This is a genomic window from Streptomyces hoynatensis (genome assembly GCF_003626535.1).
GTDB classification, from domain to species: Bacteria; Actinomycetota; Actinomycetes; order Streptomycetales; family Streptomycetaceae; genus Streptomyces; species Streptomyces hoynatensis.
Genome location: NZ_RBAL01000029.1, coordinates 1 through 56372 on the forward strand (window position 1 = coordinate 1; position 56372 = coordinate 56372).

At 76.0% G+C, this 56372-nt stretch carries 49 protein-coding genes, 1 pseudogene and 1 riboswitch (1 of these 51 running past the window's edge); of the genes and pseudogenes, 24 read left to right on the plus strand and 26 right to left on the minus strand.

What is annotated here, in order from left to right; all coding sequences use genetic code 11:
* Nucleotides 1-112: 112 nt before the first annotated feature.
* From D7294_RS29090 to D7294_RS29115, 5 genes are all read right to left on the minus strand, one after another.
* Entirely contained in the window at nt 113-1129 is a 1017-nt protein-coding gene (locus tag D7294_RS29090) for an ABC transporter permease (protein WP_241562703.1), read from the minus strand.
* Nucleotides 1126-1881, minus strand: a complete 756-nt coding sequence (locus tag D7294_RS29100) for an ABC transporter ATP-binding protein (protein ID WP_120684800.1) — start codon at nt 1879-1881, stop codon at nt 1126-1128. Before D7294_RS29100 ends, D7294_RS29090 begins: the two co-directional genes overlap by 4 nt.
* Nucleotides 1882-2213: 332 nt before the next feature.
* Nucleotides 2214-3410 carry an amidohydrolase family protein gene (locus D7294_RS29105; protein WP_206619583.1) on the minus strand — a complete coding sequence of 399 codons (1197 nt, stop codon included), beginning with the start codon at nt 3408-3410 and terminating at the stop codon, nt 2214-2216.
* Complete coding sequence (locus tag D7294_RS29110; protein WP_158674712.1) at nt 3407-4312, minus strand: MBL fold metallo-hydrolase; 906 nt, start codon at nt 4310-4312, stop codon at nt 3407-3409. Before D7294_RS29110 ends, D7294_RS29105 begins: the two co-directional genes overlap by 4 nt.
* Nucleotides 4309-4869: a flavin reductase family protein gene (locus D7294_RS29115; RefSeq protein WP_120684802.1), complete on the minus strand. Its 561-nt coding sequence runs from the start codon at nt 4867-4869 to the stop codon at nt 4309-4311. The genes D7294_RS29110 and D7294_RS29115 overlap by 4 nt, the downstream gene beginning before the upstream one ends.
* Before the next feature lie 102 nt (nt 4870-4971).
* On the opposite strand from D7294_RS29115, the gene D7294_RS29120 reads away from it, so the two are divergent.
* The 3 genes from D7294_RS29120 (at nt 4972) to D7294_RS29130 (ending at nt 7556) form a co-directional block, all read left to right on the plus strand.
* A complete protein-coding gene (locus D7294_RS29120) occupies nt 4972-5907 on the plus strand; it encodes a helix-turn-helix domain-containing protein (RefSeq protein WP_120684803.1) in 936 nt (311 codons plus the stop codon).
* A 139-nt stretch (nt 5908-6046) separates the two neighbouring features.
* Nucleotides 6047-6778, plus strand: a complete 732-nt coding sequence (locus D7294_RS29125; RefSeq protein WP_120684804.1) for a class I SAM-dependent methyltransferase — start codon at nt 6047-6049, stop codon at nt 6776-6778.
* Between the two features lie 205 nt (nt 6779-6983).
* On the plus strand, nt 6984-7556 hold the full coding sequence (locus D7294_RS29130; RefSeq protein WP_120684805.1) for a GNAT family N-acetyltransferase: 573 nt from the start codon (nt 6984-6986) through the stop codon (nt 7554-7556).
* 122 nt (nt 7557-7678) lie between these two features.
* Here D7294_RS29130 and D7294_RS29135 read toward each other — a convergent pair whose 3' ends face one another.
* Nucleotides 7679-8749, minus strand: coding sequence for a lactonase family protein (locus D7294_RS29135; RefSeq protein WP_206619584.1), 1071 nt, complete (start codon nt 8747-8749; stop codon nt 7679-7681).
* 412 nt (nt 8750-9161) lie between these two features.
* Here D7294_RS29135 and D7294_RS29140 point away from each other — a divergent pair, with 412 nt between their 5' ends.
* Nucleotides 9162-10082: a S1 family peptidase gene (locus tag D7294_RS29140; protein ID WP_120684807.1), complete on the plus strand. Its 921-nt coding sequence runs from the start codon at nt 9162-9164 to the stop codon at nt 10080-10082.
* A gap of 123 nt (nt 10083-10205) precedes the next feature.
* On the opposite strand, the gene metE is transcribed toward D7294_RS29140, so the two are convergent.
* Nucleotides 10206-12569, minus strand: a complete 2364-nt coding sequence (gene metE / locus D7294_RS29145) for a 5-methyltetrahydropteroyltriglutamate--homocysteine S-methyltransferase (RefSeq protein WP_120684808.1) — start codon at nt 12567-12569, stop codon at nt 10206-10208.
* A gap of 195 nt (nt 12570-12764) precedes the next feature.
* A riboswitch (cobalamin riboswitch) is annotated at nt 12765-12906 on the minus strand.
* A gap of 283 nt (nt 12907-13189) precedes the next feature.
* Between metE and D7294_RS29150 the strand changes: the two genes are divergently transcribed.
* Nucleotides 13190-14980, plus strand: coding sequence for a thiamine pyrophosphate-requiring protein (locus tag D7294_RS29150; RefSeq protein ID WP_120684809.1), 1791 nt, complete (start codon nt 13190-13192; stop codon nt 14978-14980).
* A 105-nt stretch (nt 14981-15085) separates the two neighbouring features.
* Nucleotides 15086-16210: an enolase C-terminal domain-like protein gene (locus D7294_RS29155; protein ID WP_120684810.1), complete on the plus strand. Its 1125-nt coding sequence runs from the start codon at nt 15086-15088 to the stop codon at nt 16208-16210.
* Between the two features lie 73 nt (nt 16211-16283).
* Here the strand turns inward: D7294_RS29155 and D7294_RS29160 are convergent, their stop codons facing one another.
* Nucleotides 16284-17753 carry an MFS transporter gene (locus D7294_RS29160; protein WP_241562704.1) on the minus strand — a complete coding sequence of 490 codons (1470 nt, stop codon included), beginning with the start codon at nt 17751-17753 and terminating at the stop codon, nt 16284-16286.
* Nucleotides 17754-17847: 94 nt separating this feature from the next.
* On the opposite strand from D7294_RS29160, the gene sigJ reads away from it, so the two are divergent.
* The gene (gene sigJ / locus D7294_RS29165; RefSeq protein WP_120684811.1) at nt 17848-18720 is read left to right on the plus strand and encodes an RNA polymerase sigma factor SigJ; all 873 of its coding nucleotides are present in this window, start codon (nt 17848-17850) and stop codon (nt 18718-18720) included.
* A gap of 227 nt (nt 18721-18947) precedes the next feature.
* Nucleotides 18948-19466 (plus strand): hypothetical protein, encoded by a 519-nt coding sequence (locus tag D7294_RS31690; protein ID WP_147450932.1) that lies wholly within the window; start codon nt 18948-18950, stop codon nt 19464-19466.
* 253 nt (nt 19467-19719) lie between these two features.
* On the opposite strand, the gene D7294_RS29175 is transcribed toward D7294_RS31690, so the two are convergent.
* A complete protein-coding gene (locus D7294_RS29175) occupies nt 19720-21198 on the minus strand; it encodes an MFS transporter (RefSeq protein ID WP_158674713.1) in 1479 nt (492 codons plus the stop codon).
* Between the two features lie 203 nt (nt 21199-21401).
* On the opposite strand from D7294_RS29175, the gene D7294_RS29180 reads away from it, so the two are divergent.
* A complete protein-coding gene (locus D7294_RS29180; RefSeq protein ID WP_158674714.1) occupies nt 21402-22268 on the plus strand; it encodes a helix-turn-helix domain-containing protein in 867 nt (288 codons plus the stop codon).
* 195 nt (nt 22269-22463) lie between these two features.
* Nucleotides 22464-23366, plus strand: coding sequence for an ICP22 family protein (locus D7294_RS29185; protein WP_241562705.1), 903 nt, complete (start codon nt 22464-22466; stop codon nt 23364-23366).
* Between the two features lie 208 nt (nt 23367-23574).
* Here D7294_RS29185 and D7294_RS29190 read toward each other — a convergent pair whose 3' ends face one another.
* The 4 genes and pseudogenes from D7294_RS29190 to D7294_RS29205 form a co-directional block, all read right to left on the minus strand.
* Nucleotides 23575-24474: a hypothetical protein gene (locus D7294_RS29190; protein ID WP_147450933.1), complete on the minus strand. Its 900-nt coding sequence runs from the start codon at nt 24472-24474 to the stop codon at nt 23575-23577.
* Nucleotides 24475-24680: 206 nt separating this feature from the next.
* Nucleotides 24681-25397 (minus strand): annotated as a pseudogene (locus D7294_RS29195) (lytic polysaccharide monooxygenase auxiliary activity family 9 protein); the annotation flags it as partial.
* Nucleotides 25398-25840: 443 nt separating this feature from the next.
* Complete coding sequence (locus tag D7294_RS29200; protein ID WP_120684817.1) at nt 25841-26419, minus strand: dienelactone hydrolase family protein; 579 nt, start codon at nt 26417-26419, stop codon at nt 25841-25843.
* 123 nt (nt 26420-26542) lie between these two features.
* Entirely contained in the window at nt 26543-27181 is a 639-nt protein-coding gene (locus D7294_RS29205; RefSeq protein ID WP_174248468.1) for an acyl-CoA-like ligand-binding transcription factor, read from the minus strand.
* Between the two features lie 98 nt (nt 27182-27279).
* Here D7294_RS29205 and D7294_RS29210 point away from each other — a divergent pair, with 98 nt between their 5' ends.
* On the plus strand, nt 27280-28218 hold the full coding sequence (locus tag D7294_RS29210) for an oxidoreductase (RefSeq protein ID WP_120684819.1): 939 nt from the start codon (nt 27280-27282) through the stop codon (nt 28216-28218).
* Between the two features lie 25 nt (nt 28219-28243).
* Here the strand turns inward: D7294_RS29210 and D7294_RS29215 are convergent, their stop codons facing one another.
* Nucleotides 28244-28585, minus strand: a complete 342-nt coding sequence (locus D7294_RS29215) for an ArsR/SmtB family transcription factor (protein WP_120684820.1) — start codon at nt 28583-28585, stop codon at nt 28244-28246.
* A gap of 98 nt (nt 28586-28683) precedes the next feature.
* Between D7294_RS29215 and D7294_RS29220 the strand changes: the two genes are divergently transcribed.
* From D7294_RS29220 to D7294_RS29230, 3 genes are all read left to right on the plus strand, one after another.
* Entirely contained in the window at nt 28684-29691 is a 1008-nt protein-coding gene (locus D7294_RS29220) for a zinc-dependent alcohol dehydrogenase family protein (protein ID WP_120684821.1), read from the plus strand.
* A gap of 147 nt (nt 29692-29838) precedes the next feature.
* Complete coding sequence (locus D7294_RS29225) at nt 29839-30159, plus strand: hypothetical protein (RefSeq protein ID WP_120684822.1); 321 nt, start codon at nt 29839-29841, stop codon at nt 30157-30159.
* A 109-nt stretch (nt 30160-30268) separates the two neighbouring features.
* Nucleotides 30269-32053, plus strand: coding sequence for a hypothetical protein (locus tag D7294_RS29230; RefSeq protein ID WP_241562706.1), 1785 nt, complete (start codon nt 30269-30271; stop codon nt 32051-32053).
* Nucleotides 32054-32139: 86 nt separating this feature from the next.
* Here the strand turns inward: D7294_RS29230 and D7294_RS29235 are convergent, their stop codons facing one another.
* Nucleotides 32140-32952, minus strand: coding sequence for a helix-turn-helix transcriptional regulator (locus D7294_RS29235; protein ID WP_241562707.1), 813 nt, complete (start codon nt 32950-32952; stop codon nt 32140-32142).
* A gap of 50 nt (nt 32953-33002) precedes the next feature.
* Between D7294_RS29235 and D7294_RS29240 the strand changes: the two genes are divergently transcribed.
* Nucleotides 33003-33473 carry a DUF2000 domain-containing protein gene (locus tag D7294_RS29240; RefSeq protein WP_120684823.1) on the plus strand — a complete coding sequence of 157 codons (471 nt, stop codon included), beginning with the start codon at nt 33003-33005 and terminating at the stop codon, nt 33471-33473.
* Nucleotides 33474-33605: 132 nt separating this feature from the next.
* Here D7294_RS29240 and D7294_RS29245 read toward each other — a convergent pair whose 3' ends face one another.
* The 5 genes from D7294_RS29245 to D7294_RS29265 form a co-directional block, all read right to left on the minus strand.
* Nucleotides 33606-33953, minus strand: coding sequence for a DoxX family protein (locus tag D7294_RS29245; protein WP_120684824.1), 348 nt, complete (start codon nt 33951-33953; stop codon nt 33606-33608).
* Nucleotides 33954-34140: 187 nt separating this feature from the next.
* Nucleotides 34141-35043: a threonine ammonia-lyase gene (locus D7294_RS29250; RefSeq protein WP_158674715.1), complete on the minus strand. Its 903-nt coding sequence runs from the start codon at nt 35041-35043 to the stop codon at nt 34141-34143.
* An 89-nt stretch (nt 35044-35132) separates the two neighbouring features.
* Nucleotides 35133-36185, minus strand: a complete 1053-nt coding sequence (locus tag D7294_RS29255; RefSeq protein ID WP_120684826.1) for a D-alanine--D-alanine ligase family protein — start codon at nt 36183-36185, stop codon at nt 35133-35135.
* A 354-nt stretch (nt 36186-36539) separates the two neighbouring features.
* Nucleotides 36540-38912 (minus strand): ATP-binding protein, encoded by a 2373-nt coding sequence (locus D7294_RS29260; protein ID WP_120684827.1) that lies wholly within the window; start codon nt 38910-38912, stop codon nt 36540-36542.
* Between the two features lie 65 nt (nt 38913-38977).
* Nucleotides 38978-39421, minus strand: coding sequence for a hypothetical protein (locus tag D7294_RS29265; protein WP_120684828.1), 444 nt, complete (start codon nt 39419-39421; stop codon nt 38978-38980).
* An 89-nt stretch (nt 39422-39510) separates the two neighbouring features.
* Between D7294_RS29265 and D7294_RS29270 the strand changes: the two genes are divergently transcribed.
* Both D7294_RS29270 and D7294_RS29275 read left to right on the plus strand, forming a co-directional pair.
* Nucleotides 39511-40263, plus strand: coding sequence for a helix-turn-helix transcriptional regulator (locus tag D7294_RS29270; protein WP_241562708.1), 753 nt, complete (start codon nt 39511-39513; stop codon nt 40261-40263).
* Nucleotides 40260-40694, plus strand: a complete 435-nt coding sequence (locus D7294_RS29275) for a hypothetical protein (protein WP_120684830.1) — start codon at nt 40260-40262, stop codon at nt 40692-40694. Before D7294_RS29270 ends, D7294_RS29275 begins: the two co-directional genes overlap by 4 nt.
* A gap of 63 nt (nt 40695-40757) precedes the next feature.
* Here D7294_RS29275 and D7294_RS29280 read toward each other — a convergent pair whose 3' ends face one another.
* On the minus strand, nt 40758-41324 hold the full coding sequence (locus D7294_RS29280; protein ID WP_241562709.1) for a DUF488 domain-containing protein: 567 nt from the start codon (nt 41322-41324) through the stop codon (nt 40758-40760).
* Nucleotides 41325-41536: 212 nt separating this feature from the next.
* On the opposite strand from D7294_RS29280, the gene D7294_RS29285 reads away from it, so the two are divergent.
* From D7294_RS29285 to nrfD, 5 genes are all read left to right on the plus strand, one after another.
* A complete protein-coding gene (locus tag D7294_RS29285; RefSeq protein WP_120684832.1) occupies nt 41537-42973 on the plus strand; it encodes a DUF2252 domain-containing protein in 1437 nt (478 codons plus the stop codon).
* Between the two features lie 195 nt (nt 42974-43168).
* The gene (locus D7294_RS29290; protein WP_120684833.1) at nt 43169-43996 is read left to right on the plus strand and encodes an alpha/beta fold hydrolase; all 828 of its coding nucleotides are present in this window, start codon (nt 43169-43171) and stop codon (nt 43994-43996) included.
* A 139-nt stretch (nt 43997-44135) separates the two neighbouring features.
* Nucleotides 44136-47399 (plus strand): formate dehydrogenase, encoded by a 3264-nt coding sequence (fdh, locus tag D7294_RS29295; protein WP_120684834.1) that lies wholly within the window; start codon nt 44136-44138, stop codon nt 47397-47399.
* Nucleotides 47400-47403: 4 nt separating this feature from the next.
* Nucleotides 47404-48408 (plus strand): 4Fe-4S dicluster domain-containing protein, encoded by a 1005-nt coding sequence (locus D7294_RS29300; RefSeq protein ID WP_120684835.1) that lies wholly within the window; start codon nt 47404-47406, stop codon nt 48406-48408.
* Nucleotides 48409-48538: 130 nt separating this feature from the next.
* Nucleotides 48539-49588, plus strand: coding sequence for an NrfD/PsrC family molybdoenzyme membrane anchor subunit (gene nrfD / locus D7294_RS29305; RefSeq protein ID WP_120684836.1), 1050 nt, complete (start codon nt 48539-48541; stop codon nt 49586-49588).
* Nucleotides 49589-49731: 143 nt separating this feature from the next.
* Here the strand turns inward: nrfD and D7294_RS29310 are convergent, their stop codons facing one another.
* On the minus strand, nt 49732-50700 hold the full coding sequence (locus D7294_RS29310) for an LLM class F420-dependent oxidoreductase (RefSeq protein WP_338325702.1): 969 nt from the start codon (nt 50698-50700) through the stop codon (nt 49732-49734).
* Between the two features lie 270 nt (nt 50701-50970).
* Here D7294_RS29310 and D7294_RS29315 point away from each other — a divergent pair, with 270 nt between their 5' ends.
* Nucleotides 50971-52572: an alkaline phosphatase D family protein gene (locus D7294_RS29315; RefSeq protein WP_120684837.1), complete on the plus strand. Its 1602-nt coding sequence runs from the start codon at nt 50971-50973 to the stop codon at nt 52570-52572.
* 76 nt (nt 52573-52648) lie between these two features.
* Here the strand turns inward: D7294_RS29315 and D7294_RS29320 are convergent, their stop codons facing one another.
* The 4 genes from D7294_RS29320 to D7294_RS29335 are packed head-to-tail and all read right to left on the minus strand — an operon-like array spanning nt 52649 to nt 55309.
* Nucleotides 52649-52996 carry a cupin domain-containing protein gene (locus D7294_RS29320; protein WP_120684838.1) on the minus strand — a complete coding sequence of 116 codons (348 nt, stop codon included), beginning with the start codon at nt 52994-52996 and terminating at the stop codon, nt 52649-52651.
* Entirely contained in the window at nt 52993-53778 is a 786-nt protein-coding gene (locus tag D7294_RS29325) for a DUF2848 family protein (RefSeq protein WP_120684839.1), read from the minus strand. Before D7294_RS29325 ends, D7294_RS29320 begins: the two co-directional genes overlap by 4 nt.
* Nucleotides 53775-54599, minus strand: coding sequence for a nitrilase-related carbon-nitrogen hydrolase (locus D7294_RS29330; protein WP_120684840.1), 825 nt, complete (start codon nt 54597-54599; stop codon nt 53775-53777). The genes D7294_RS29325 and D7294_RS29330 overlap by 4 nt, the downstream gene beginning before the upstream one ends.
* On the minus strand, nt 54596-55309 hold the full coding sequence (locus tag D7294_RS29335) for a GntR family transcriptional regulator (protein ID WP_120684841.1): 714 nt from the start codon (nt 55307-55309) through the stop codon (nt 54596-54598). Before D7294_RS29335 ends, D7294_RS29330 begins: the two co-directional genes overlap by 4 nt.
* Before the next feature lie 315 nt (nt 55310-55624).
* Here D7294_RS29335 and D7294_RS29340 point away from each other — a divergent pair, with 315 nt between their 5' ends.
* Nucleotides 55625-56372, plus strand: partial view of a UbiD family decarboxylase gene (locus D7294_RS29340; protein WP_120684842.1) — the 5' portion only. It continues 635 nt past the right edge of the window; only the first 748 of its 1383 coding nucleotides appear in the window; its start codon is at nt 55625-55627; its stop codon lies off the right edge, out of view.

The window sequence follows — 56372 nt, forward strand, 5'->3', positions numbered from 1 at the left end:
GGGGAGAAGGTATAAGGGCTGTGTGGCGGGGAGTGGGTGTGAGACGTGGGCGGTCAGGAGCAGTTAGCGGGAGAAGGGACTTAGTGGGCGGGAGGGTGAGGGGGGGGCGGGGTCAGCGGCGGCCTGAGGAGCCGTGCCAGGAGCCGACCGCGAGCCGGTTGAGGAGGGTGAAGAGCGCGAAGACGGCGACGCCGAAGAGGGAGGCGAGGATGATCGCGGCGAACAGGTCCTCGGACTGGAGCCTGGCCCGGTAGACGTCCAGGAGGGTGCCGATGCCGGGGCTGCCCTGCTTGAAGAACATGTCGCCGACGATGGCGCCGATCACGGAGAGGCCGGCGGAGGTGCGCAGCCCGGTGAAGACGGCCGGGAGCGCGGCGGGCAGCTCCAGCTTGCGCAGCCGGGCGAGGCGGCCGGCCTTCTGGAGGGTGAACAGGTCGTGGTGGGCGCGGTCGACGGACTGCAGCCCGAAGAGGGTGTTGGCGATCATCGGGAAGAGGGCGATGATCACGCAGACGACGGTGCGGCTGCTGTAGCCGAAGCCGAACCACAGGCCGATGAGCGGCACCAGCGCCAGGATCGGCACGGTCTGCAGGATGACGGCGTACGGGTACAGCGAGCGTTCCAGCCAGCGGGCCCGGCTCATCAGCACGGCGACGGTGATGCCGAGCGCGGCGGCGAGCACCAGGCCGACCAGGGCGACCCTGGCGGTGAGGGCAAGGGCCTCCAGCATGGGATGCAGGTGCGACCAGTCGAGGAACGCCACGCTCAGCACCCGGTGCGGCGGGGGCACCAGGAAGCGGCGCTCGGGCGAGAGCATCAGGTAGCTGACGGCGTACCACACGGCGAGCGCCGCGGCCAGGGAGCCGAGCGGCGGCAGCAGCCCGCGCAGGCGGCGGGCCCAGGCGCCCGGCTCCCCCGGGACCCCGGCCGCGCCGGGGGCGGTCTCGGCAGGGGCGGGTTCGGCGGGGACGGTCTGGGCGGTGGCCGGTTCGGCCGGGGCGGGTTCGGCGGGGACGGTCTGGGCGGTGGCCGGTTCGGCCGGGGCGGGTTCGGCCGCGGGGGTGGCGGCGGTGGCGGGGGGCGAGGCGGCGGGCCCGGCATCGGCGGGGCCCGCGGTGGGCACGGTCACTTGGCACCTCCTCGCAGCGCGGCGGACACCTCGCCGGCGATCCTCGCGAAGGCCGGTTCGTACCGCAGCTCTGCCGGACGGGGATGGTCGAAGGGCACGTCGAAGGCGGCGGTGACCCGGCCGGGCCGGGCGGACATCACCACGACCCGGTGGGAGAGGAACACCGCCTCGGTGACGGAGTGGGTGATGAACAGGGCGGTGAACCCCCGTTCCGCCAGGACCCGTTGCAGTTCCTCCTGCATCCGCAGCCTGGTGATCTCGTCGAGCGCCCCGAAGGGCTCGTCGAAGAGGAAGAGCGAGGGCCTGCCCATCAGGGCCCTGGCGAGGGAGACCCGCATCCGCATGCCGCCGGAGAGCTGCCCGGGCAGCTGCTTCGCGAAGCCGTCGAGGCCGACGAGGGCCAGGACCTCGCGGGCCCGCTCGCGGCGCTCGGCCCGGCCCACCCCGGCGAGTTCCGCGGGCAGTTCCACGTTGGCCTGAACGCTGCGCCAGGGCAGCAGGGTCGGGTCCTGGAAGACGAAGCCGACGGACTCGCCGCTCGCCGCCAGCCCGGTGACCCGCCCGCCGGTGGGGGCGTCCAGCCCGGCGGCCAGGCGCAGCAGGGTGGACTTGCCGCAGCCCGAGGGGCCGACGACGGAGACGAACTCGCCCGCCGCGACGGACAGGTGCACTCCCTCGAGGGCCGACGTGCCGTTGGGGAACCGCTTGCCGACGCCTTCGAAGTGCAGCGCCGCCTCGGTGGCCACGGACATCTCGCCACCTCTCCTTCTCTGGTGCTCTCGTCTCGGGTGGTTCTCGTCTGGGGCGTTCTCGTCTCGGGTGTTCTCGTCTCGGGCCGGTGCGCGGGGCCTGTTCCCGGGTGCGCCTCCGGTGCCGCCCGGGCCCGCGGCGCCGCCGGCCGGACCGGCCCGAGGGGCGGTCCCCGCCCCGGCCGGCGGGGCGCGGCGCGGAATGTTGATAGGATGAACATCGATTGTTTCCCGCCAGTTTCGCTCCGGTGTCCGTTCGCGGCTTTCGCGAACTTCACGCGCCTTTTCGCCGGTTGACGCGGCGGGGCCGGGGACTTCGGGGCAGGGCGCGGTCCCTACAGCAGCTCACGGCGGACGGTGGTGCGGGCGACCGGCCGGCCGGCCCGCAGCACGAGGCGTTCGGCGCAGGCCGCGCCGAGGGCCTCCACGAGCGAGCCCGCGCGCACCGCCAGCAGGTCGGCCACCGCCCCGGGAAACGGCCCCGCGGGCGGCAGGCCGAGCACCTCGCGGGCCGCGTCGGTCACCGCGCGCAGGGCCTCACGCGGCGAGAGGTGGCCGGCGGACACCAGCAGGGAGGCGGTTTCCAGCGGGTCGAAGCCGCCCACCGCGTTGAACGGGTCGCGCACGTTGTCCCCGCCGGCCGCCAGGGTCACCCCCGCGTCCAGCAGCGCCCCCAGCGCGGGCAGCCCGCGCGGGACCGGCCCGGGATGCGCCCTGCCCTGGAGGTAGAGGTTGGTCTGCGGCAGGGTCACCACGCCGATGCCGGCCCCGGCCACCTCCTTCGCCAGCCGCGCCGCCTCCTCCGCGGGCAGGGCCCCCAGGCTGACGCAGTGGCTCGCGGTCACCCGGCCGGGGAACGGGCGCCGCCCGAGGGCGGCGGCCAGCAGCCTGAGGTCCGCCGAGGCGGGGTCGAGGTTCTCGTCCGCGTGCAGGTCGAGCCCCACGCCGAACTCTTCCGCGAGCCGCAGCCCCCGCGCGACGGCGGCGGCCGGGTCGGGCGCCAGGTGCGGGCAGCCGCCGAGCAGGTCGGCGCCCAGCTCGAACGCCCCGCGCAGCACGCTCTCCGGCGCCTCCGGGTGCAGCACGGCCAGTTGGAGATCCATCCGGCCGCGCACGGCCTCCCGCACCCGGAGCAGCGCCCGGATGCCGCGCAGCGGGTCCGCGCCCGGCAGCAGGTCGGCGTGGGTGCGCACCGCGGTGACGCCGTTGAGCAGCAGCTCGTCCACGGCGCGGCGGGCGCGCGCCTCGACGTCGGCCTCGGTGATGCGGGCCGCGTGGACCCGCCAGGCGCCGACGGCGGCGGGCAGGCCGCCGCCGGGCGCCCCGGCCGCGTCGAAGGTCATGGCCTTGTCGAGGTGGGCGTGCGGCTCGGCGGGCGCCGGCAGCAGCAGGTGTCCGGTGAGGTCGAGTTCCGGCGGCCCCGGCGGGAGCCGCCAGGGCGGCGCGACCCGGCGCACCAGCCCGCCCTCGATCAGCAGGTCGCGTTCCCCGCCCTCGGGCAGCCGGGCGGCACGCAGCAGCAGGGCGCTCACGGTCCCTCACCGCCCGCCTCCCGCGCGGCGGCCGGCGCGGCGGTCAGCACGGCGAATCCGTCGAAGTCGTGGCGCAGGACCGGGACGCCGAACATGTCCACGGACCGCACCGGCCGGGTCCTGCCGTCGCGGACCGCGGCGAACGCCTCGGCGACGTCGGCGACGAAGCCCCGGGACTCCCGGTGGCGCAGGTTGTGGCCGAGCAGCGCGGTGCCGAGGGGGAGTTCGGCCAGCCGCGCCGTGGAGCGGGCGAAGGCGGCGACGTCCGCCCCGGGCACGTGCGCGAAGAACGAGCCGCTGATCAGGGTGTCCCCGGCGAGCAGCAGCCCGGTGGCGGGCTCCCACAGGCACAGGCCGTCGGGCGAGTGCCCCGGCGTGTGCAGCACCGTCAGGCGCCGGCCGCCGAGGTCGAGGACGTCGCCCTCCCGCAGCAGCCGGGTGGGGCGCACCGCCTCGATGCGCCAGTGGGCGAGCTCGGGAACCGGCCGCACCTCGACGCGGCTGTCGGTGAGGAAGAAGCCCTGGGCGTCGATCGCGCGCAGCGCCTCGTAGCGCTCCCGCAGGCCCTGCGCCAGGTGGGCGTAGGCGGCGAGCCACTCGCCCGGCGCGGGCGCCAGGTGCAGCTCTGCGCCCGCGGCGTGGACCGCGAACTCCGCGGCGACTCCCCGCAGGGAGGCGTTGCCGCCGCGATGGTCGTAGTGGTGGTGGGAGTTGACCACGAGCAGCGGGAGGCCGGTGAGGGCGCGGACCTCGCGGCCGATGTCGCCGATGCCCATGCCGCTGTCGTAGAGCAGGGCGAACTCCTCGCCGTGCACGAGATAGCTGTTGACGTGCCCGGGCTCGGCGATGAGGTGGACGCCTGGGCCCGCCTCGCGCACGGAGAACCAGCCCCGCCCCGTCACGCGGCGGCCCCGGCGCCGAGGGGGTGGTAGTGGCGGCCCAGGTGCACCAGGGCGCCGCCGTCCCGGGCGCAGGGCAGGGCGCGGCGCACGGCGCCGATCAGCAACAGGTGGTCACCGGCCGGGAGTTCCTCGGCGAGGTCGCAGGCCAGGATGTGGGTGCTGTGGGCGGTCAGCAGCGGCAGCCCTTCCTCGTCCGGCGTCCACGCGAGCCCGGCGAAGCGGTCCGCGGCCGGGTCGGCGAAACGCCGGGAGATCTCCTCGCCCGTGGCGTGCAGGACGTTGAGGGCGAACTTCCGCCCGGCGAGGAGGGCGCGCAGCGTGCGGCTGCCGCGGTCGACGGCGATGGCGAGCAGCCGCGGGGTGCGGCTCAGGCTCATCACGGCGGTGCTGGTGAAGCCGGCGGGCGTGCCGTCGGGCGCCAGGGTCGTCACGACGCAGACCCCGGAGGCGAGCGCGGACATGGCGTCGAGGAAGGCGCGGTCGTGGGCGGTCCCGGAGGCGGCGCCCGGCGGGGCGGCGGCCGGGTTTCCGGTGCGGTGGGTGGCGGTCGGCGGCATGGGGCCCCCTGGGCTAGAATGTTCATCCCATCAACATCGAGCATAGGGACCGGGTGTTTCACCGGGGTAAATCCTCCCGGCGCCCGCCCCGAGGATTCCGCCATGCCGGTCGAAGGCACCGAAACCAGCAGCGAGAACGGCGCGAAGGGCCGCGCCCGGCCGCCCCGTTCCGCGGCCAGGGCCCCGCGCCAGGCCGCCGAGGGCGCGCGGCACAACGCGCACGAGCCCCCGCGCGCCCCCAGGACGAGCGCCGGGGAGAACGCCGGCAAAAACGCCGACAAGAACGCAGGCAAGAACGCCGACAAGAACGCAGGCAAGGGCGCCGGGAAGCGCCCCGCGAGGACCGGCGCGAAGCGGGCCGCGCAGGACACGACGCCCGCCGGCGGCGGGGACCGGGCCGGGACGGACGCCGACCAGCGGGCCGAACTGGGCGCGAGCATCCGCCGGTTGCGCAAGGAGCGCGGGCTGACCCTGGTGCAGCTGGCCCAACGCGCCGAGCTGTCCCACCCGTTCCTGAGCCAGCTGGAGCGCGGCCTCACCCACCCGAGCATGCCCTCGCTGCACCGGATCGCCCGGGCGCTCGGCACCACCCAGCAGGCGCTCCTCGCGAACGCGGTGCGGGGCAGCGCGGACGTCTCCCCGGCGGAGATCCGGGTGGTGCGCAGCGGCGAGGGGCTGCCGGTGACCAACCTCGGGGGGGTGGCGCGCATGCTGGGCACCCCGCGGCACGGCGTCCACCCGGTGGAGTACCGGGGCGCGCAGACGGTCTTCGGCGGCTACTACGACCACCCGGGCGACGAGTTCCTCTACGTCATCGCGGGCGAGGTGGAGGTGGACCTGCACACGGCGCAGGGCCCGGTGCTGCACCGCCTCGGCCCGGGCGACAGCATCAGCTACCTCGGCGGCACCCCGCACCGCTGGCGGGCGGTGGCGGAGGGCGAGTCCGTGCGCCTGCTTGCCGTCCAGAACGCCACCGCCCCCGCGGACCCCGCCGCCCCCTCCCCCGCGGAAGAGGCCCACCGCACCGGCCACGCCTGAGGCCGTCCCCGGCATCCGGCGCGCTGCCGGGACGTGGCGGCGGCGCAACGGCCCGGGCGCGGGGGGCGGGCGTTCCGGGGCGCGGGCCTCCACGGAAAACCCGGGGCCGCGGGCCGCGGCGTTCGGTACCTTCGCCCGCGTGGCTGACGAGATCTTCGGGCATCCGCGGCTCGCCGCGATCTACGACGCCCTCGACCCCGACCGCTCCGACCTGGAGCCCTATCTCGCGCTCGCGGCCGGGCTCGGCGCGCGGCGCGTGCTCGACCTCGGCTGCGGCACGGGGGTCTTCGCGCTGCTCCTGGCGGCGCGCGGCCACCAGGTGGTCGCCGCCGACCCGGCCCGCGCCTCCCTGGACGTCGCCCGCGGCAAGCCGGGCGCCGAGCGGGTGCGCTGGATCTGCGGGGACGCCACCGCCGTGCCCCCGCTGGGCGCCGACCTGGTCACCATGACGGCCAACGTCGCCCAGTCCATCGCCGCGCCCGGCGCCTGGTCGGCGACCCTCGCCGGGGCCCGCGCCGCGCTGCGGCCCGGCGGGCACCTGGTGTTCGAGACGCGTGACCCACGGCGGCGGGCCTGGGAGGAGTGGACCCCGGCGGCCTCCCGCACGGTCACCCGGATCGCGGGAATCGGCGCCGTGGAGAGCCGGGTGGAGGTGACCGAGATGGCGCTGCCGCTGGTGACCATCCGCTGGACCTACGCCTTCGCCGCCGACGGCAGCACCCTGACCTCCGACTCCACGCTCAGGTTCCGGGATCGCGAGGAGGTGGCGGCGGACCTGGCGGCGCACGGGCTCGCCCTCGACGAGGTCCGGGACGCGCCCGACCGCCCCGGCAGGGAACTCGTCTTCCTGGCCCGGCGGCCGGAGCGCTGATCCGGACCCCCGCCCGGCCGGCCGCGAGCCCCGCACCACCGCGCCGGGCCTGGCGTCCGGGCCGGATACGCTGACCGGCAGGGCCCGGCGCCGACGGCAGGGCCCCAAACCGCGGGCCCCGCACCACCGCGGCCCCGCCTCCCTCCACCCCCGCGCCGGCGCTCGGCCGGCGCGCCGACCTCGCGAAAGCCACGAGCAGCCGACCATGCACCACCGCCACGCCACCCCGGCCGACGCCCCGGCCCTGGCCGCCCTCTACGCCGCCCAGCACCGCGACAACCTCAGCGAGGAGGAGCGGCGTGCGCACGGCTTCGTGCAGGGCGATTTCCGCCTCGGCACCCTGCGTGCCCTTGCGGAGCGACGGCAGATCCTGGTCGCCGAGGACGAGGCGGGCGGCATCGCGGGGCTCGTCGGCCTCATGCCTCCGCACGCCCTGCCGGAACCGCCCCCGCCCGTTGCCGAGTTGCTGCGCAGGCAGGACTCCCTGCGGTGGCACGGGCGTCCGCTGAGCCGCCTGCGCTGGGTGCTCTACGGACCCGTGGTGGTCGGCGCCGCCCACCGCCGCAGGGGGGTCGCCCGCGGGCTGTTCACCACGGCCATGCGGGCCGCGGCACCGGACGCCGAACTCGTGGTCGCCTTCATCGAGTCGGGCAACGAGAGCTCGTGGCGAGTGCACGTGGAACGCTTCGGCATGAGCCCGATCGGCCGGTTCGGCCTCGGCGGCCGGACCTACCACGTCGTCGCCGCCCCACCCCCGGCCCGAGACCCCGCCGCGTAACCCCGGCCGGGCACCCGCCCGCCTTCCGCGCCCCGGCGCGCGGGCCGCGCCCGCCCGGCCCCGGGGCGCCCCGCCGCCCGGCCCGCACCTCCCCGCGCCCCGCCCGCCCCCGTCGGGGGCGCCTACCGCTCCGCGGCGGCGCCTGCCGGACGCGGGGCCACGCAGGTGGGGCTGCCGACCGGGTGCCTGGCCAGCTCGGTGAAGGCGGGGGCGGCGGGGTCGAACCGCAGGGTGATCACCGTGTCGGAGTGCTGGGCGGCCACGAGGAGGAGGTCGCCCGCGAGGGCGAAGTGGCGCGGCCAGGCGGCGTCGAGGAGGTGCTCGGCGAGGAGGACCGGGGGCGCCTCGCCGAGGGAGAACAGCGAGAGGCTGTCCGGGCCCCGGTTGGAGACCAGGGCGTAGGCGCCCTCCTCCAGCAGCTCCAGGTGGGCCGCCAGGTTGGGCCTGGCGCCCGCTCCCCCCTCCTCCCCCGCGCGGCCGGAGGCCGGGCGGGCGGCCAGGACGGAGAAGTCGCCCGGCACCTCCTCGGACAGGACGAGCAGTTCGCCGCCGAGCTCGGCCAGCGCGTAGGCGCGCGGGGCGGGGCCGCGCACCAGCTGCCGCGGCCCGCAGCCGGCGGGCAGGCGGCTGGCCGCGACCCGCGTCAGCCTGCCGTCCGGGCCGAGCCGGTAGGACCAGAGGGTGTCGCTGCCCAGGTCGGTCACGGTGGCGAGGCCGCCGGCGGCGTCCAGGGTGACCATGTGCGCGTGGGGGCCCTCCTGCCGCTCCGCCACCGGCCCGCCGCCCTGGTGCGCCACCAGGTCGGTCCGCGCGGCGAGCCGTCCGTCCGCGGCCAGCGAGAAGACCGCGACGCTGCCGCTGCCGTAGTTGGCGGCGAGGGCGAACCGCCCGTCGGCGGTCACCGCGACGTGGCAGGGCTCGGCCCCGCCGGTCGCCAGCGAGCCGAGCGCCCGCGGCTCCGCCGGGCGTTCCAGGGTGACGGCCGTGAGCCCGCCCTCGGCCAGCTCGTTCACCGCGTACACGACCGGCAGCCAGGGGTGCCAGGCCAGGAACGAGGCGGCGGGCAGCGGGAGTTCGGCGACCAGGGCGAGGCCGCCTTCGGCCCCGGGGTCCTCCCGGAAGACGGTCAGCCCGGGGCCGGTCCCCCCGGCCTCGGGCGTATAGGAACCCACGCAGATCACTCGGCCGGACATGTCCCTCCACCCTTCGCAAGCGCTTGCTCAGGCGCATGATCTCAAGCCCCGCCCGCGAAGGGGCGGCCGGGAGCGCACCGGCGCGTCCCCTGGCGCCGCGCGCGCCCCCACCGGCCCTGGCCGCCCCTTACCGGCCAAGATCGCCGGGCGCGCCCGCCCCCGCGCCCGGCGCGAGCGGCGTACGGGGCGCGCCTGCCGGTCCGCGGGTCGCCGCGCGTGACGGCTGGGAGGCGCGATCCGCGCCGGGGGCGCGCGAAGGGGCTGGCCGAAAGGGCGGTCTTGGCACCGGCGGGGGCGGGAGTGGGAGGATCCGTGAAGCGATTGTCAGGGACATGCAATTTCGGTGTCCGCTGACCACGCCTCGCTCTCCACTCGTCCGTTGGACCCACACATCCTTCCCAGGAGGAAGTCAGTGAGAACGAAGCGCACCGAAACCCGGGCCGTCCGGCCACTGCGGCTGCTCGCCGCGGCCGCGGGCCTGTCCGCCATCGCGGCCTTCCTGATGCCCGCGGCGGCCCAGGCCGACTCGGGCACCTACAGCGCCGCCGAGTTGCGCGCGGCGAGCACGGCCGTCCAGGAGGCCGACGTCGCGGGCACGGCCTGGGCGGTCGACCCGGACTCGCACACCGTGACCGTGCTCGCCGACGAGACCGTCTCGCGGGCCGAGATCGCCGAGATCCGCGAGAGCGCCGGCGACCTCGCCGGGGCCCTCGACGTGCAGCGCACCGAGGGCACCTTCCGGAAGTACCTCCAGGGCGGCGACGCGATCTACGCGGACATCGGCTGGCGCTGTTCGCTCGGCTTCAACGTCCGCAGCGGCAGCAGCTACTACTTCCTGACGGCGGGCCACTGCACGGACGACCCCTACGGCCCGACCCCGCCCTACCCGCTGTGGAGCGACGGGGCGAGCCAGATCGGCTACACCGCGGGCTCGTCCTTCCCGTCGAACGACTTCGGCATCGTCGCCTACGACCCGCAGCCGTCCGGCGTCCCGAGCTCGGTGAACCTCTACAGCGGCTCGCAGGCGATCACCTCCTTCGCCAACCCCTCGGTCGGCCAGTCCGCCTGCCGCAGCGGCAGCACCACGGGCGTGCACTGCGGCACGATCACGGGCCTGAACTACACGGTCGACTACGGCAACGGCGAGGTCGTCTACGGCCTGATCATGACCAACATCTGTGCCGAGCCGGGCGACAGCGGCGGCCCGCTGTTCTCCGGCAGCACCGGCCTCGGCCTGACCTCGGGCGGCAGCGGCGACTGCAGCTCCGGCGGCACGACCTTCTTCCAGCCGGTCGTGGAGGCCGCGAACTACTACGGGGTGACGCTCCCCTAGCGGGACGCCGCCCCGGCGAGCGCCCCGCCCCGCCGCCCGCGGCACCCGCCGGCGGCGGGGCGGGGTCCCCCGCGGCCCCGCCCGCGCTCGGCGGGCGGGGCCGCGGGCCGGCCGCGCGGCGGGCTACGGCCGTTCGGCCCCGGCGCCCGCCAGTTCCGCGCGGACCTCGCGGGCCGCGGCGACCAGGTTCTCCAGCGCCGCGCGGGTCTCCTCCCAGCCGCGGGTCTTCAGGCCGCAGTCGGGGTTGACCCACAGCCGGGCGGCGGGCAGGTCCGCAAGCGCCAGCCGCAGCAGGGCCGCCAGCTCCTCGCGGCCCGGCACCCGCGGGGAGTGGATGTCCCACACGCCGGGCCCGGCCTGCCGCGGGTAGCCCGCGGCGGCGAGTTCGCCCGCCACCCGCATGCCGGAGCGGGCCGCCTCCAGGCTGATGACGTCGGCGCCGAGTTCGTCGATGGCCTCCAGCACGTCCCCGAACTCCGCGTAGCACATGTGCGTGTGGACCTGGGTGGCGGCGCGGGCGGCCCCCGTGGTCAGCCGGAAGGCGGCGGTGGCCCAGGACAGGTACCCGGCGCGGTCGGCGGCGCGCAGCGGCAGCAGTTCGCGCAGCGCGGGCTCGTCCACCTGGATCACGGCCGTGCCGGCCGCCTGGAGGTCGGCGACCTCGTCCCGCAGGGCGAGGGCCACCTGCCGCGCCGTGTCGCCCCGCGGCTGGTCGTCGCGGACGAAGGACCAGGCCAGCATGGTCACCGGGCCGGTGAGCACCCCCTTGACCGGCCGGGCCGTGAGGGACTGGGCGAAGGAGGTCCACCGCACGGTCATCGGCGCGGGGCGCGAGACGTCCCCGAGGAGGATCGGCGGGCGGACGCAGCGGGTGCCGTAGGACTGCACCCAGCCGTGCGTGGTGGTGAGGAAGCCGGTCAGCCGCTCGGCGAAGTACCGCACCATGTCGTCGCGTTCCGGCTCCCCGTGCACCAGGACGTCGAGCCCGGCCCGCTCCTGGAAGGCGATGACCTCGCGGATCTCCTCCTCGATGACCGCCTCGTAGGCGGCGTGGTCCAGGGTGCCGGCCCGCAGCGCCGCGCGGGCGGCCCGCAGCCGGCCGGTCTGCGGGAAGGAGCCCACGGTGGTCGTGGGCAGCGGGGGCAGCCCGAGCGCGGCGCCCTGCGCGGCGGCGCGCTCCGCGTAGGGCGCCTCCCGGTCGCCGGCGGCGGGGGTGACGGCGGCGGCCCGGGCGCGCACGGCCGGGTCGCGGGTGAGCGGGGAGGCGGCGCGGGAGGCCAGGTCGGCGCGGTTGGCGGCGAGCGCGGCCGCGATGGCCCCGGTGCCCGCGCTCAGGCCGCGGGCCAGGAGGGCGAGTTCGCCGGCCTTCTGGCGGGCGAACGCGAGCCAGCGCACGAGCTGCCGGTCGATGTCGCGCTCGGCCCTGACGTCCAGGGGCACGTGCAGCAGGGAGCAGGAGGCGGCGACGTCCACCCGTTCGGCCAGGCCGAGGAGGGTGCCCAGGGTGCTCAGCGAGGCGGCCAGGTCGTTGATCCAGACGTTGCGGCCGTCCACGATGCCGGCGACGAGCCGCTTGCCGGGCAGCCCGCCGACGGCGGCCAGGTCGCCGAGGTTGGCGGCGGCGCGACCGGTGAAGTCGAGGGCGAGGCCCTCGACGGGGGACCGCGCCAGCAGCGGCAGCGCCGGGCCGAGCCGGTCGAAGTAGGTGGCGACCAGGAGCCTGGGCCGGTTGCCCGGGCGGCCGAGCTCGGCGTAGGCGTGGCCGGCCGCGGCCAGCTCGGCCGGGGTGCGGTCCTGGACCAGGGCGGGCTCGTCCAGCTGCACCCACTCGGCGCCCGCGGCCCGCAGGTCGGCCAGCAGGCGGGCGTAGACCGGCAGCAGCCGGTCGAGCAGGCCGAGCGGCGCGAAGTCCGCCGGGGCGCCGGGTGCGGGCTTGGCCAGCAGCAGGAAGGTGACCGGGCCGAGCAGCACCGGGCGCGCCGCCACCCCGGCGTCCAGGGCCTCGCGCAGTTCGGCGACCTGCGTGCGCGAGTCGGCGGCGAAGCGGGTTTCCGGCCCCACCTCGGGGACGAGGTAGTGGTAGTTGGTGTCGAACCACTTCGTCATCTCCAGGGGCGGCGCCTGCCGGCTGCCGCGCGCCATGGCGAAGTAGCCGTCCAGCGGGGAGGCGGCCAGGGCCGCGCGGTGGCGCTCGGGGACGGCGCCCACCATGACGGCGGTGTCCAGGACGTGGTCGTAGAGGGAGAAGTCGCCGGTGGGGACCTCGTCGATCCCGGCCTCGGCGAGTTCGCGCAGCCGGGCCGCGCGCAGCCGGGCGGCGGTCGCCTCCAGTTCGCCTGCGGTGACGCGGCCGCGCCAGTAGCCCTCGACGGCGCGCTTCAGCTCACGGTCGTGGCCCTGCCTGGGGTAGCCGTACACGGTGGACCGCGCCGCGGCCCGCTCCGCTCCCGCGGCCCCGGCCGTGGTCCTCGTCTGCGGTGTGGTCAACGCACTCTCCTTCGCGAGCGTGTCTGCGAGGCCGAGCGCGGCGTCCCGCGGGGCGCGAAGGTGGGCACGACCGGCGGGCGGCGGCGCCCGCGCATCCGCGCACCGCTGTCCTTCCGGTCACGCCGGCCCGCCCGCGCGGTCCTGCCTTCTCGGCATCACGGCGTCTCCGCGCGCGCCTCGCGCGCGGGCAGTGGCAGGTCTTCGGACTTGCGGGCGCGCCTGCCTGGCAGACACCTACTGGCCGTCGCTTCCCTGGCCCGTCGGGGCCCAGTGCGTGTGACGGCGGTCGTTCCCACTCACCGCTGCGGGGCAGTCCCGGATTCCCACCGGGTTCCCTCTTGCGACGCGCCTGCCTGGCGGGCAGGGCGAACCGACTGCGGCCCCAGCCTATGCGGGCGCCTCCGGGGCCCGCCCCCGGGGTGGCTTCCGGCCGCGGAGGTCCGCGCCGCGCCCGGGCCCGCGGGAGGCGCGGGGCCGGCGCCCGCACGATCGGATACTCCGATGGGCTGAAAAGAAGACCGCACTGGCGGGCAGGAGGTTTGCCCTCCCTCACTTCCGGTGACTTGGGATGCGCTGTCCATGCCGAATGAGGCCGATGCGAGCCGATGTGAGGAGTGGCGATGGCTCTCGTAGCAGACTTCGTGGTGGAACGGTTGCGTGAATGGGGCATGCAGCGCGTCTTCGGATACCCGGGCGACGGGATCAACGGCCTGCTGGGGGCGTTCGACCGCGCCAAGGGCGAGCCGGAGTTCATCCAGACCCGGCACGAGGAGATGGCGGCCTTCATGGCCTGCGGCCACGCCAAGTTCACCGGCCACCCCGGCTGCTGCGTGGCCACCTCGGGACCGGGCGCGATCCACCTCCTCAACGGCCTGTACGACGCGAAGCTGGACCACCAGCCCGTCGTCGCCGTCATCGGCCAGCAGAAGCGGCTGTGCCTGGGCTCGCACTACCAGCAGGAGATCGCCCTCGACCAGCTGTTCGCGGACGTCTCGGCCTACTGCCAGATGATCGTCGAGCCCGCGCAGACGCGCCACGTCATCGACCGCGCCTTCAAGACCGCCCTCAGCACCCGCTCGGTGGCCACGATCATCATTCCCGAGGACGTCCAGGAGGCCACCGCCCAGCCCTCCCCGCCCAAGACCCACGGCGCCGTCTACTCCAGCGTCGGCTGGAGCAGGCCGCGGGTCCTGCCCGACGAGGAGGAGCTGCACAAGGCGGCCGGCATCCTCAACGAGGGCAAGAAGGTCGCCATGATCGTCGGCCAGGGCGCGGCCGGGGCCGAGGAGGAGATCCTCCGGACCGCCGAGCTGCTCGGCGCCGGCGTCGCCAAGGCGCTGCTCGGCCGGGAGGTCCTGCCCGACGACCTGCCGTTCGTCACCGGGCCGATCGGCCTGCTCGGCACCAAGGCCAGCGACAACATGATCCGCCGCTGCGACACCCTGCTGATGGTCGGCACCAGCTTCCCCTACGCCGAGTGGCTGCCCGAGGAGGGCCAGGCCCGCGGCGTCGAGATCGACATCGACGGCAGCATGATCGGCATCCGCTACCCGATGGACGCCCACCTGGTCGCCGACGCCAAGGAGACCCTCAGGGCCCTCAACCCGCTGCTGAAGCCCAAGAAGGACGGCGGCTGGCGCAAGAAGATCGAGAAGGACGTCACCGAGTGGAACGACCTGCTCGCCCGCCGCGCCGACCAGCACTTCAACGGCCTGGTCAACCCGCAGGCGGTCGCCCAGGAACTCACCCCGAGGCTCCCCGACGGCTGCCTGCTGACCGCGGACTCCGGCTCGGCCACCAACTGGTGGGCGCGCCACCTCAAGCTGCGCGAGGGCATGCACGCCACCCTCTCCGGCACCCTGGCCACCATGGGCCCGGCCGTGCCCTACGCCATCGCCGCGCGCTTCGCCCACCCCGACCGGCCCGTCATCGCCTTCACCGGGGACGGCGCCTTCCAGATGAACGGCATGAACGAGATGATCACCATCAAGCGGTACTGGGACCGCCTCGCGGGCGGGCCGCCGTTCGTCTTCTGCGTCTTCAACAACCAGGATCTCAACCAGGTCACCTGGGAGCAGCGGGCGATGGGCGGCGACCCCAAGTTCCCCGGCTCCCAGGAGATTCCGGACCTGCCCTACGCCGAGTACGCCGAACTCCTCGGCCTGAAGGGCATCGTCTGCGAGACCCAGTCCGCGGTGGGCGAGGCCTGGGACGAGGCGCTGCGCAGCGACCGGCCCGTGGTCCTGGAGTTCAGGACCGACCCCGACATCGCCCCCATCCCGCCGCACATCATGCTCGAACAGGGCAAGAAGGCGGCCAAGGCCACCGTGCGGGACCCCGACCGCGCCGGCATCGTCCACCGCGGCGTCCGGCAGAAGCTGGCCGGGATGGCCCACATCGGCCGCGGCTGAGGCGCGGGGCCCGGCCGGACCGCGCCGCCGCGTTCGAGGCGCGGGCGCGGCGCGGGGCCCACGGCAGGGTCCGTGGCGGGCGGGCGGCAGGGACGGAGGGCCGGGATGACGGAGCCGCAGCCGATCGAGGACCTGCAGGTCCACGCCTTCCGGCTGCCCACCGACGGGCCGGACGGCGCCGAGGAGGACGGGACGCTGCGCTGGGAGGCCACCACGATCGTCCTCGTCCTGGCGCGGGCCGGGGGCGTCACCGGCCTCGGCTACACCTACGGGGACGTGTCGGTGGCCGCCTTCGCGGAGTCCCTGCTGCTGCCGGCGCTGCGCGGCGCCGACGCCCTGGAGCCCGCCGCGGCCTGGCGCACGGCCCGCGGCCTGATCCGCAACGCCGGGCGCCCTGGGGTGGGGGCGATGGCGGTCTCCGCCGTGGACATCGCCCTGTGGGACCTCAAGGCCAGGCTGCTCGGCCTGCCGCTGGCGGCGCTGCTGCCCTCCTTCCACCGCGAGGTGCCCGTCTACGGCAGCGGCGGCTTCACCAACTATCCGCTCGGCAGGCTCGCCGCCCAGCTGGCCGGCTGGGTCGAGCAGGGCATCCCGCGGGTCAAGCTGAAGATCTCCCGGCACCCGGCGCAGGACGCGGCCCGGCTCACCGAGGCCCGCCGCGCCGTCGGCGAGCGGACCGAGCTATACGCGGACGCCAACGGCGCGCTCGGCCGCAAGGAGGCCCTGTACTGGGCGCAGCGGCTGGCCGGGGAGTGGGGCGTGACCTGGTTCGAGGAGCCCGTGAGCTCCGACGACACGGCCGGGCTGCGCCTGGTGCGCGAACGCGGCCCCGGCGGCCTGGACGTGGCGGCGGGCGAATACGGCTTCGTCCCGCGCGACTTCACCGACCTGCTGGACGCGGGCGCCGTCGACTGCCTGCAGGCGGACGTGACCCGCTGCGGGGGCATCACCGGCCTGCTCCAGATCGCCCCGCTGGCCGCCGCGAGGCACCTGGAGCTGTCGGCCCACTGCGCCCCCGCCGTCTCCGCCCACGCCTTCTGCGCGGTGCCCGCGCTGCGCCACCTGGAGTACTTCCACGACCACGTCCGGATCGAAGAGGCCCTGTTCGACGGGGTGTTGCGCCCGGTGGCGGGGGTGCTGCGGCCCAGCGGGGAACGGCCGGGACTCGGCCTTTCGGTCAAGTGGCCCGAGGCCGAGGCGTACCGGGTCCACGGCAGGCCCTTCTCCTGACCCTCTCCCGACCCCGCCGGCCGGGCGGCCCGGGACCCTCGCCCCCGGGGCGCCCGGCCGGCGGGCGGCCCGCTCAGCCGCGCTCCGCCGCCGGTTCGCGCCGCCCGGCCCGCGGCATCAGCGTCGCCGCGATCACCAGGGCCGCGAGGCCGAGGCAGGCGGTGGCCAGGAACGCGTCGTGGTTGGCCGACTCCTGCACGGCCCGCACCAGGTCCGGGTCCCCGCCCGTGCCGGCGAGTTCCGAGGCGAAGCCGCTGTAGGCGATGGTGCCCACCACGGCGAGGCCGAGCGCGCCGCCGGCCTCCTGGCTGGTGTTGATCAGGCCGGCCCCCACCCCCGCGTCCTCCTTGCCGATGCCGGCGAAGGCCGCGATCTGCAGGGTCACGAACACCGCGCCGCAGCCGAGGCCCACCGCGAGGAATCCGGGCAGCAGGTCCGTGGCGTAGTGCCCCCCGGCCGGGGCCCGCCACAGGAGCAGCAGCCCGGCGACGGTGGCCACGAGTCCCGCCAGCAGCACGGTCCTGGCCGCGACCCTGCTGATCAACGCGGAGGCCAGCCCGGCGCCGACCGCGACGCAGACCGCGAGCGGCACGTAGGCGAAGCCGGCCCGCATCGGCGCATAGCCGTACACCTGCTGCATGAAGATGCTGGCGAAGTAGAACATCGCGCCGAGGGTGCCGAAGACCAGCAGGGCGGAGACGTTGGCCACCCGCATCGTGCGCAGCCGGAAGATCCGCGGCGGCATCAGCGGCGAGCGCGCCCGCAACTCCGTCGCCACAAAGGCGGCGAGCAGCACGGCCACGCCGGCCAGGCTGCCGATCGTCCGCAGGGTGTCCCAGCCCACCCGGGTGGCCTCGCCCAGGGTGAAGATCAACAGCAGCAGCCCGGCGGTCAGCGTCACCGCGCCCACGGTGTCGAAGGGGCGGCGGCGCTCCCCGGCCCTGCTCTCCGGCACGATCAGCGGCGCCAGGGCCGCGGCGCCCACGCCGATCGGCAGGTTGATCCAGAAGATCCACTCCCAGCCGGGCCCGTCGGCCAGCACCCCGCCCGCGACGACGCCGACGATGGAGGCGATGCCGGCGAGCGAACCCCACACGCCCAGCGCCCTGTTGCGCTCCGGGCCCTCGGGGAAGGTGCCGGTGAGGATCGACAGGGCGGCCGGGGCGATGAGGGAGGAGCCGAGCCCCTGGAACCCCCGGGAGGCGATCAGCATCGGCCCGTTCTGGGCGAGCCCCGAGGCGAGCGAGGCCAGCGCGAACAGCAGGAAGCCGCACCGCAGCAGCCTGCGCCGCCCGAAGGTGTCGGCGAGCCGCCCGCTCAGCAGCAGGAAGCCGCCGAGCACCGTGGAGTACGCGGTGACGACGTAGCCCAGGCTGACGTCGGACATGCCAAGGCCCTCCTGGATGGAGGGCAGGGCGAGGTTCACGATCGACGCGTCGGTCATCACCATGAACTGGCCCATGCAGACGAAGGCGAGGATCGCCCCCGGGCCGGCGCCCGCCCTGGTCTCCCGCCGCGCGGTCGCCGGATCGGTGACAGTCATGTGCACGCTCCTGTGGTGGCGCCCGCGCGCCTGTCACACGCACGGGCCGGAATCCGTCAACGCGATGACGGACCGAGACGAGAGCATGTGACCGATGACAGAGAACGAATTTCTTGCCGAGCGCTTCGAGGAACACCGCGGGCACCTGCGTGCCGTCGCCTACCGGATGCTGGGCTCCCTGAGCGAGGCGGACGACGCCGTGCAGGAGGCCTGGCTGAAGCTGAGCCGCGCCGACATCAGCGAGGTCGGCAACCTCGGCGGCTGGCTGACCACGGTCGTCGGCCGCGTGTGCCTGGACATGCTGCGCTCGCGCACCTCCCGGCGCGAGGAGCAGCTCGGGGTGCGCCTGCCCGACCCGATCGTCAGCGCGGCGGACGGCGTGGACCCCGAGCAGCAGGCGCTGATCGCCGACTCGGTCGGCCTGGCGCTGCTGGTGGTGCTGGAGACCCTGGCCCCCGCCGAGCGGCTCGCCTTCGTGCTGCACGACCTGTTCGCGGTGCCCTTCGACGAGATCGCGCCCCTGGTGGGCCGCACCCCGGCCGCGGCCCGGCAGCTGGCCAGCCGCGCCCGCCGGCGCGTCAGGGGCGCGGCGCCCGCGCCCGACGCCGATCTGGCCAGGCAGCGGGAGGTGGTGAACGCCTTCCTCACCGCGGCCAGGGGCGGCGACTTCGAGGGCCTCGTCGCGCTCCTCGACCCCGACGTGGTGACCCGCTCCGACGCCGGCCCCCAGCGTGGCCGGCTCGTGCACGGCGCGCGGGAAGTGGCCGGGCGCGCCACCACGTTCGCCAGGCTGGCACAGCGGGCGCGGCCCGCGCTGGTCAACGGCGCCGCCGGGTTCGTCGCCACCTCCGGGGACCGCGTGGTCTCGGTCGCCGCCTTCACCATCAGGGCCGGGAAGATCACCGCCATCGACATCCTCAGCGACCCGGAGCGCCTCGCCCGCCTCGACCTGAGCTCCCTCGGCTGATCCGGGCGCGCCGGCCGCCCCCGCCCGCCCGGCGCGGGCGGGGGGCGTGAGGCCGCCCCGGCGCGATCCGCCCTCGCCCGCCCGTCCACGCCGCCCGGGCCCTTCCTACGGGAAACGGCGCATTCTCCGACCGGCCACTGGGCGGGCGCCCGCCGGAGCCCCATCCTCTTCATGTACATGGAGAACGTGAAGGAAGCATGCCCATCCATCCGAGGAATGGAGATCATGTGACCAGATCCCGGCGGGTCTTCGGCGCGCTGCTGTGCGGCGTCGCGGCCCTGGCCTGCGCCGTACTCGGGGCCCAGCCCGCACAGGCGTGGACGTGGTCCCCGCGCACCACCGTCTACAACGGCGCCACGCTGTGCGTCCAGGGGGAGGCCGGCATCGACCACGTCATCCCCGGCGTCTTCTCCGGCAACCTCGCCTACGCCGACGCCTACGCCCTGGCCGGCGGCTGCGGCTCGGGCCTGACCCTGCCCGACGGCTACGCCGCCGTCCGGCTTGAGGTCCAGAAGTGGGACGGCAGCGGCTGGTTCGTGTGCCGCAGCACCGACTGGACCTACGGGCCCACCGGCGTCAGCGGCGGCGACGTCGGCGGCCCCTACGGGCCCTCGCAGATCCTCGACTACGGCGGCGCGTCCTCCTGCGGCGCGGGCTACTACGGCACGATGGCCTACGCCTACGTCCTGGAGAACGGCTCCTGGCACGGCGGCGGCGTCTGGTCCGGGTACGAACTGGTGCAGTGAGCCGTTCGTTGCGGCCGCCGGCCGGGCCGGCCGGCGGCCGCAACGCCCGGGGCTCCCGCGCCGCCGAGGGGGGCGTTCGCAGCCCCGGCTCGCCGGCCCGGGAGTCTCGCCGGCCGGCGCGCCGAGTCCGATCGCCGGGTGGAACACGGCCGCCGCCGTAGGCAAGGCCCCAGACGATCAGCAGGACGGCGCCGCCGACCGCCGTCCGGCCCGGCAGCGGGAAGAGCGGCATCGCGACCGCCAGGGGCAGGGCTCAGTGGCCCACCGCCCCGGCGCCGGGCGGCCGGGCCGGGGCGGTCCTGGCCCGGCCGCCGCCCTCTCCCCCGCCCACCGCCGCCGGGGCCGCGGCCCGGTCCCGGCCGGCCCGCACCGCGAACAGGCCGAGCAGGGCCACGCCCGCGGCGATCGCGTACGCCAGGCGGTAGCCGGACAGCCCCGGTGCGCCGCCGGAACCGCCGCCCGCGGCCTGCGCCGCCGTGGCCAGGACCGCAGGCCCCACCCCGCTGCCGATCTGCAGCGCGGTCACGGTCACGGCGGAGGCCGCCCCCTGGGCGGGCACCGGAACCCCCCGCAGCCCCATCGCGGTGAGGGCGGTGAAGGCCAGGCCCTGCCCGGCGCCGGTGACCAGGAGTCCCGCGAGCACCGGCCAGACGTAAGGGGATTGCGGGCCCGCCAGGCACCACAGCGCCACCCCGCCCGCGGTGAGCGGCAGGCCGGTGGCGAGCAGCGGGCCAGGTCCGCCGCGCGCCAGCCTGCGCCCGGCGGCCCAGGCCGTCACCGCCACCGCCACGCTCACCGGCAGCACGGCGAACCCCGACGCGGCGGGCGACATGCCGCCGACGCGCTGCAGGTGCAGCGGCAGCAGGAAGAAGGCCCCGGTGACGCAGAAGTAGAAGGCGATCGCGGCCAGGGCGCCGGCCCGCACGCCCCGGATGCGCAGCAGCCCCGGGTCGAGCAGCGGCAGGCGGCCCCGCGCCGCCGAACCGGCCCGGCTCCGCCGCCAGGCGAGGACGGAGCCCGCCGCCGCGAGCCCGAGGGCGACCGCACCCGGCGCCGCCCCGCCCGGCCTGGCCAGCAGGTCCGCGCCGAGCACGAGCAGGACGATGGCCGAGATCAGCGCCGCGGCACCGGCCGGGTCAAGAGGCCGGGAGCGGTCGGCGCGCCCGGCCGGCAGCACGGCGCGGGCGCCGGCGGCGGTCAGCAGGGCGCAGCCGGCCTGCGCGGCGAACACCAGCCGCCAGCCGGCGAGGCTGGTCAGCGTCCCGCCGAGGACCAGGCCCGCCCCGTAAGCGGCCCCCTGGGCGGAGGCGAACACCCCCAGGGCGCGGGAGCGTTCCCGGCCCGGCGGATGGACGTCGGCGATCAGCGCCGTCGCCGCGGGAATGGTGACCGCGGCGCCCGCGCCCTGCGCCACCCGCCCCAGGGCGACCACCCAGAAGGCGGGCGCGGCCAGCGCCAGGAGGGCGCCGCAGGCCAGCGCCGTCAGCCCCGCCGTCAGCACGCGCCGCCGCGGGAAGCGGTCGGCGAGCGCCCCGCCGCCGAGCAGCAGCCCGGCGAAGGCGAGGGCGTATCCGGTCACCGCCCAGGACAGGGTGCCCGGGGAAACGCCGAACTCCGCGCCGAGCGAGGGGAGCGCGCCGTTCAGGACCGCGACGCTCCCGGCGTCGAGTCCGGCCGCCGCGCTCAGCACGACCAGGGGCATGCGCGCCGCGGCGCGCCGACTGGGGGACATGACAGCTCCGTTGCACGGCCCGCGACGCGGGCAAGGGCGAGGGGGGACGGCGGCCGCCCGGGGCGGGAGCCGCCGCGCGGCCAGTCTCCGCATGCCAGGTGCCGGCGACCAGTCACCGCCCGGGGCAGCCCCCGCCGGGGGTGGCCCCGGCAGGGCCACCCAGAGGCGCCCGGCCGCGCGGCCCGGCGCCGATACTGGGAGGCGTGACACCGCCTGCCCGCGACTCGGAGCTCGCCCACTTCCTGCGCGCCCGCCGGGCCAGGCTGACGCCGGAGTGCGTCGGCCTGCCGCGCACCGGAGACAGGCGGCTGCCCGGGCTGCGGCGCGCCGAGGTGGCCGCGCTCGCCGGGATCAGCCCCGAGTACTACACGCGCCTGGAACAGGGGCGGCAGCGGCATCCCTCGCCGCAGGTCCTGGACGCACTCGCCGCCGCGCTGCGGCTGGACGCCGACGGCCGCCGCCACCTGGGCCGCCTCACCGCCCGCACGCCCGGCGGGGTCGCCGCGGGCAGCGAGCCGCCCCGCGTCCCCGAGGCCGTGCGCCGGCTGCTCGACTCGACGCCGCTGTGGCCCGCGTACGTCGTCAGCCCGCTGCGCGACGTCCTGGCCTGGAACGCGGCGGCGGCCTGGCTGATCACCGACTTCGCCGCGCTGCCCGCGCACCGCCGCAACCTCGCCTGGTTCGCCTACCTCGACCCGCGCGCCCGCGCCCGCTACGCCGACTGGGAGACCGTCGCCCGCGGCAACGCCCACCGCCTGCGTGCCGCCCTCGCCGCCGCCCCCGGCCACCCGCGCGGCACCCGGCTCCTCGCCGAACTCTCCGCCGCCAGCGCGGAGTTCAGGGAACACTGGGCGGCCCACGAGGTGGGCGGCCCCGCCCTGGGCCGCAAGACCTTCACGTTCCGCGACCACGGCGCCCTCACCCTGGACTACACCGGCTACGTCGTTCCCGGGCCGGACGCCCTGGAGCTGGTGGTGCTGACCGCCCGCGAGGGCTCCCCCGCGCACGCCGCGCTCCTGCGGGAGGCCGCCGCCCGCGCTCCGGGCGCCGGGGCGGGGGCGGGCGCGTAACGGATTCGCAAGAAACGCGCGGCCATCACGGACATACCCTGCCAGGTGCCGCAGAGCCGATTACCACGATCGGCGTTCGAAGTGGTGGAATCCGGTTCTCAGCCACCGAGGGGCCAGGCCGCGCACCGGCCGTCACGGAGAGCTACGCGGCCTGCGTCCACGGTTTCCGCCACCCATCCCCAGGGAGCAATCAGGGTGCAGCGTTCATTCGGCAGCGCATTCGGCAACAGAGCGATCGGAAGACGAGCCCTCGGCGTCATCGGCGCCGGGGGGCTGGCCGGCATGTCCCTCGTCGGGCTCGGCTCCACCCAGGCGTGGGCCGACGGCCACCAGCAGTGCGGGCAGGTCCGCGTGGAGAACTCGACAGACGGAGGCAACACCTGGACGACTGAAGGACGTTACAACGGCGAGGCGCCCACCGCGATATCGGTGCGCCTGACCGGCGACGTGGCGGAGGGCTGCGCGTACCCCGTCTCGCTCGCCGCCTACAGCGCCGAGGGTCCCACCTGGGAGACCTCGGGGCAGCAGGAGTTCCTCGGCTGGGACACCACCACGCTGACCGCCGACGCCCCCGAGGCCACGCTCGACGTGAGCGACAGCGCCCCGGCCTGCTTCGGGCAGATCGACCTGTACGCGGGCGGCGACAAGTTCGACGGGACCGAGGGCCACGCGCTGCCCCACTACCCCGACAGCGCCACCCCCACCGGCCTGATCGCCGCCTGGAACGGCGGGCAGCCCTGCGAGGAGGAGCCCACCACTCCCCCCGGCGACGAGCCCACCGACGAGCCGGGCGACGAAGCCCCGGGCGACGAGCCGACCGACGAGCCGACCGACGAGGCGCCCACCGAGGAGCCCGCCGAGGACACGCCGTCGCCGAGCGAGAGCGCCGCGGACGGCGTGGCGCCGGACACCGGCGGCCAGGAGCCCGTCGGCCAGCCGATCGCCCTCCCCGAGTCGACGACCCCGAACGGCGACCTGGCCGAGACGGGCGGCGACGGCTCGCAGCTGACCGTGTTCGCCTCGGCCGGCGCCGGCCTGCTCGTGGTCGGCGGCGCCGCGGCCTACTTCGCGCGCCGCCGCAACCGCGCCACCCGCTGACGCGGCCCCGGGCGGGGATCGCGCACGCGTTTCCCGCCCGGGTCACCGGTCCGTGCCCGCCGGCCCCCGAGGCCGCGGCACGGACCGGCCCGGCGCCCGGAACCGGGCGCCTCCGCCCAAAGCCACCCGCGGCCCCCGCCCGGTTTTCCCGGGCGCCGGGCGGGACGTGCCGGGAGGCCCTCGGCGGGATGTCCCGCCGGAGGCCCCCTCAGAGGTCGAGGAGCGGCAGGCCGGAGGAGCCGTCCAGCGGGAACGGGTTGTCCCCGGGGGCGAGTTCGGCGAGCTCCACGGTCTCCCCGGCTGCGGGCGCAGACACCGTCACCGGCCGGTTGAACCCCGACCAGCTCTGGGTGAGGGTCATCGATATGCCGCCCAGCGACTCGTAGGACATGTCGAAGGTGGATTGCAGCGGATACGGCTCGCCCTCGGCCGCCACCAGCAGGGTGCCGTGGGCGGGGCCGAACTCCGAGTCGAGCGACTGCTCCACGGTAAGCGCCGGGGCGCCGTCCAGGGCCGTCTCCTCCCCCATGGTCAGCACGGCCTCCTCGCCGCCCTCGTGCAGCACGCCGAAGCTGCCCGGCAGCGCGCAGCCCGAGGTCAGCTCCGCGAACTCCGGGGAGTCCGCGGGACCGTGGACATAGGAACCGGCGTACTCCGCGGCGGCGTCCGCCCCGTTCTCCGTGGCCAGCCAGGAGGCGTCGGGCGGCATGATCCACGCCTCGTCGCCCAGCCGGACGATGTCGACGACGCCCACCAGGGGATGGGTCATCGTCTGGCGGCAGCTGTCCGCGTCCGCGACGGTGTCGATCTCCACGACGGCGCCTTGCGACTCCATCCGGCCCGTCATCTGCACGGAGGAGACCTCGGCCACCGCGTCCTCGACCCGGGACAGCAGCTCCTCCGCCTCCGGGTCCGAGGTCTCCTGCGCGCCGGGCTCCCCGCCCGGCTCCGGCGAGGACTCGGCCTCGCTCGCGGACGCCTCGGGCGTGGGCGACCCCCGCAGCGGCCCGAGCCCGCCGGGGCGGCCGGAGCCGCCGCAGGAGCACAGGCCCACCAGAGCCGCTCCGGTCAGCAGGGCAACGCCGCCCCGCATACGCCAGGTACGCATCGTTCACAACCCCCTCGAATGAGTGTTCATTCTATAAAGAGGGGGCACGGCGGGCGGGGCGGTGTCCGCACGCGAAGCGGCCCGCCGGACGCACGCGAAGCGGCCCGCCGGGCGCACCCGGCGGGCCTGTCCCCGCGCGTGGTTCACGGCCGGGCGCCCCGGTCAGGGACGCGGCGCCCGGGCGCGTGGGGGAAGCGGTGTTACTCCGTCACCTCGCCGTGACCGCCGTCGAAGACGATGTCGGAGCAGGAGTAGAAGTTCTCCTGGCTGTCCGAGCGGATCCAGTGGATGAAGAGCATGTGCTGACCGGAGCGCTGCGGCAGCTGGACGTTCCAGTAGTAGTGCCCGCCGGTCGAGCCCGCGCCGCCCGCCTGGGGCGGGTTGGTCACGCTGTCGATCAGCTCCAGGTCACCCCAGGCCAGCGGCGTGGTGGGGCTCCAGCCGTTCTTGGTGATGTAGACGTCGAAGTCGCCCGGGTGCGCCGCCCAGTTGCTGTACTGGATCTCGATGGTCGAGCCCGAGGTCAGGTGCGTCTTCGGCCAGTCGGAGCGCGCGGCGTTGTAGGAGGAGAAGTTGAACGGGCCGTTGTGGCCGCCCGAGCAGAGCTCGCCGTCCGGGATGTAGCCCGTCGTGCGTCCGCCGCCGTTGGAGTCGAGCACGGCGAACCAGTTGTACAGCGGGGTCGTGCCGGTCTGCTGCACCGCGGCGGCGCAGGCGGGGTTGGACGGCATCTGGTTGTTGCTCTGGATCAGCTCCAGGTAGCACAGGTAGGTCCGCGAGCCAGGGGACATGGCGACGCCGTGGGCCGAGGCGGGCGAGGGCGTCCACGCCATGCACAGGGCGAGCAGCCCTGCGCCCAGCAGGCTGAGCACGCGCGAGACGTGCCTCGGAGACTTTCTCCGAGCGAGGGATCGAATGGCCATGGTGGGGGGTCTCCTCTTGAGTTTTCTCCGCCGCGGCGGGCGGCCGGTGGCACCGGTCCGCTCGGCCGAACGCATCGGTGGCAACCCGTCACAGCGGTATACGGCTCGTGCGTGGAACCGCTCCCGTACCCTGCGGGCCGACCCGACAGGCGGCTGGATCTCATCTGCAGTCAAGTCATGGGAGCGCTCCCGCAACACCAACGTAGCGCCGCGGAGTTCGCGCGTAAACGCCTCGCGCAGCTTCTCCTCGCATTCTGCTGCGCGCGGCATCGGCCCGGCCGCAGCGGCGGCCCGGGGAAGGAGGCACGCGGCGCACCCGTGGGGCGCCCGATTCCCCGCCGGGCGCCCCCGCCCCGGGGTGACGGCCCGTCAGCGCCGCTGCGTCCTGGCGGGTTCTGCCGGGCGGGGCAACCGCCAGGGGGACCGCCGGCGGCGGCGCGGGCTCAGCCGAGGCCGCCGAGGAAGTCGAGCACGCGCCCGAGGACCCGGGCGGCGGGCTCCTCCCGGTAGGAGGGCAGGCTGCGGTCGGTGAACAGGTGCGAATCCCCGGGGTAGAGGAACAGCTCGCCCCGCGGCGCCTGGGCGACGAGCGCGCGGGCCGCGTCCAGGTCCCCCTCCCCGGCGAAGGAGGGGTCGTCCGCCATCCCGTGGATCTGGACCGGCACCTCGGCGGGCCACCGCTCGCCGAACTCGCCGACCGGCACGCAGGCTTCGAGCAGCACCGCGCCCCGGGCGCCCGGCCGGGTCTGCGCCAGCTTCTGGGCGGGCAGCACCCCGAGCGAGGTGCCGGCGTAGACCAGGTCGGCCGGCAGGTCCGCGGCGGCCGCGGCGCCGCGTTCGACGAGGGTGCCGAACCCGGTCTTCCTCGCGTGCTCCACGCCCTCCTCCAGGTCGGCGAACACCCGCCCCTCGTACAGGTCGGGGACGTGCACCACGTGCCCGGCACCGCGCAGTTCCTCGGCCCACGCGCGGACGCCCGCGGTCAGCCCCTGCGCGTGAGGGAAAAGCAGTACCTCGGCCATGACGGCTCCTTTCCACGGCGCCCGGATGGCCCCGCGGCAGGAGTATCGCCCGGGGCACCGACAACGCCGGGGTTGCGGGGCGGCGAGCCCCGCCGCGCGGGCGGGGCCGGGGCGCGCCGCCCGTTACCGGGCCGCGGCGGGCCGGGCCGCGGGGCCGGCGGTGCCGGGCGGGACGGCGTCGAGGGCCGGGGCGAGGACGGCGAAGGCGCGGTCGGTCAGGTCCGCGGGGTCGGCGGTGCCCTCGCTCTCGCTCCAGCGCTGGAGGACGGCGTGGAAGGCGGTGAGCGCCATGCCGGCCGCCAGTTGCGGGTAGAGGTCGCCGGCCGGGTCGAGCCGGAGGCGGCGCGCCAGTTCGGCGGCCAGTTCCTCGCGCCACTCGGCCTGCCGCTCCAGGAAGCGGGCGAGCAGGGCGGGGGTGCGCAGGATCAGCTGGACGACGCGCAGCGCCCGGTCGGAGTGGTCGGGGTGGTGCCCGGCGCAGGCGGCGATGGGGACCCAGACGGCGTGCCGCAGCGCGGCGGAGGGCGTCTCCTCCGCGGGGCGGGCCGCGAGGTCCGCGCTGATGCCCGCGCCCATGTCGGCCAGGAACTGGACGACGACGTCCTCCTTGGACGCGAAGTAGCGGAAGAAGGTGCGCTTGGAGACGCCCGCGGTGGCCGCGACCTCGTCGACGGTGACCGCGTCGTACCCCTTGCGCGCCAGCAGTTGGAGCGCGGCCTGGGAGAGCTCGTTGGAGACGAGCTGGCGCTTGCGCTGGGCCATGGTCACGTCGGGACTCACCCGGCAATCGTACCCCCATGCCGGGCGTGACACTCGGAGTCGACTTGACACTGGGTGACACAAGGGGCAACGTGTGCCGCATGAGAGCGGAGCAGCGCTGGAGCGCGGAGCAGATTCCGGACCTGAGCGGGCGGGTTTTCGCCGTCACCGGGGCCACCGGCGGCCTCGGCCTCGCCACCGCACGGGCCCTCGCCCACCGGGGCGGGCTGGTGGTGCTCGCCGTGCGGGACGAGGAGAAGGGCCGCGGTGCGGCGGAGGCGATCGCGGCGGAGCGGCCGGGCGCGGCGCTCGAGGTCCGCCGCCTGGACCTGGCCGACCTGGACTCGGTGCGCGAGTTCTCGGCCCGGATGCACGAGGCGCACGGGCGGCTGGACGTGCTGGTCAACAACGCGGGCGTGATGGCGCCGCCGCGCACCCTGAGCGCGCAGGGCCACGAGCTGCAGTTCGCCTGCAACCACCTGGGCCACTTCGCGCTCACCGGGCTGCTGCTCGACCTGCTGCACGCCGGGCGCGACCCCCGGGTGGTCACCGTCAGCTCGGTCAACCACCGCAGGGCCCGCCTGCGGTTCGGCGACCTGTCGGGGGAACGCCGTTACGCGCCCATGGCGTTCTACAACCAGTCGAAGCTGGCGAACGCCGTGTTCGGCACGGAGCTGCACCGGCGGCTGGCCGCGGCGCACAGCCCGGTGCGCAGCATCCTCGCGCATCCCGGCTACACGGCCACCCGGCTCCAGCACGGCACGCCCGTCGGCCTGTGGCGGCTGCTCCTCGGCCGCATCGGGAACCCGCTGCTCGCCCAGCGCCCGGAGCGCGGGGCGCTTCCCCAGCTGTACGCGGCGACGTGGCCCGGCGTGGAGAGCGGCGCGTTCATCGGGCCGGGCGGCCCGGCCGAGCTGCGGGGCGCGCCGGCGCGGGTGCCCCTCGCCCCCAGGGCGGCGGACCCGGAGACGGGCCGGCGTCTGTGGGAGGTGTCGGAGCGGCTGACCGGCGTGCGCTTCGCCCTCCGGGCCGCGGGCTGAGCGTGCGGGCCGGGGGCCCGCGGCCTCAGGCCGGGGCGAGCCGGGAGGAGGCGGCGCGGTCGGCGGCGATGACGGCGCCGAGGAGGCCGGGGAAGACCTCGTCGATCTCGGCGTACCTGAGGGCGTTCATCCGGGCGGTGCCCGCGTAGTACTGCCTGATCAGGCCCGCCTCGCGCAGGATGCGGAAGTGGTGCGTGGCGGTGGACTTGCCCACCGGCAGGTCGAAGGAGCCGCACTTGAGGTCGGTCCTGGCCTCGTGCAGCCGGGTCACGATGCTGCGCCGCACCGGGTCGACGAGCGCCTCCAGGACCTGCTGGAGGGTGAGCGTGTGCACGTCGGGGTGCTGCGGGTTGCGGTCGCCTTCCATGACGCCAACAGTACGACATTCATCAAAGTTTGACCGACGTCGTACTTCGTGTTCTAGTGGCCGCACGCGCGACGCACGCCCCCGGCGAAAGGACGACCATGACCACGGCGGTGCTGTTCCACGAACTCGGCGGACCCGAGGTCCTGCGGCTGGAAGAGGTGGATCCTGGGGAGCCAGGGCCGGGCGAGGTGCGGCTGCGCGTGGAGGCGATCGGCCTCAACCGGGCCGAGGCCCTGTTCCGCAGCGGCCGCTACATCGAGCCCGTGCGCCGGTTCCCCGCCCGGCTCGGCACCGAGGCGGCGGGCGTGATCGAGGCGGTCGGCGCGGGGGTTTCCCGGCTGGAGCCGGGACAGCGGGTCAGCACCGTCCCCGGCTTCTCGCAGAACGACCACGGGGTGTACGCCGAGCGGGCCGTCGTGCCCGCCGCCTCGGTGCTCGGCCGCCCGGAGTCGGTGGGCGCGGTCGAGGGGGCCGCGGTGTGGATGCCCTACCTGACGGCCTACGGCGCGCTGGTGGAGGCCGGCGGGATGCGGGCGGGCGACACGGTCGTCCTCAACGCCGCGTCGAGCAGCGTGGGCCTGGCCACCCTCCGGCTCGCCGGCCGCCTCGGCGCCACCCCGATCGCCCTCACCAGGACCGCGGCCAAGCGGGAGGCCCTGCTGCGGGAGGGCGCCGCCGAGGTGATCGTCACCGGGGAGACGAGCCCGGGCGAGGTGGCGCGGCGGGTGCGGGAGGCCACCGGAGGCCGCGGCGCCGAGCTGGTCTTCGACGCCGTCGCGGGTCCTGGCGTCGTGGACCTGGCCCGGATGGTGGCGCCCGGCGGCACCCTGCTGGTGTACGGGGCGCTGAGCGGGGAGCCCACCCCCTACCCCGGGATCGAACTGGGCCTGCCCGCGCTGAACATGCGCTCCTTCACCATGCTCGAGACCGCGCGCGATCCCGAACGCCTGCGCCGCGCCGCCGCGTTCGTCACCTCGGGGCTGCTCTCCGGCGCGTTCCGGGCCGTGGTGGACCGCACCTTCGAGCTGGGCGAGATCGTCGAGGCCCACCGGTACCTGGAGTCCAACGCCCAGGTGGGCAAGATCGTGGTCACCGTCCCGCACTGAGCCGGGCGCCCACCGCCGCGGCGGCGCGGTCCGCGCCCGCGGGGGCCGGGTGCCGCTCGGATATCCCGTTGTGGGAGCGGGCCGGGCCGCCGTAGGGTCCCGGCCATGTCTCTGCGTCTGCGCATGCGTCGGGCCCTTCCGGAAGCGATGCGCGCCCGCGACAAGGTCGCGGTCAGCGCCCTGCGCGCCACCCTCGCCGCGCTGGACAACGCGGAGGCGGTGCCGGTGGACGAGGCGGCCACGCGCGGCCAGGCCCTGGAGCAGTCCCCGGTCGGCGCCGGCGCCACCGAGGCGGCGCGGCGCGAGCTGAGCGAGCGCGCCGTGGCGGAGATCGTGCGCGCCGAGGCCGGCGAACGGCTGACGGCCGCCGCCCGGCTGACCGCCCCCGCCCACGCCGGCCACGCCGCGCGGCTGCGCGCGGAGGCCGAGGTGCTGCTCCGCCTCCTCGACGGGCCCGCCGCGCCGTAGCGGGGGCCCGCCGGGCGCGGAGCTGCGGCGCCCCACCCGGCCGGGGCGTGGGGGCGCAGGCACGTGCGAGTACCATCCCGGTGTTTGGACGCGGGAGCGGGGGTGCGCGGTGCCGGATGGCGGGCGGCTGCGGGTGCCGGTGGGCCCGGAGGCCGCGCGCTGGGCGACGCGGGGCCGCTGCCGGCGGGTGCTGCTCGTCGTCCACAACGTCACCTCGGCGACCCGGCTCCTCGACGTGCTGCCGCTGTTCCGCGACGACCTGCGCGTGCAGCTGCTGGCGACCTGCACCGGCTCCTCCCCCTTCCTGGCCGGGGTGCGGGAGCTGCTCCAGGGCGTCGGGCTGCCCGTCCTGCCGTGGGAGCAGGCCCGCGAGGTGCCCGTCGACCTGGCGGTCTCGGCCAGCTACGGCGGGCCCCTGGGCGAGTTGCGCGGGCGGGTGGCGGTCCTCTCGCACGGCATGGGCTACAACAAGCGCCTCGCGGTCGGCGACCGGGCGCCGGTGTTCGGCATGGACGCGGAGTTCCTGCTGCGCGAGGGGCGGCCGGTGGCGCAGGCCACCGTGCTGTCCCACCCCGAGCAGCTCGCCCGGCTGCGCGCCTCCTGCCCGCAGGCGGCGGCGACCGCGGTGCTCGCCGGCGACCCCTGTTACGACCGCATCCTGGCGGCGCTGCCCCAACGCGACCGGTTCCGCCGGGCGTTCGGGCTCGGCCCAGGCCAGCGGCTGATCGTGGTCAACTCCACCTGGGGGCCGCGTTCCCTCTTCGGCGACGGCGGCGAGGAGGACCCGCTGCTGTCGCTGCTGCCGCGGCTGACGGCGGAGCTGCCGCTCGACGAGTACCGGGTGGCGGCGGTGCTGCACCCCAACATCTGGTACGGGCACGGCCCCGGGCAGGTGCGGGCCTGGCTGGACGGGGCCCGCCGGGCGGGGCTGCTGCTGGTGCACCCGCTGGACGCCTGGCGGCAGGCGCTGATCGCCGCCGACTGCCTCGTCGGCGACCACGGCTCGGTGACCTTCTACGCGGCCGCCCTCGGCAGGCCGGTGCTGCTCGGCGCGTTCCCCGAGGCCGACCTCGACCCGCGCTCGCCCGTGGCCGCACTCGGGCGGCTCGCCCCGCGGCTGCTGCCGCACCGGGGGCTGCGGGTGCAGCTTGACGGCGCGATGGGCGGGCACGACCCGGCCCGTTACGCCCGCCTCGCCGCGCAGGTCACCTCGGCGCCCGGGCGCTCGGCGGCGCTGCTGCGCGGCCTGTTCTACCGGCTGATGGGCCTGCCGGAGGCGGCGTGCGGCCCGGCCGTGCTCGATCCGCTGCCGCTGCCCTCACCCGCGGCGCAGGCCGGCGGCCCCGGCGGCGGGGAGGGCCAGGACCCCTGGGGCTGGGCCGCGCGGACGGCCCCGGTGCGGGTGCTGGCCACGGCGTCCCGCGCCGGAGCGCCGCACGTGAGGCTCGTCAGGTACGCGCAGGGCCCGGCGGAGCCGGAGGAGGCCGGGCCGCGGGAGCCGGCCGACGCGCACACGGCCGTCCCCGAGTCGACGCCCGACCCGGGGCGGCTGCGGCTGGCGGACGTGATCCTGCGGTACGCGGCGGCGGACGACCCGCGCCTCGGTCCGCCCGCCGCCTGGGCCGCCGAGGTGCTCGGGCGGCATCCGCACTGCGCGCTCGCCGCGTACGTGACCGGGCCAGGCCGGTGCGTGGCCGTGGGGCGGGGCGAGGCCCCGGTGCGGCTGACGGCCGCGCCGGACGCCGCCGGGCGGGCCGACCTGTGCGACCCGGCGGTCTACGCCTCGGCCCTGCACGCCTGGCTGGCGAACGGCGGGCCGCTGCGGGAGGCGGTCGCCGCGGGCCTGCTGGTGACGACGGGCGGCGCCGTCCACCGGGTGCGTCTGGAGACCTGAGCCGCGCCGCGGACGCCGGCCGCCCGGCGCCGGCCCCGGGCCCAGGCCCCGCCGTCGCCCCGGCCCCGCCCGCCGCCTCCCGCCCGTCAGTCCCCGCGGCGTCCCTGCCGTGGGCGGCCGAGGCGGGCGTACCTGCCGGGGCCGATCCCGACCACCCGGCGGAAGTGGCGGGTCAGGTGCGACTGGTCGCAGAAGCCGGCCGCCGCCGCCACCTCGGGCACGGGCACGCCCCGCACCAGCAGGTGCCGGGCGAGGTCGATCCGCCGCGTGGTGAGGTACTGGTGCGGCGGCATGCCGAACTCCCGCCCGAAGGCCCGTACCAGGTGCGAGGGATGGGCGTGCAGCAGCCGCGCGGCCTCCTGCAGCGTCAGCCCGGTGCGGACCCGGGCGTCGAGCAGCTCGCGCAGCCGGTGGGCGAGCCCGGGGGCGCGCGGCGCCGCGGGGGCGCGGGCCGCCCGCCGCAGGTGCCCTTCGAGGCGTTCGAGGATCAGGCTCAGCCTGCTCTCCGCCTCGAACTCCTCGCCCGGCAGCGAGAGCGCGGTGTGCAGCCGGTGCACCCGGCGGCGCAGCAGCGGATCGCGCAGCGCGGGCCGGTCCACGGCGGTGCCGATCAGGGCCTCGTCGAGCCGGGCGCCTTCCAGGTAGACGACGCGCTTGCGGAAGCCCGCCGGGGTGGCGGCCGCCCCGTTGTGCGGGACGTGCGGCGGGAGCAGGGTGACGATGCCGCTGGGTGCGCCGTGCTCGTGCCGGTCGAGGTCGTAGCGGACCGCGCCGTCGTCCACCAGCAGCAGCGTCCAGGTGGCGTGCGTGTGCATCGGGTAGGCGTGGTCGGTGAAGTGCGCGTGGAAGACCTCGGCCACCCCGGGCACGGAGGGGCGCCAGGCATGGATGCCGGTCACGCAAAGAACGTACAAGACCGCCCGGGCGCCCCGGCGAAAGGCTTCGGAGCATGGACATCTCCACGGAAACGCCACGGGGCCGGCGGGCGGAGGCGGGCGCCGCCGCCCCCGTGCGCTTCGACACCAAGATCGCCGTCCTGCTCCGGGAGGACCTGCCCGGCTGGCAGCGGCTGAACGTCACCGCCTTCCTCGTCAGCGGCCTGGGCACGACGCGCCCCGAGGTGATCGGGGAGCCGTACGCCGATGCCGACGGCACGGCGTACCTGCCGATGTTCCGGCAGCCGGTGCTGGTCTTCCAGGGGACGGCGGAGACGCTGGGCCTCGCCCACAGCAGGGCGCTCGGGCGCGGGCTGCCGATGTCGGTCTTCACCTCGGAGCTCTTCGGCACCGGCAACGACCGCGACAACCGGGCCGCGGTGCGGGCGCGCCCGGCCGCGGAACTCGACCTGGTGGGGCTGGCGGTGTACGGGCCGCGCAACGCCGTCGACCGGACGCTGAAGGGCGCCCGCATGCACCCCTGAGGCGCCGCCCGCGCACGACGGCCCCCGGCGTCCGCGCCCGGGCCGCCCCGCGCGCGCTCGGGGACGCGGCCAGGGGCGGCCGCCGCTGCGCGCGGCCCCGGGGGCCCGGGTCACCGGGCCGGGCGGCCGCCCTCAGGCGGCAAGGGCGAGGGCCAGGGAGGCGGCGGCGGGCGCCAGGTAGACCAGCGGGTAGGGCACGTGCGCGTACCTGCGGGCCCGCAGCACGGTGAGCACGGCCCCGATGAAGTACAGGATCAGGCCGATCGCGGCCAGCAGGCCGACCACCGGCACGACGAGCCCGGCGAGCAGGCCCACCGCGCCCGCGGCCTTGGCCGTGCCGAGCCAGGGGCACCACGAGCGGGGAACGCGGTACTCCTCCAGCGCGCCGACCACCCAGGCGGCGCCCAGGAACACGGAGACCGCCGAGAAACCCGCCATGGCGGCTCCCAGCAGGGTGACGACGACGTAGGCAGTGGACATGGCCACGACTCCTTCTCGGTTCGGATGCGCCGGCGGGCTCCTGCCCCGCCGGGCCGCTTGCTCCTTCGCCGATCCGAACCCCGGGAAGGCGGAAGTGTGACAGCGGAACGGAAGCTTTTTCCCGCCCCCGCCCCCGCGCCCCGCCCTCGCCCCCGCCCCCGCCGCGCGCCGCGGAAGGGGACGGCCGTCAGCCGAGCAGGCAGTCGTTCCAGACCCGGTCGTCGACGTTTCCCCCGGAGACCACGCACAGCGCCACCCGCCGCGGATCGGGCGCCTGCAGCGCGGCGGCGAAGGCGGCCGCCCCCGCCCCCTCCGCCCGGATGCCCGCCTCGCTCCACAGCGTGCGCATCGCCCGGTGCAGCGCCCGGTCGTCGACGGTGCGGACCTCGAGGCCGTAGGCCAGGCACGCCTCGAAGGGCCGCGCACCGATCCGCCGGACCAGCAGCCCCTCCGGCATGCCGCGGGCCTCGTCGAGGCGGACCCGCCGCCCGGCCTCAAGGGACAGCTTCATCGCCGGGGCGGCCCGGTACTCCACCCCCACGAGGCGCGTGGGCCCCTCCCCCCACTCCGCGATCCCCGCGGTCACCAGGCCCCCGCCGCCCACCGGCACGAAGGCCACGTCCGGCGGGCCGGTCTCCTCCCCCACCTCGCGGTAGAGGCTGCGATGTCCCTCGATGATCCCCGGATCGTCGAAGCTGTGGACGAAGACCGCGGCGCGCTCCGCCGCGTACGCGCGGGCCACGGCCTCGCAGTCGTCGTAGCTCCCCTGCACCAGGCTCACCTCGGCGCCGGCCCCGGCGATCCTGCGCCGCTTGGCCAGCGGGGCGGTGCGCGGCACGAAGACCCGCACCGGCAGCCCGCGCTCCGCGGCGGCGCAGGCCAGCCCGGCCGCGTGGTTCCCGGTGGAGGCCGTCACCACCTCGGCGCCCGCCGGCAGCCCCGCCACCCGGTGGGCGTTGCCCCGGTACTTGAACGCGCCCGATATCTGCCGGGTCTCGTCCTTGACCCACACGGCCCGCCAGCCGTGCGGCCCGACCTCGACGACCCGGGTGTGAACCGGCTGGAGCCGCCCCCTCTCCGCTACAGACATGGCAGCTCTCCTCGCTGTCCGCCGCCTCGCCCGCCGAGGCGCGCCTCGCCGGCCGCCCCCCGGCCGGCCAGCGACCGGCCGGCGACTGCCTAGTGACTGATGTCGTACGCCAGGACCTTGTCCCTGGCCGGCCGGCTCCCGCATTCGGAGACGGCCGACAACACGAGATCCGCGATACTTCTTCCGGTTTCCGCGAGCATCATCGGAAAGATGCTGCCGGACATCAGGCCCGGCAGGGTATTGGCCTCCAGAAACCAGATGCCGTCGCCTTCGACGATGTAGTCGAAACGCGCGAACGTCGCCATTTCTGTCGCCTCGAAAAGGGACTGCGAAAACGCGCGCATTTTCCTCGTCGCCGCGTTCTCCGGGGACAGCAGAATTTTCGCCCGGCCCTTGGTGTGCTTCTCCGCGTGACCGAAGAATCCCGAGGAGACGATCTCCGCGACCGGCAGGTCGACGAACTTCCCGTGTTCCTTGTACACGCCGCAGGAGAACTCGCGGCCGTCGATGAATTCCTGGACCAGCGCCTGGTCGTCGTAGGGAAAGACCTCGCGCACCGCAGCGGCCAGGGCGGAGGGGGACGGCTCGGGCAGGCAGGTGGTCAGCAGGGAGGCGCCCATGCGGTTGGGCTTGACCACCAGCGGTCCGGGTCCGAGCCGGCGAAGGACCTGCCCGGCGTCGAAGGAACCCGGCCGCACCAGGAGCGAACGCGGCACCCGCAGGCCGGGGAGCAGCGCGGCGGCCAGCACCGCCTGGAGGTGCTTGTCCATGGCCAGGGCGGAGGCGAGCACGGGCCCGAAGTTGCCCGTGATGCCGCAGACTTCGGCCAGTCCCTGCCAGCCTCCGTCCTCGCCCTCGTTTCCGTGCAGGAGCGAGAAGACGAAGGAGTCCGCCGCCCGAAGCCGCTCCAGGGCCGCGCCGGGGCCGAGGGTCTGGCCGCCCAGCAGCACTTCCTCGCGCTCCGGCCACGGCGCTCGCTCGAACAGGTGAAACGCCCCGGCCCTGTCGACGTAGCACACGGCGCCGACCTCGATGCGGTCCGGCTCGGCGAGCAGCCGGCTCAGCACGTGCCGGTAGCCGTGCAGGGATGCGTCGTGCTCGGTACTGCGACCGCCCACCAAAAGAGTGATACGTTCCGCCATGCAACACCTCTGACAGTCGGCCGGCGAGCAAGCCCGGCAGGGGCGCTTTCGCCATCAAGCGGCCGCGGCGGCCCTATTTTTCCGTCGCTCCGCTCTCCGACCGGAGCGGGAGCGCGCCCGATGTCACATCGGCCACCGGAAAAGGCCGGTGAATTGCCGCACGGTTCGGGATTTCCCGACCCTGCGCCCTGCCGTACGACATTCGGCGAGCATCTTCACTTGCCAAAAATCCACGGTACCCGACCGGAGCAAAACCGCAACTCGGGTGCGCCCACGGCCGATCGCGCTCGCGTGAATTCCCGCGCCCGCGGCGGGGCGCCATTTCCCCCGGCTTTCCCCTGCGTTCCGCCGGGCTCACTCGCCGCTCAGCCGGGCGTCGAGCCGGGCCAGGGCGGTCCGGTTGCCGAGGTCCCGATGCAGGTCGCGGGCGACGCGCAGCCAGGCGGCCGCGCCCTCGGCGTCCCCCGCGCGGCGGGCGCAGGCGGCGCGCAGCTCCGCCGCGTCCGCCCGTTGCAGGTCGGCGCCCTCCGCGGCCAGGACGGCGAGGGCCAGGTCGAGTTCGGCCGCGGCGGCGGCCGGGTCGCCCGCCGCGAGCAGCACCTCGCCGAGGCTCATGCCCACCCGGGCCTCGTTGTACCGGTCGGGCTGGTCGAGCGCGGCGAACCTGGCCCTGGCCTCGCGCAGCCGGCCGAGCGCCTCGGCCCCGCGGTCCTGGCCGGCGAGCGCGCGCCCGGCGTGGTGGGTCAGGATGGCCAGCGCGCGGGGCGCGTCGGCCGCGCCGTCCTCGCCCGGCCGGATCCCGCGCAGCGTCTCCGCAGCCCGTTCGAACAGCTCCTGGGCCTCCGCGTGGCGCCACTGGCGCAGCCGCAGCAGCCCCAGGACCTCGAGCGCGGTCGCCAGACCCCGCGGGTGCCGGGCGCGTTCCTCGGCCGCGGCGGCGCTTTGCAACTCGGCGTCCGCCTCGGCGAATTGACCGAGACCCATGAGGGCGAAGGCCAGCTGGACCCGCATCCGCCCCTCGGCCCTCGGGTCGCCGAACTCGGCCGCCCGCCTGGCGGCGGCCGCGGCCCCGCGCCGGTGGGTGGCGGCCCACTGCTCGTGGAAGCCCAGCCGCAGGTGCAGCGCCCACATCGCCTCGCACAGCTGCCAGGCGAGGTCGTCGAAGCCGTGGTCGTCCGCGGCGGCCACGGCCTCGGCGAGGTTGTCCCGCTCGCGGCGCAGCCAGTCCAGGGCGGCCCTGGCCCGCTCGGGCCCGGCGTCCGCGGGGCGGGTGAGCCCCGCGAAGGCCGGCCCCAGGCGCCAGCGGCCCGGGATGACGAGGAAGTCGGCGGCGGCCGCCTCGCGCAGGAACCACCCGATCATGCGCGCCACCGCGCGCGCCGCCTCACGCGGGCTCTCGTCCCGCCTGGCGCGCCCCAGCGCGTGCCGGCGGACGACGTCGTGGAAGCGGTAGCGCTCCTCGGCGACCTCCTCGACCAGGTGGGCCGCCGCGAGCTCTTCGAGCAGGGCGCGGGCCTCCTCCTCCGGGACCTCGGCCGCCGCGGCGGCGGCCCCCACCGGGATGGCCGGCCAGGGGCGCAGGGCGAGACGCCGGTACAACCGGGCGGCGGCCTCGCCGAGTTCGGCGTAGGAGGCGTCGGCGGCCAGCAGTGCCGGGTCCGGCTGCCCGCTCCCGGGCTCCCGGCCGGCCTCGGGCGGGGCGGCGAGTTCGCCCGCGACCCGCTCCCAGGTGAGGTGCTCGCGTTCGGCCAGGCGGGCCCCGGTGGCGCACAGCGCCAGCGGCAGGCCGCCGCAGCGCCCGGCGACCAGCTCCGCGAAGGGCCGTTCCCGCTCGACGCGCCGCTCCCCGGCGAGCCTGCCGAGCAGCCGCAGCGAGTCGTCCGCCGACAGGGCTTCGAGGCGCAGCGGGCGGGCGCCGAAGTCCCGCAGCAGCTCGGGCATCCGGTGCCGGCTCGTGACGAGGACGAGCGAGCCGGGCGAGGCGGGCAGCAGCGGCGCGACCTGCGCGGCGGAGTGCGCGTTGTCGAGCAGCACGAGCACGCGCCGGTCGGCCAGGCAGTCGCGGTAGAGGTCCTGCTGGCGCTGCCCGTCGGCGGGCACCTCGGCCTGCGGCACGCCCAGGCCGTGCAGGAAGCGGACGTGCACCTCGGAGGGGGAGAGCGCGGTGGCGGCCGAGGCGCCGCGCAGGTCGGCGTAGAGCTGCCCGTCGGGGTACTCGCCGGCCAGGGCCCGCGCGGCCTGGACGGCGGTGGCGGTCTTGCCGATGCCGCCGGGCCCGAGCAGCACGATCACGGGCGTGGCGGCGCCCTCGTCCCGGGGCGCCCGGGCGATGCCGGCGATCTCCGCGAGCACCCGCTCCCGGTCGGTGAACAGCGTGGTGCCCGGCGGCAGCAGCAGCGGCCGGGCGAGCGGGCGGCGCGCCCCGCCCCTGACCCCGGCCTCGAAAAAGGACGCCTCGCGCACCAGCTCGCCCAGGTCGCGGGCGAACTCCGGGTCGCGTTCCGCCTCGGCCAGCAGCCGCCTGGCCAGCTCCCGCCGCTCCTCGGGGGATTCGGGCAGCGGGGGCGCCGAGCCCCCGGGCTCGCCGCCGCGGCGCCACAGCCGCCGCACCAGTCCCGCCAGCGCCTCCGAGATGCGGCGGCCCGCCTCCCCCGTGGCCTGCGACATCAGGTCGGACGTGACCGACTCGACGGCGGACAGCACCCCCGTGGCCGACAGCAGTTCCATGCGCCCCTCCCCCACACGGCGTCACCCGAGACCACCCCACGGTATCGGGTGCGGGCCGGGGGCACTCAGGGTGCGGGGCGGGAGGCGATGCGCATGCCGGGGCGGCGGCGGTGGACGGTCAGGTAGGTCAGGCCCTCGGCGCCGGCCGCGATGGCGCGCTCCGAGCCGTGCGGCAGCCAGCACAGGGCGCCCTCGGCCAGCGGCCGGCCCCCGTCGCCGCCCTCGGCGTGCTCGGCGTCCTGTTCCGCCCCTCCTTCCGGCCCGTGCCCGGCCGCGCCCTCCTCTCGTGGGGCGTGGAGGGTGCCCCGGCCCCCGAGGACGAGCACCAGGACGTCGAGGTCGGGTTCGACGTGGCGCTCGACCCGCTGATGGGCGGGCAGGTGGACCAGGTTGGCGTCGAGTTGGCGGCCCGGCTCGGCGAGCTTCCAGAGGGCGCCGATGCGGTCGGGGGCGGTCTCGGCCAGGCCGCGCAGATCGGCCAGCAGGCGCGCGGTGGGAGTCGGTGGCACGGCGGAAGGCCCCTCTCGTTCTTGCCGGGGGCAAGGATTATTACATGTACCATGTGGAAAAACTTCCCCCTCGCCGGCTGAGGAGTCACGTGGCCCAGGAGTCCAGCGCGTCCGGGCGCCCCTCGGCACGGCGCCTGGCGGTGCTCGACGCGCTGCGCGGCGCCGCCGCGCCCCTGGGCGTGCCCGAGCTCGCCGCGCGGGTGGGCGCGCACCAGAACACGGTCCGCTTCCACCTGAGCGCGCTGGTGGCCGACGGGCTGGCCGAGCCCAGGACGACGGCGCCCTCGGGTCCCGGAAGGCCGCGCACGGTCTACGCGGCCACGCCGGGGGTGGACCGCGGCGCCGGGCGGGACTACGGCCTGCTGGCCCGCATCCTGCTGGGCTCGCTCGCCGCAGGCGGCCCGGAGGCGGGCGCGGCGGCCACCGAGGCGGGCCGCGCCTGGGGGCGGGAGCTGGCGGGGGCGCCGGCGCCGCGGCCCACGGCCGAGGAGGCCGCCCGGCGGCTCACGGCGCTGCTGGCCCGGCTCGGCTTCGCGCCCGAGGCGGTGGGCGCCTCGCGCATCCGGCTGCGGCACTGCCCCTTCCGCGAGCTGGCCGAGGAGTACGCCCGGGTGGTCTGCCCCCTGCACCTGGGCCTGATCCAGGGCGCGCTGGCCGGGCTCGGCGCACCGCTGGCGGCCACCCGCCTCGAGCCCTTCGCCGAGCCGCACGCCTGCCTGGCCCACCTCGCGCCCGCCCCTCCCCCGCCCGCGGCGGAACCGGGCCGGGACCCCGGCCGCCCGGCCGGCGGCGGCACCGCAGGCCCGCCCGCATCCGGCACGAGAAAGGCACCCCCTCGATGAACACCGCGTCAGCCGCCGTGGCCGCCGCCCTGGCCTTCGTCTGGCTGGGCATGGTCCTCGGCATCTCGTTCCTCGAAACGCCGCTGAAGTTCCGCGCCCCCGGCGTGACGCTGCCGCTCGGCCTCGGCATCGGGCGCGTCGTCTTCCGGGCGCTCAACGCCGTGGAGTCCGTGCTCGCCGTCGTCCTGGTCGTGGTGGTGGCCACGGCGGGGCCAGGCGTCTGGGCCGTGGTGCCGACCGCCCTGGCGGCCGTGCTGCTCGCCGGGCAGCTGGCCGTGGTGCGCCCACGGCTGAACCGCCGCTCGGACCTGGTGCTCTCGGGGGCCGAGCCGGGGCGGCAGCGCTCGCGCGCGCACCTGTACTACGTCGCGCTGGAACTGGCGAAGGTGGGCGCCCTGACGGCGCTGGGCTGCGTGGCGCTCGCCCAGTGAGCCGCCCGGCCGGCGCGCCCCCGCCGGTGCCGTGCGGCCGTGGCCGGTACGGTCGCGTCCCGGTCAATTCCGTTCGGGATCGGGCGGGTTGCGGTCGTAGACGAGCAGGCCGTCGGAGCGCAGGCGGGCGCCCTCGGTCGGCCGGTGCGGGGCGAGGCGGCCGTCGTGGAAGAGGTGCAGGACCCGCGCGCCCCGGGCGAGGACGGCGTAGTCGGCGATGAGGCGCCGGTGGCAGCGCCACCACAGGGACTCGGCGCACATCACGGCGGTGCGCTCGGCGGCGGCCTCGCGCAGCAGTTCGCCGGCCGCCGCGAGGAATTCCGGGTCGCGGGTGTGGCCCGCGTAGCCGCGGAAGGCCGGGTTGCGCCAGTAGGTGTCGGGCGAGTCGGGCGCCACCCTCCTGAAGCCCCCGAGCCGGGGCTCCCAGCGGTAGCCGATGCCGTCCCCGGGCAGCCGGACGCGCAGGGCCTCGCGGTTCGCGTCGGGGTTGCGGCGGCTGCCCGGCGCGGTGCGCACGTCCACGACGGCCCGCACGCCCGCCCCTTCGAGCAGCGCGGCCAGCGGCCCAAGCCCGAGGGTGCCCTGGCCGAAGGTGAGGAGTTCCACGCGCTGTTGGGCGCCGTCGTTCACGCCCGCCACGCTACGGGCCGCCCGCGGAGAGCGCGCCGCGGCGCGTTCGCCGGGCGCGTCGCCCATCCCACACGCCCCTACCCGAACGGGTGAACTCCTGGGGAACGCGCGGTCGATGGGCACCGGGGGGCGGCGCCGGGCGTTGGACGTGCGGAACCAGCGAGGCGCCTGGGGCACCAGGAGCCCGCACCGCACCGGGAAAGAGGTCCGCCATGTCATCTGCGCCGTCCGCGCCGTCGGGGTCGTCCGCGCCGTCGGGGGCGTCGCCCGCGCCGTCGCCCCAGCCCGCACGGCCGCAGGGGCCGCCGCGGCCCGCGCCGTCCCACGGGTCGCCCGCCGCCCGCGCGCAGGAGCGCGGCGAGGAGATCCTGGCCGTCCTCGACACGGCCTTCGGGCAGCTGCTCGCGGCCGATCCGGCGGCGTTCCGGGTGAAGTTCAGGAAGATGGCGGCCTCGGCCTTCGCCTTCTACCGCGGCACGGCCTGCCTCTTCTACCGCGACCTGGACGTGGACCGCCCCGACGCCTCCTTCCTGGACGAGCAGACCTCCCGGGTGTGGATTCACGGCGACCTGCACGCGGAGAACTTCGGCACGTACATGGACTCCAAGGGCCGCCTCGTCTTCAACGTGAACGACTTCGACGAGGCGTACGTCGGGCCCTTCACCTGGGATCTCAAGCGGTTCGCCGCCTCGCTGGCCCTCATCGGGTACACGAAGGCGCTGAGCGACGCGGTGATCGGCGAGCTGGTGCGGACCTACGCGGCGGCCTACCGGGAGCGGATACGGGCGCTGGCCGGGGGCGGCGTGCGGCCCGAGGCGCGGCCGTTCACGCTGGACACGGCCTCGGGGCCGCTGCTCGCCGCGCTGCGCGACGCCCGCTCCCGCACCCGCTTCGGGCTGCTCGACTCGATGAGCGAGGTCAGGGACGCCGAGCGCAGGTTCACCCAGGGCGGCGGGGCGATCGAGCTGGACGCGGCCACCAGGCGCAAGGTGCTCGACGCCTTCGAGGGGTACCTGGAGACGCTCCCCGAGTCCTCCCTGACCCGGCCCGACGCCCACCGGGTGAAGGACGTGGTCGGCCGGCGCGGGATCGGCATCGGCAGCGCGGGCCTGCCCTCGTACAACATCCTGCTGGAGGGCAGCAGCGACGCCCTGGAGAACGACGTGGTCATCTACATGAAGCAGGCGCAGATACCCGCGGTCTCCCGGCACGTGACGGACGAGCGGGTCCGCGGCTACTTCCGGCACGAGGGGCACCGCACCGTGATCTCGCAGCGGGCGCTCCAGGCGCACGCCGACCAGTGGCTGGGCTGGACGGAGCTGGACGGGGCCGGGCAGCTGGTGGCCGAGGTCTCGCCCTACGCGGTGGATCTGGACTGGTCGGACATCGACGACGTGGCCGAGATCAGGCAGGTCGTGGGCGATCTGGGGCGGGCGACCGCGACGATGCACGGCGCGGCGGACGACTCCAGTGGGCACACGCTGGTGCCGTTCTCCACCGAGGAGGCGATCGACGCGGCGATCGCCGCGGACGAGGAGGGCTTCGCCGAGTCCCTGGTGGACTTCGCGCACTCCTACGGCGCGCAGGCCCGCGCCGACCACCAGGTCTTCGTCGACCTCTTCCGCAACGGCCGCATACCCGGTCTGTGAGCCGGGTCCGCCACCCGCGCCGCGCCCGCCGGACCCGGCCGCCGGGAGCCTCCGCCGGGGCCACCCGGGCAATCGCACACGCGTGCGCATCCGCTCGCCCGCCCCGGGATGCGATACCGCCATTCGAGGGAGATTGTGGAGAAAGGAGAAATTTGCTGCGATACGCCCGGTAGGGCGTTGCGGAAGGAGGGCTCCATGCCCATCTGCACCACGCGCGACGGCGTCGACCTCTTCTACAAGGACTGGGGCAGCGGGCCCCCGGTCGTCTTCCTCCACGGCTGGCCGCTGAACGCGGACGCCTGGGAGGACCAGATGAAGCTGGTCGCCGCCCACGGCTTCCGCGGCATCGCGCACGACCGCCGCGGCCACGGCCGTTCCGCCCAGCCCTGGGAGGGCTACGACTTCGACACCTTCGCCGACGACCTGCAGGATCTGCTCACCACGGTGGACGTGCGCGACGCGGTCCTCGTCGCCCACTCCATGGGCGGCGGCGAGCTGGCCCGCTACATAGGGCGGCACGGCACCGACCGCGTCTCCAAGGCGGTCCTGCTCTCGGCGGTCCCGCCCCTGATGCTGAAGACCGAGGAGAACCCCGAGGGCACGCCGCAGAAGGTCTTCGACACCATCAAGACCGGCATCCTCAACGAGCGCTCGCAGTTCTGGAAGGACACCGCGGAGACGTTCTACGGCGCCAACCGCCCGGGCAACCGGGTCACCCAGGGCAACAAGGACGCGTTCTGGCTGATGGCGATGCAGGAGAGCATCAAGGCGGCGGTGGCCTGCGTGGACGCGTTCGCCACCACGGACTTCACCGAGGACCTGCGGAAGTTCGACGTCTCCACCCTCGTCATCCACGGGGACGACGACCAGATCGTGCCCATCGAGGCGACGAGCGCCAAGTCCTCGCAGATCATCCCCGACTGCGAGTACCTGGTCTACGAGCACGGCTCCCACGGGCTGTCGAGCGTGCCCGGCCACAAGGAGCGGTTCCACCACGACCTGATGGACTTCCTCCGCAGCTGAGCGGGCCCCGCCCACGCCGCCTGCCCCTCCGGCGGCTCCGCCAGCCGAGTGCACATTTCCCGAATACCGGGCATAAAACAGTAAATATGCCCGTACCGGGGAACATCACCTGTCAGGCGACCGATCGGAGGGACAGGCGATGGGCGTGCGGACCTGGGTCCAGGACTGGCCCGTCTACCGGCAGCTGACGGGCGGCGATCCGCTGGGGCGCGGTGCCGCGGTCACCTCCCGCGCCACGCGCGAGCTGCGCCCGCGCACCGCGACCGCGGACCGCGTCGTGGACTCGGTCTGCCCCTACTGCGCCGTCGGCTGCGGCCAGCAGGTGTACGTGAAGGGCGAGCGGATCGTCCAGATCGAGGGCGACCCCCGCTCGCCCGTCAGCCGCGGGCGGCTGTGCCCCAAGGGCGCGGCCACCCTCCAGCTCGTCACCGGGCAGGCGCGGCAGCACCAGGTCCTCTACCGCGCCCCCTACGCCGCCGACTGGGAGCCCCTCGACCTGGACACGGCCATGGAGATGGTCGCCGACCGGGTGATCAGGACCCGCAGGGACACCTGGCAGTGGCAACACGAGGGCCGGCGCGTCGCCCGCACCCTCGGCATCGCCAGCCTCGGCGGCGCGGTCCTGGACAACGAGGAGAACTACCTGATCAAGAAGCTCCTCACCGGCCTCGGCATCGTGCAGGTCGAGAACCAGGCCCGGGTCTGCCACAGTTCGACGGTCGCCGGCCTCGGCACCTCCTTCGGCCGCGGCGGGGCCACCACGTTCATGCAGGACCTGCAGAACGCCGACTGCATCGTCATCCAGGGCTCCAACTACGCCGAGGCGCACCCGGTCGGCTTCCAGTGGGTGATGGAGGCCAAGGCGCGCGGCGCCACCGTCATCCACGTCGACCCGCGGTTCACCCGCACCAGCGCCCTGGCCGACCTGTACGTGCCGCTGCGCGCCGGGACCGACATCGCCTTCCTCGGCGGCCTGATCCACCACGTGCTCTCGCAGGGCAAGGACTTCCGCGAGTACGTCCTCGCCTACACCAACGCCGCCACCATCCTCGGCGAGGACTTCAAGGACACCGAGGACCTCGACGGCGTCTTCTCCGGCCTCGACGAGGAGAAGCACCACTACGACCCGGCCTCCTGGGCGTACGAGGGCGCCGCGCTGCACCAGCCGGCCGGCAGCCGGCAGGCCCAGCCGGGGCACCTCGACGAGGTGGCGGTCACCCACCGGGCGGGCGGCGCGGAGACCCACGGCTCGGGCGGGCACGACGTGCCGCCGCACGCCGAGCGCGACGAGACGCTGCAACATCCGCGCTGCGTCTACCAGGTCCTCAAGCGGCACTACGCCCGCTACACGCCCGAGATGGTGCACCGGATCTGCGGCGTGCCGCCCGAGACCTTCGCGAAGGTGTGCGAGGCGCTGACCAGGAACTCGGGCCCCGACCGCACCAGCGCCTTCTGCTACGCCGTCGGCTGGACCCAGCACACCGTCGGCGCCCAGTACATCAGGGCCGCCTGCGTGCTGCAGTTGCTGCTCGGCAACATCGGCCGCCCCGGCGGCGGCATCCAGGCCCTGCGCGGCCACGCCAGCATTCAGGGTTCGAGCGACATCCCCACCCTGTTCAACCTGCTGCCCGGCTACCTGCCGATGCCGCTGGCCGGCAAGCACACCGACCTGTCCTCGTACGTGGGCTCCGTCCGCGCCCGCAAGGGCTACTGGGCCGAGATGCGCGCCTACGCCGTCAGCCTCCTCAAGGCCTACTACGGCCGGGCCGCGCACGCCGACAACGACTACTGCTTCGACCACCTGCCCCGGCTGACCGGCTCGCACAGCACCTACGACACGGTCATGGCCCAGCTCGACGGCGCCTGCCGCGGCTACTTCCTGCTCGGCGAGAACCCGGCGGTCGGCTCGGCCAACGCCCGCCTCCAGCGGCTCGGCATGGCCAACCTGGAGTGGCTGGTGGTGCGGGACTTCTCCCTGGTGGAGTCCGCCACCTGGTGGCGCGACGGCCCCGAGATCGAGAGCGGCGAGCTGCGCACGCGGGAGATCCCCACCGAGGTCTTCTTCTTCCCTGCCGCCGCGCACGTCGAGAAGTCGGGCTCGTTCACCAACACCAACCGCTGGCTGCAGTGGCACTACCGCGCGGTCGAGCCGCCGGGCGAGGCGCGCAGCGAGCTGTGGTTCGCCTACCACCTCGGCAGGCTGATCCGGGAGAAGCTGGCCGGCTCGCGGCGCCCGGAGGACCGGCTGTTCCTCGACCTGGCCTGGGACTACCCCACCCAGGGGCCGCACCGGGAGCCGGTGGCCGAGGCGGTGCTCGCCGAGATCAACGGCCGCGGCCCCGACGGCGCCCCGCTCTCCGGGTACCCGCAGCTGAAGGACGACGGCTCCACCTCCTGCGGCTGCTGGATCTACTGCGGCGTCTACGCGGACGGCGTCAACCAGGCCGCCCGGCGCAAGCCGGGCGACCGGCAGGACTGGGTGGCGTCCGCATGGGCCTGGTCCTGGCCCGCCAACCGCCGGATTCTGTACAACCGCGCCTCGGCCGCCCCCGACGGCAGGCCGTGGAGCGAGCGCAAGGCGTACGTGTGGTGGGAGGAGACGGCCGACGGCACCGGCCGCTGGACGGGGCACGACGTCCCCGACTTCCCGCCGGGCCTGGCCCCAGGACACGTCCCGCCGAAGGACGCCACCGGGGTGGCGGCGCTGCGCGGCGACGACCCGTTCATCATGCAGGGCGACGGCAAGGGCTGGCTGTTCGCGCCGGCCGGCCTGTCCGACGGCCCGCTGCCCACCCACTACGAGCCGCAGGACTCGCCGTTCGAGAACGCCCTCCACCCGGGGCGGCAGCGCTCCCCGGTCCGGCTGCTGTTCCCGCGCGAGGGCAACGAGTACCACCCCTCGGGCGCCGAGCGCGGGTCGGCCGTCTTCCCCTACGTGGTGACGACCTACCGCCTCACCGAGCACTTCACGGCGGGCGGGATGACCCGCTGGTCCCCGTATCTGGCCGAGTTGCAGCCGGAGTTCTTCTGCGAGGTCTCCCCGGAACTCGCCGCGGAGCGCGGCCTGGAACACGCGGGCTGGGCCACCATCGTCACCGCGCGCGGCGCCGTCGAGGCCCGGGTGCTGGTGACCGCGCGCATGTCGCCGCTGCGGGCCGGCGGCCGGACGGTGCACCAGATCGGCCTCCCCTACCACTGGGGGCCCAACGGCTACACCCGCGGGGACGCGGCGAACGAGCTGTCCTCGATCGTCCTCGACCCCAACGTCCACATCCAGGAGGTCAAGGCGCTGTCCGCGGACATCCTGGCCGGGCGCCGCCCACGCGGCCGGGCGCTGCGCGCCATGGTGGCCGACTACCGGCGGCGCTCCCACGCCGGCACCCGCACGGGCACGGAGGTGTAGCGCGATGAGCGCACAGGACGAGGGCCGGTTGCGGCGCCTGTGGTGGGGGCCGGAGCCCGAGGTGGCGGCCGACGCGGGACACGGGCAAGCCCCGCCCAGGGTCGGCTTCTTCACCGACACCTCCGTCTGCATCGGCTGCAAGGCCTGCGAGGTGGCCTGCAAGGAGTGGAACGCGGTTCCCGAGGACGGGCTGAGCCTCACCGGCATGAGCTACGACAACACCGGGGCGCTGGGCGCCTCGACGTGGCGGCACGTGGCCTTCGTCGAGCAGCAGAAGCCGCTCGGCGGGCAGCAGGCGCGGGTGGACCACTCCGAGCTCGACGTCCTCGCGCTGGCCCGCCGCGGCTCGGGCACCCCGGTGGCCGAGGCGGAGATGACGCCGACCTCGCCCGGCCGGGACGGGAGCGGGGAGCTGCGCTGGCTGATGGCCTCGGACGTCTGCAAGCACTGCACCCACGCGGCCTGCCTCGACGTGTGCCCCACCGGCTCGCTGTTCCGGACCGAGTTCGGCACGGTCGTGGTGCAGGAGGACGTGTGCAACGGCTGCGGCTACTGCGTGCCCGCCTGCCCCTACGGCGTGATCGAGCAGCGCCCCGGCGACGGCAGGGCGTGGAAGTGCACGCTGTGCTACGACCGGCTCGGCGAGGGGCTCGAACCCGCCTGCGCCAAGGCCTGCCCCACCGACTCGATCCAGTTCGGGCCGCTGGAGGAGCTGCGCGCCAGGGCCGCGGAGCGGGTCGCGCAGCTGCACCGGGACGGCGTCGCCGACGCCAGGCTCTACGGGGAGGACCCGGGGGACGGGGTGGGCGGCGCCGGGGCGTTCTTCCTGCTGCTCGACGAGCCCGAGGTCTACGGCCTGCCGCCCGACCCGCAGGTCACCACGCGCGACCTGCCGGCGATGTGGCGGCACGCGGCGGGCGCGGCGGCGGCGCTGCTCGGCGCCTTCGCGCTCGCCTTCTCCGGCCCGCGGCGCGCGGCGGGCAGGCGGCGCGCGGCGGGCAGGCGATGAGCGGCCGGGCCCGGCGCAGGCCGGGCGGCGCGGCGCAGGCGCGGGCAGGGGCGCAGGCCGGGGCAGGGGCGCAGGTCAGGGCGGGGGCAGGGGCGGGGTGGGGGACCGGCGAGCGGAAGGGCAGGGCGGCATGAGCGAGGCGGGCGTCACGCGCGAGGGGCTGACCGGGCGCAGGCCGGGCCGCGAGGCGCGGTTCGGCAACGGCATGAACGGCCCGGCCGGGCGGCACCGGCGGCCGGAGGGGCGCGAAGGGGAGCGGCGCGGCGGCGGGGCGCGCGCCGAGGTGGTGCCCCCGGCGGCGTTCGCCTCCTACTACGGGCGGCCGGTGATCAAGCCTCCCTCCTGGGAGGCGCCGGACATCGCCGGATACCTGTTCCTCGGCGGTCTCGCGGGCGCCGGCTCCGTGCTCGCGGCGGGGGCCGAGCTGACGCGGCGCCCGGCCACCGCCCGGGCGATGAAGCTCAGCTCCCTCACGGCCGTCTCGCTCTCCGCGGCCGCGCTGATCCACGACCTGGGGCGGCCGGAGCGGTTCCTCCACATGCTGCGCGTCCTGAAGCCCACCTCGCCGATGAGCGTGGGCTCCTGGCTGCTCGCCGGGTACGGGCCGCTGGCCGGGGCGGCGGCCCTCAGCGACCTCACCGGCCTGCTGCCGCGGGCCGGGCGGGCGGCGACCTGCGCCGCCGCCGCGTTCGGCCCCGCGGTCGCCGCCTACACCGGGGCGCTGCTCTCGGACACCGCGGTGCCGGCCTGGCACGAGGGCCACCGCGCGATGCCGTACCTGTTCACCGCCTCGGCCGCCACGGCCGCGGCCGGCATGGCGCTGCTGGCCGGGCCGCTCGCCGAGAACCGCCCGGCCCGCCGCGTCGCCGCGCTCGGCGCCGCGGCCGAACTGGCCGCGGCGCGGACGCTGCGCCGCCAGGCAGGGCGGGCCGCCGAGACCTACGAACGCGGGGCCGCCGGGCGGCTGATGCGGCTGGCCGAGGGGCTCGGCCTGGCCGGGGCGGCGGGCGCCGCGCTGCTGGGCGGCCGGGCCAGGCCGGCCGCCGCCCTCGCCGGGGCCGCGCTCCTCGCCGCCTCAGCCTGCACCCGTTTCGGCGTCTTCCACGCGGGCCTGGCCTCGGCCCGTGACCCGCAGTACACCGTCAGGCCCCAGCGGGAACGGCTCGCCGCGGCCGGGTAGACCGGCGGCGGGCTCCTCCCCGCCGGGCGCCCCGCACGAACGCCCCGCGCGCACCACCCCGCACGAGCGCCGCGCGCGAGCGCCCCGCGCGCATCACCCCGGCGCGATCACCCCCGCGCGAGCGCCCTCCCGCGGGGCCGGGCTCAGCGGCCGGGCGCCAGGGCGGTGAGGGTGCGCTCCCCGGCCGGGTCGCCGCTGGTGGCGGGCACGAGCGCGACCTCGTCGAGGCCGGCCGCCGCGTACTCGGCCAGCCTCGACCGCACCGTCGCCTCGTCCCCCACCAGGCCCACCGTCGCGGCGGCCTCCCGCGGCAGCGCGGCCAGGGACTCCTCCAGGCCCGCCCCCGCCTTGGCCCGCTCCACGGCGTCCCCGAAGCCGGCCTCGGTGAACATGTCGTCGTAGCCGCGCACGCCCAGGTACCCGACGACGCTCTTCATCAGCTGGGCGTAGGAGTCGGGCGAGGGGTCCACGGCCGCCGGCAGCCAGGCCGCGAGCCGGGGCGGCGTGCGGCCCTCGCGTTCCGCGGCGGCCTCCAGCCTGGTCCTGGCGAGGGCCACCTGGCGCGGCGTCACCAGGTCGAGGACCATGCGGTCGGCGTGCCTGGCCGCGGCCGCCACGGCGCGCTCGCCGAAGGCGGCGACGGTGAGCGGCCCGCCCGGGCGCCCCAGCCGGCGCCGGAACCCGCTGCCCGGGACGGCCTCGGGCCCCGCGTCGTCGAACAACTCCCGGACGTTGCGGGCGCTTTCGTCGAGCAGCCGTGCGACCCCGGCCCGTGACCTGCCGTGGTAGCCCTCGACGACCCGGACGCTGGACGCGCCGAGCGCCACCCCCACCCGGCGGCCCGTCAGGAAGGCGGCGCCGGCGGCGCCTCGGACGATGCTCGCGGGGTCGCGCACGGACACCGGCACCGGGCCCACGGTCAGCGCGATGCGCTCGGTGCGCAGGCCGATCGCCGTCGCGAGCGCGAACGCATCCCAGGTGGGTCCCTCCCCCACCCACGCCTCCGGGTATCCGAGCCGGTCGGCCACCGCCGCCACCCGCAGCGGCTCGTCCGGCGGACGCTCGTCCTCCCTTGCCATGGCAACCACGCTGATGTCCATGCCCGTGTCCATGCCCGCCACCCTAGTGCGCTGACCGGGAAAGGTTCACCGCGGCGGATGCGCCCGCGCCCGGCCCCCCGGCGTTCGGGAAGCGAAGGGGGCAACGGCCGGGCGGGGCGCGGCGCGCCGGCGAAGGGGCGGCCCGCCCCCGTCCACCCCAATCCACAATGCGGCCGTCACGTACCGGAGACCGGAAGTTCAGGGGCAGGACCCGCGTGCGTGTCACCGTCTCGTTCCGTCGACGTCTCCCCCCAACCTCGATGGACGAGAGGGACTTTCCGCATGTCCGGAAACGCATCCGGCAACCAGTCCGGGATATTCCAGACCGACCGCCGCCGCTTCCTCGCCTCGGGTGCGGCCGCGCTGGGCGCCGCGGCCGCGGCTCCGCTCGCCGTCCCCACCCCCGCCTCCGCCTCGGCCGGGACCGGCCGCGCCGCCGCCCCCGCCGCCCGCTCGCTGCCCGAAGGACTGTTCACCCTGGGCGTGGCCTCGGGCGACCCGCTGCCCGACGGCGTGGTGCTGTGGACCCGCCTGGCCCCCGACCCGCTGAACGGCGGCGGCATGCCGAACCGTTCCGTCGAGGTCGAGTGGGAGGTCGCGACCGACTCCCGCTTCCGGCACGTCGCCCGGCGCGGCACCGCGCCGGCCGAACCGGCCTTCGGGCACAGCGTGCACGCCGACGTCCGGGGCCTGGCCCCGCACCGCGACTACTACTACCGGTTCCGCGCCGAGGGCCGGCTCTCGCCCGTCGGCCGCACCAGGACCGCGCCCGCCGCGCACGCCGAGGGGCGGCTGCGGCTCGCCCTCGCCTCCTGCCAGAACTGGCAGCACGGCTACTTCACGGCGTACGCCGACATGGCGGAACAGGACCCGGACGCCGTGCTGTTCGTCGGCGACTACATCTACGAGAGCGCCGCCTCCGCCACCGCGGTGCGCAGCCACGAGGGCACCGGGGAGCCGGTGAGCCTGGAGCAGTACCGCAACAGGTACGCCCAGTACCGCAGCGACCCGGACCTGGCCGCGATGCACGCCTCGGCGCCGTGGATCGTGACCTTCGACGACCACGAGGTGGACAACGACTACGCCGGGCAGGTCCCGCAGGACCCCGACAAGCAGGGGCAGGAGGCGTTCGCCGCCCGGCTGACCGCGGCCTACCAGGCGTACTACGAGCACATGCCGGTGCGCGCCACCGCGGTGCCCCACGGCCCGCACATCAAGATCTACCGGACGCTCGACTTCGGCCGCCTGGCCAGGCTCCAGGTCCTGGACACCCGGCAGTTCCGCAGCGACCAGGCCACCACGCAGGAGGGGGCGCAGAGCCCGCTGCTGACGATGCTGGGCGCCGAGCAGAAGCGGTGGCTGGTCGAGGGGCTGCACCGCTCCCCGGCCCGCTGGAACCTGATCGCCTCACAGATCATGCTGGCCGAGACGGACCTGCTGCCCGGCGCGGGCAAGCGCTGGTACTACGACGCCTGGGACGGCTACCAGGTGGAGCGCAACGAGCTGCTGGGCGAGCTGGCCTCGGTCCGCAACCCGGTGGTGCTGACCGGCGACCGGCACCTGACGATGGTCAGCGACCTGAAGCGGGACTTCGCCGACCCCTCCTCGCAGGTCGTCGGCGCCGAGTTCGTCGGCACCTCGATCAGCTCCAACGGCGACCAGGACCAGGCCGCCTTCCACGCCCAGTTCGACCCGCTGGTGCCGGACAACCCGCACTGGAAGCTGATCGACGCGCACCGCGGCTACCACCTGTTCGACATCGACCGGCACGGGGTGGAGGCGCGGGTGCGGATCGTGGACACCGTACTGCAGCCCGCCTCCGCGGCGCACACCCTGGCCTCGCTGCGGGTGACCGACGGCAGGCCGGGGGTCGAACTCGCCTGAGCCGCCCGCCGGTTCGGCCGCCACCAGGCCCCGCCCCCGGCGTCCCCTCGGGCGGCGGGGGCGGGGCGGACGGCGGTCAGGCGGCGGGGTAGCGGACCTCGAAGGTGGTCACGCCCTCCTCGCTGCGCCAGGGGCCGTGCGGCATGCCCGGCGGGCGGCAGGCGTACATCCCGGCCGAGAAGGTCTCCCCCAGGGTCAGGTCGGTGAAGGACCCTTCGAGGATGTAGACCTCCTCCCAGAAGTCGTGGCGCTGCACGCCCATCGGGGTGGAGTCGGCGCCCGGCGCGTAGCGCAGGATGCGGGTGGCGACGCCGGTGGCGGGGTCGGCGGACAGTACGCGTTCGGTGATCTTCGGGTCGTCGCCCTGGCAGACCGTGAACTCGACGTCGGCGACGGGGAAGAACTCGCGTTCGCGCTTGCTCATCGGGAGGTCTCCTTCGTGGGTGTGGTCCCGCCGCCGTCGCGGGCGGGGTGGGTTTCGTCCCCGGGGCCGCCGGCCTCGCCCCGGCCCGGCCCGCCGGGGACGGCCTCGTAGGCATGTTCGAGCCGGGTGCCGTCCGGCAGGCCGAGCCGGAGCCGCCAGCGGGTGCCGTACACGAAGGACCCGGTGAGCAGCGGCAGCGTGCCGAGGAAGAGGACGAGGTCGCCCTCGGGCTCGCCGAGCGCCGCCGTCATCCGGGCGAGGGTGTCGGCCGGGTGCCGCAGGCCGCCGGCGCCGCCGCGCTGGTAGGGGGTGCCGTCCACGGTGGACTCCAGGCTCAGGCTCTCCCAGGGCAGGGCGGCGAGGTCGGCGCCGAGGTCGGCGGCCAGGCGGCCCACCGGCTTGGGGCAGGCGGCCTTGGAGGCGGCGATGCCGGTGCGCTCCATGGCGCGGTCGGTGTGGTCGGAGCCCACGGTCAGGAGGTGGCGGCCTTGGTGCCTGATCAGCACCGGCTCGGCCTCGCCCGAGGTCTGCGCCCCCCGCACACGCACGGTGGCCTCGCAGGTCAGCAGGGCGGGGTCGAGGTCGTAGAAGGCGGGGACGGTGGGCGGCGGGGGAATGCCGATCGCCGCCAGTTCCTCGATGTGGGCGGCGACCGCCGCCGCGTCGCTTCCGGTGTAGCCGGCGACGATCAGCCTCGTGGGGCGGAGGGCCAGCTCCTCGCCGGTGCCCGCCACCCGGATCGGCAGCGCGGCGCCGGTGGTTGCGCCCTGGCCTGAGGTCATCGTTCCTCCTCGGTCGGGGTGCCGGCCGTGCTGCCCGCGGGGAGCCGACGGCGGTCGGCGAGGACGGGGAACTCGGCGCGCACCCGCGCCACGGCGCCCGGGTCGGCCTCGCAGAAGGTGACGCCCTCCTCGGTGCCCGCCTCGGCGAGGACGGTGCCCCAGGCGTCGACGACGCGGCTGTGGCCGCCGAGTTCGACGCCTCCGTCCTGCGTGCCGACCGCGTTGCAGGCGATGAGCAGCACCTGTTCCTCGACGGCACGGCAGGAGGTGAAGAGCCGCCAGTGCGCGCGGCGGGCGGCGGGCCAGGCGGCGGGCACGACCACCGTGGTGGCGCCCAGGTCGACCAGGCCGCGCCACAGTTCGGGGAAACGCAGGTCGTAGCAGGTGGTGGCGCCCAGCCTGCCGAAGCGGGTGTCGGCCACGGTCAGCTCCCGGCCCGGGGTGAGGAGTTCGGCCTCGCGGGAGGCGTGGCCGAAGACGTGGATCTTGCGGTAGGCGTGCACCAGCGCGCCGTCGGGGGCGATCAGCGCGGCGGTGTTGAACAGGTCGCCGCGCGGGTCGCGTTCCACCAGGCTGCCCAGGTGGACGTGCGCCCCCAGCTCCCGGGCCCAGGCCCTGGCCGCGGTCACGGTGGGTCCTTCGGCGAGGGACTCGGCGCGCTCGGCGTAGGAGTCGAAGGCGAAGTAGCCCGCGGCCCACAGCTCGGGCAGGACGACCAGGTCGGCGCCCCTGGCCCCGGCGACCATGCGGCCGACCCGCTCCCGCCTGGCCGCGGGCGGCTCCTCGGGCGGGCTGGCGACCTGGACCAGGGCGATCCTCACGACAGCCCCCGCACGGAGTGGGCGAGCGACGCGTCCTCGCCGCCCGGCTGCGCCTCGGCCGGCAGGTCGAGGGCCGCCGCCGTGGCCGCCAGGTGCGCGGTGAGCGCCGCGGCGGCCCCGGCCGCCTCGCCGGCGCGCAGGGCCTCGACGATCGCCGCGTGCTCGGCGAGCACGGCCCGGGCGCGTTCCTCGTCGTCGGCCACCGCGCGCAGGCCCATGCGGACCTGCCGGTCGCGCAGCGACTCGTAGAAGCCGGCGAGCACCGGGTTGCCGGCCTGGCCGACCACGGCGCGGTGGAAGGCGCGGTCGCGCTCGATGAAGGCGACCGGGTCGCCGATCAGGCGGGTCTGCTCGGCCAGCAGCCCGTCGAGCCTGGCGTGGAAGGCCGCCCCGCCCGTGGCGGCGGCCTGGCGCACGCACCACTCCTCGATCAGCCCGCGGGCCTGCATCACCGCCCGCACCTCGGCGTCGGGGATCGGGGGCACGAAGGCGCCCTTCTTCGGCACGATCCGCAGGAAGCCCTCGGCCTCCAGCCGCAGCAGCGCCTCGCGCACCGGGGTGCGGGAGGTGCCCGCGGTCCTGGCGACCTCGGCCTCGGTCAGGAAGGTGCCGTCGTGCCGCGGAACGCGCGCGATGTGCTGCTTCAGCCAGCGGTAGGTCTGGTCCTGCGCCGAGCCACCGCCCTGGTCCGCATCTCGTAGACCGTTCATAGGCCAGATGTATACATCTTGTCGACGAGACCGTCCACCCCCGCCCGCGCCCCGCTCCGTCCACGGGCTCCCGCCCTTGGCTCCCGCCCGCTGCGGCGCCCCGGCCGCCGGGCCCGCCGGACAGCTGAGTAAAGTACGGTACCTGGATTCCGGAAAGCGGCTTTCCCGGCGGTTCCCGGACGACCTGGGGGCGCGGGCGCCGGCGCGCGAGGGCTTCCCGCAGGCGCGGGGACGGATCGTGCGCCCGCCGGCCCGTCGTTCCCGCCGTTCCCCGCCGCTCCCGGTTCGCCGTGCCGTTCTCGCGAGGGGGTTGCCATGCACGCCCAGGACCTGCGCACCGCCCTGGAGCGGCTGGAGGCGGCGGGCGACCTGCTGCGGGTGGCCGCCCCGCTCAGCTGGGAGTACGAGCTGGCGGCCGTGCTGTGGCGGCTGCGCGACGGGCCCGCGGTCCGCTTCGAGAACGTGACGGGCTACCGGACGCCGGTCGTGGGCAACCTGCTGAACGACCGGCGGAAGCTGGCCACCGCCCTGGGCATCGAGCGCACCGCGCTGCAGGCACGCGTCTCGCGCGCGCTCCGGGAGCCGATCGAGCCCGCCCTGGCGGCGGAGGGCCCCTGCCTCGCGGTGGCGTACGACCCGGCCGTCGCGCTGACGGACCACTTCCCGGTGCCGCTGCTCAGCGAGTTCGACGCGGGCCGGTACCTCTCGGCCGGGGTGCTGATCTGCCGCGATCCCGAGAGCGGGCGCCGCAACGCGGCCATCTGCCGCCTGCAGGTCACCGGCCCCGGCACGCTGGGCGCCTACCTGGCGCCCACCCACTCGCGGGCCTTCCTCGACGTCCACCGCGAGCGGGGGCGCCCCATGGAGGTGGCGGTGGCCCTCGGGCTGCACCCGGCGATCGTGGTGGCCTCGCAGTTCCTCACCCCGCTCGACGAAACCCTGGTGGCGGGCGGCATGTTCCGCGAGCCGCTGCTGCTGACCAGGGCGCGGACGGTGGACCTGGAGGTGCCCGCCTTCGCGGAGATCCTCCTGGAGGGGCTGATCGACCCGCGGGAGGAGCAAC

Excerpts from the sequence above, each read along its gene's own strand:
- D7294_RS29100 (WP_120684800.1), bottom strand. The coding sequence starts at position 1,881 with ATGTCCGTGGCCACCGAGGCGGCGCTGCACTTCGAAGGCGTCGGCAAG.
- D7294_RS29115 (WP_120684802.1), bottom strand. The coding sequence starts at position 4,869 with ATGCCGCCGACCGCCACCCACCGCACCGGAAACCCGGCCGCCGCCCCG.
- D7294_RS29120 (WP_120684803.1), top strand. The coding sequence starts at position 4,972 with ATGCCGGTCGAAGGCACCGAAACCAGCAGCGAGAACGGCGCGAAGGGC.
- D7294_RS29130 (WP_120684805.1), top strand. The coding sequence starts at position 6,984 with ATGCACCACCGCCACGCCACCCCGGCCGACGCCCCGGCCCTGGCCGCC.
- D7294_RS29135 (WP_206619584.1), bottom strand. The coding sequence starts at position 8,749 with ATGTCCGGCCGAGTGATCTGCGTGGGTTCCTATACGCCCGAGGCCGGG.
- D7294_RS29150 (WP_120684809.1), top strand. The coding sequence starts at position 13,190 with ATGGCTCTCGTAGCAGACTTCGTGGTGGAACGGTTGCGTGAATGGGGC.
- D7294_RS29155 (WP_120684810.1), top strand. The coding sequence starts at position 15,086 with ATGACGGAGCCGCAGCCGATCGAGGACCTGCAGGTCCACGCCTTCCGG.
- D7294_RS29160 (WP_241562704.1), bottom strand. The coding sequence starts at position 17,753 with ATGACTGTCACCGATCCGGCGACCGCGCGGCGGGAGACCAGGGCGGGC.
- sigJ (WP_120684811.1), top strand. The coding sequence starts at position 17,848 with ATGACAGAGAACGAATTTCTTGCCGAGCGCTTCGAGGAACACCGCGGG.
- D7294_RS29175 (WP_158674713.1), bottom strand. The coding sequence starts at position 21,198 with ATGTCCCCCAGTCGGCGCGCCGCGGCGCGCATGCCCCTGGTCGTGCTG.
- D7294_RS29190 (WP_147450933.1), bottom strand. The coding sequence starts at position 24,474 with ATGCGTACCTGGCGTATGCGGGGCGGCGTTGCCCTGCTGACCGGAGCG.
- D7294_RS29200 (WP_120684817.1), bottom strand. The coding sequence starts at position 26,419 with ATGGCCGAGGTACTGCTTTTCCCTCACGCGCAGGGGCTGACCGCGGGC.
- D7294_RS29205 (WP_174248468.1), bottom strand. The coding sequence starts at position 27,181 with ATGGCCCAGCGCAAGCGCCAGCTCGTCTCCAACGAGCTCTCCCAGGCC.
- D7294_RS29210 (WP_120684819.1), top strand. The coding sequence starts at position 27,280 with ATGAGAGCGGAGCAGCGCTGGAGCGCGGAGCAGATTCCGGACCTGAGC.
- D7294_RS29215 (WP_120684820.1), bottom strand. The coding sequence starts at position 28,585 with ATGGAAGGCGACCGCAACCCGCAGCACCCCGACGTGCACACGCTCACC.
- D7294_RS29220 (WP_120684821.1), top strand. The coding sequence starts at position 28,684 with ATGACCACGGCGGTGCTGTTCCACGAACTCGGCGGACCCGAGGTCCTG.
- D7294_RS29225 (WP_120684822.1), top strand. The coding sequence starts at position 29,839 with ATGCGCGCCCGCGACAAGGTCGCGGTCAGCGCCCTGCGCGCCACCCTC.
- D7294_RS29240 (WP_120684823.1), top strand. The coding sequence starts at position 33,003 with ATGGACATCTCCACGGAAACGCCACGGGGCCGGCGGGCGGAGGCGGGC.
- D7294_RS29245 (WP_120684824.1), bottom strand. The coding sequence starts at position 33,953 with ATGTCCACTGCCTACGTCGTCGTCACCCTGCTGGGAGCCGCCATGGCG.
- D7294_RS29250 (WP_158674715.1), bottom strand. The coding sequence starts at position 35,043 with ATGTCTGTAGCGGAGAGGGGGCGGCTCCAGCCGGTTCACACCCGGGTC.
- D7294_RS29255 (WP_120684826.1), bottom strand. The coding sequence starts at position 36,185 with ATGGCGGAACGTATCACTCTTTTGGTGGGCGGTCGCAGTACCGAGCAC.
- D7294_RS29260 (WP_120684827.1), bottom strand. The coding sequence starts at position 38,912 with ATGGAACTGCTGTCGGCCACGGGGGTGCTGTCCGCCGTCGAGTCGGTC.
- D7294_RS29275 (WP_120684830.1), top strand. The coding sequence starts at position 40,260 with ATGAACACCGCGTCAGCCGCCGTGGCCGCCGCCCTGGCCTTCGTCTGG.
- D7294_RS29285 (WP_120684832.1), top strand. The coding sequence starts at position 41,537 with ATGTCATCTGCGCCGTCCGCGCCGTCGGGGTCGTCCGCGCCGTCGGGG.
- D7294_RS29290 (WP_120684833.1), top strand. The coding sequence starts at position 43,169 with ATGCCCATCTGCACCACGCGCGACGGCGTCGACCTCTTCTACAAGGAC.
- fdh (WP_120684834.1), top strand. The coding sequence starts at position 44,136 with ATGGGCGTGCGGACCTGGGTCCAGGACTGGCCCGTCTACCGGCAGCTG.
- D7294_RS29300 (WP_120684835.1), top strand. The coding sequence starts at position 47,404 with ATGAGCGCACAGGACGAGGGCCGGTTGCGGCGCCTGTGGTGGGGGCCG.
- nrfD (WP_120684836.1), top strand. The coding sequence starts at position 48,539 with ATGAGCGAGGCGGGCGTCACGCGCGAGGGGCTGACCGGGCGCAGGCCG.
- D7294_RS29310 (WP_338325702.1), bottom strand. The coding sequence starts at position 50,700 with ATGGACACGGGCATGGACATCAGCGTGGTTGCCATGGCAAGGGAGGAC.
- D7294_RS29315 (WP_120684837.1), top strand. The coding sequence starts at position 50,971 with ATGTCCGGAAACGCATCCGGCAACCAGTCCGGGATATTCCAGACCGAC.
- D7294_RS29320 (WP_120684838.1), bottom strand. The coding sequence starts at position 52,996 with ATGAGCAAGCGCGAACGCGAGTTCTTCCCCGTCGCCGACGTCGAGTTC.
- D7294_RS29325 (WP_120684839.1), bottom strand. The coding sequence starts at position 53,778 with ATGACCTCAGGCCAGGGCGCAACCACCGGCGCCGCGCTGCCGATCCGG.
- D7294_RS29335 (WP_120684841.1), bottom strand. The coding sequence starts at position 55,309 with ATGAACGGTCTACGAGATGCGGACCAGGGCGGTGGCTCGGCGCAGGAC.